The organism is Saccharopolyspora mangrovi (assembly GCF_035320975.1).
Classification (GTDB): Bacteria; Actinomycetota; Actinomycetes; order Mycobacteriales; family Pseudonocardiaceae; genus Saccharopolyspora; species Saccharopolyspora mangrovi.
The window spans coordinates 1-56,682 of the sequence record NZ_JAWLNX010000037.1; the positions used below are offsets into that span (position 1 = coordinate 1).

Annotated in this window: 55 protein-coding genes and 2 pseudogenes (1 of these 57 only partly in view); 28 read left to right on the forward strand and 29 right to left on the reverse strand. The window is 71.0% G+C overall.

Annotated features, from left to right (window positions below):
* Positions 1-277: 277 nt before the first annotated feature.
* On the forward strand, positions 278-1,030 hold the full coding sequence (locus R4I43_RS32155; RefSeq protein ID WP_324269488.1) for a lipoate--protein ligase family protein: 753 nt from the start codon (positions 278-280) through the stop codon (positions 1,028-1,030).
* Here the strand turns inward: R4I43_RS32155 and R4I43_RS32160 are convergent.
* From R4I43_RS32160 to R4I43_RS32170, 3 genes are read right to left on the reverse strand one after another with little or no spacing between them, the layout of a single operon-like run.
* Positions 1,020-1,658, reverse strand: a complete 639-nt coding sequence (locus R4I43_RS32160) for a zf-HC2 domain-containing protein (RefSeq protein WP_324269489.1) — start codon at positions 1,656-1,658, stop codon at positions 1,020-1,022. The genes R4I43_RS32155 and R4I43_RS32160 overlap by 11 nt on opposite strands.
* Entirely contained in the window at positions 1,655-2,167 is a 513-nt protein-coding gene (locus R4I43_RS32165) for a sigma-70 family RNA polymerase sigma factor (protein ID WP_324269490.1), read from the reverse strand. The genes R4I43_RS32160 and R4I43_RS32165 overlap by 4 nt, the downstream gene beginning before the upstream one ends.
* Positions 2,164-2,538, reverse strand: coding sequence for a hypothetical protein (locus R4I43_RS32170; protein WP_324269491.1), 375 nt, complete (start codon positions 2,536-2,538; stop codon positions 2,164-2,166). Before R4I43_RS32170 ends, R4I43_RS32165 begins: the two co-directional genes overlap by 4 nt.
* 119 nt (positions 2,539-2,657) lie before the next feature.
* Here R4I43_RS32170 and R4I43_RS32175 point away from each other — a divergent pair, with 119 nt between their 5' ends.
* The 13 genes and pseudogenes from R4I43_RS32175 to R4I43_RS32230 all read left to right on the forward strand — a co-directional run bounded on the left by R4I43_RS32175 (position 2,658) and on the right by R4I43_RS32230 (position 15,690).
* A complete protein-coding gene (locus tag R4I43_RS32175; protein ID WP_324269492.1) occupies positions 2,658-3,086 on the forward strand; it encodes a Rieske (2Fe-2S) protein in 429 nt (142 codons plus the stop codon).
* 170 nt (positions 3,087-3,256) lie between these two features.
* A complete protein-coding gene (locus R4I43_RS32180; protein ID WP_324269493.1) occupies positions 3,257-3,457 on the forward strand; it encodes a heavy-metal-associated domain-containing protein in 201 nt (66 codons plus the stop codon).
* Positions 3,458-3,485: 28 nt separating this feature from the next.
* Positions 3,486-5,714, forward strand: coding sequence for a heavy metal translocating P-type ATPase (locus R4I43_RS32185; RefSeq protein WP_324269494.1), 2,229 nt, complete (start codon positions 3,486-3,488; stop codon positions 5,712-5,714).
* A gap of 91 nt (positions 5,715-5,805) precedes the next feature.
* A complete protein-coding gene (locus R4I43_RS32190; protein WP_324269495.1) occupies positions 5,806-6,042 on the forward strand; it encodes a hypothetical protein in 237 nt (78 codons plus the stop codon).
* A 133-nt stretch (positions 6,043-6,175) separates the two neighbouring features.
* A complete protein-coding gene (locus R4I43_RS32195) occupies positions 6,176-6,595 on the forward strand; it encodes a CBS domain-containing protein (RefSeq protein WP_324269496.1) in 420 nt (139 codons plus the stop codon).
* A 1-nt stretch (position 6,596) separates the two neighbouring features.
* Positions 6,597-7,253, forward strand: a complete 657-nt coding sequence (locus R4I43_RS32200) for a response regulator transcription factor (RefSeq protein ID WP_324269497.1) — start codon at positions 6,597-6,599, stop codon at positions 7,251-7,253.
* Between the two features lie 95 nt (positions 7,254-7,348).
* A pseudogene (locus tag R4I43_RS32205) lies at positions 7,349-9,802 on the forward strand (HAMP domain-containing protein); the annotation flags it as partial.
* Positions 9,803-10,021: 219 nt separating this feature from the next.
* Positions 10,022-10,390, forward strand: a pseudogene (locus tag R4I43_RS34590) (response regulator); the annotation flags it as partial.
* A 155-nt stretch (positions 10,391-10,545) separates the two neighbouring features.
* Entirely contained in the window at positions 10,546-11,742 is a 1,197-nt protein-coding gene (locus tag R4I43_RS32210) for a four-carbon acid sugar kinase family protein (protein ID WP_324269499.1), read from the forward strand.
* Complete coding sequence (pdxA, locus tag R4I43_RS32215; protein WP_324269500.1) at positions 11,739-12,731, forward strand: 4-hydroxythreonine-4-phosphate dehydrogenase PdxA; 993 nt, start codon at positions 11,739-11,741, stop codon at positions 12,729-12,731. Before R4I43_RS32210 ends, pdxA begins: the two co-directional genes overlap by 4 nt.
* 23 nt (positions 12,732-12,754) lie before the next feature.
* On the forward strand, positions 12,755-13,537 hold the full coding sequence (locus R4I43_RS32220; protein WP_324269501.1) for a DeoR/GlpR family DNA-binding transcription regulator: 783 nt from the start codon (positions 12,755-12,757) through the stop codon (positions 13,535-13,537).
* A 107-nt stretch (positions 13,538-13,644) separates the two neighbouring features.
* Positions 13,645-14,766: an MFS transporter gene (locus tag R4I43_RS32225; protein ID WP_324269502.1), complete on the forward strand. Its 1,122-nt coding sequence runs from the start codon at positions 13,645-13,647 to the stop codon at positions 14,764-14,766.
* A gap of 135 nt (positions 14,767-14,901) precedes the next feature.
* Positions 14,902-15,690: an endonuclease I family protein gene (locus tag R4I43_RS32230; protein ID WP_324269503.1), complete on the forward strand. Its 789-nt coding sequence runs from the start codon at positions 14,902-14,904 to the stop codon at positions 15,688-15,690.
* A 223-nt stretch (positions 15,691-15,913) separates the two neighbouring features.
* Here the strand turns inward: R4I43_RS32230 and R4I43_RS32235 are convergent, their stop codons facing one another.
* The 5 genes from R4I43_RS32235 to R4I43_RS32255 form a co-directional block, all read right to left on the reverse strand.
* Positions 15,914-16,339, reverse strand: coding sequence for a nuclear transport factor 2 family protein (locus R4I43_RS32235; protein WP_407691352.1), 426 nt, complete (start codon positions 16,337-16,339; stop codon positions 15,914-15,916).
* Positions 16,336-16,869: a PadR family transcriptional regulator gene (locus R4I43_RS32240; protein WP_324269505.1), complete on the reverse strand. Its 534-nt coding sequence runs from the start codon at positions 16,867-16,869 to the stop codon at positions 16,336-16,338. Before R4I43_RS32240 ends, R4I43_RS32235 begins: the two co-directional genes overlap by 4 nt.
* Before the next feature lie 13 nt (positions 16,870-16,882).
* Positions 16,883-17,857, reverse strand: a complete 975-nt coding sequence (locus tag R4I43_RS32245) for an NAD(P)H-dependent flavin oxidoreductase (protein ID WP_324269549.1) — start codon at positions 17,855-17,857, stop codon at positions 16,883-16,885.
* Positions 17,858-17,976: 119 nt separating this feature from the next.
* The gene (locus R4I43_RS32250) at positions 17,977-18,753 is read right to left on the reverse strand and encodes an SDR family NAD(P)-dependent oxidoreductase (RefSeq protein WP_324269506.1); all 777 of its coding nucleotides are present in this window, start codon (positions 18,751-18,753) and stop codon (positions 17,977-17,979) included.
* A 28-nt stretch (positions 18,754-18,781) separates the two neighbouring features.
* Positions 18,782-20,401 (reverse strand): long-chain-fatty-acid--CoA ligase, encoded by a 1,620-nt coding sequence (locus R4I43_RS32255; RefSeq protein WP_324269507.1) that lies wholly within the window; start codon positions 20,399-20,401, stop codon positions 18,782-18,784.
* A gap of 155 nt (positions 20,402-20,556) precedes the next feature.
* On the opposite strand from R4I43_RS32255, the gene R4I43_RS32260 reads away from it, so the two are divergent.
* Complete coding sequence (locus tag R4I43_RS32260; protein WP_324269508.1) at positions 20,557-21,774, forward strand: MFS transporter; 1,218 nt, start codon at positions 20,557-20,559, stop codon at positions 21,772-21,774.
* A gap of 88 nt (positions 21,775-21,862) precedes the next feature.
* On the forward strand, positions 21,863-22,513 hold the full coding sequence (locus R4I43_RS32265) for an HNH endonuclease family protein (protein ID WP_324269509.1): 651 nt from the start codon (positions 21,863-21,865) through the stop codon (positions 22,511-22,513).
* Between the two features lie 49 nt (positions 22,514-22,562).
* Here the strand turns inward: R4I43_RS32265 and R4I43_RS32270 are convergent, their stop codons facing one another.
* Positions 22,563-23,543, reverse strand: a complete 981-nt coding sequence (locus R4I43_RS32270) for a TAXI family TRAP transporter solute-binding subunit (RefSeq protein ID WP_324269510.1) — start codon at positions 23,541-23,543, stop codon at positions 22,563-22,565.
* Entirely contained in the window at positions 23,533-25,590 is a 2,058-nt protein-coding gene (locus tag R4I43_RS32275; protein ID WP_324269511.1) for a TRAP transporter permease, read from the reverse strand. Before R4I43_RS32275 ends, R4I43_RS32270 begins: the two co-directional genes overlap by 11 nt.
* 156 nt (positions 25,591-25,746) lie before the next feature.
* On the opposite strand from R4I43_RS32275, the gene R4I43_RS32280 reads away from it, so the two are divergent.
* Complete coding sequence (locus R4I43_RS32280; RefSeq protein ID WP_324269512.1) at positions 25,747-26,367, forward strand: L-threonylcarbamoyladenylate synthase; 621 nt, start codon at positions 25,747-25,749, stop codon at positions 26,365-26,367.
* A gap of 3 nt (positions 26,368-26,370) precedes the next feature.
* Here the strand turns inward: R4I43_RS32280 and R4I43_RS32285 are convergent, their stop codons facing one another.
* Positions 26,371-27,480, reverse strand: a complete 1,110-nt coding sequence (locus R4I43_RS32285) for an LLM class flavin-dependent oxidoreductase (protein WP_324269513.1) — start codon at positions 27,478-27,480, stop codon at positions 26,371-26,373.
* A gap of 350 nt (positions 27,481-27,830) precedes the next feature.
* Between R4I43_RS32285 and R4I43_RS32290 the strand changes: the two genes are divergently transcribed.
* A complete protein-coding gene (locus R4I43_RS32290; protein ID WP_093418446.1) occupies positions 27,831-28,034 on the forward strand; it encodes a cold-shock protein in 204 nt (67 codons plus the stop codon).
* Positions 28,035-28,138: 104 nt separating this feature from the next.
* Here the strand turns inward: R4I43_RS32290 and R4I43_RS32295 are convergent, their stop codons facing one another.
* The 4 genes from R4I43_RS32295 to R4I43_RS32310 form a co-directional block, all read right to left on the reverse strand.
* The gene (locus R4I43_RS32295) at positions 28,139-28,477 is read right to left on the reverse strand and encodes a hypothetical protein (RefSeq protein ID WP_324269514.1); all 339 of its coding nucleotides are present in this window, start codon (positions 28,475-28,477) and stop codon (positions 28,139-28,141) included.
* The gene (locus R4I43_RS32300; protein ID WP_324269515.1) at positions 28,450-29,457 is read right to left on the reverse strand and encodes an MFS transporter; all 1,008 of its coding nucleotides are present in this window, start codon (positions 29,455-29,457) and stop codon (positions 28,450-28,452) included. Before R4I43_RS32300 ends, R4I43_RS32295 begins: the two co-directional genes overlap by 28 nt.
* 151 nt (positions 29,458-29,608) lie before the next feature.
* The gene (locus tag R4I43_RS32305; protein WP_324269550.1) at positions 29,609-29,986 is read right to left on the reverse strand and encodes a MarR family winged helix-turn-helix transcriptional regulator; all 378 of its coding nucleotides are present in this window, start codon (positions 29,984-29,986) and stop codon (positions 29,609-29,611) included.
* Between the two features lie 83 nt (positions 29,987-30,069).
* Positions 30,070-30,624 carry an FABP family protein gene (locus R4I43_RS32310; protein WP_324269516.1) on the reverse strand — a complete coding sequence of 185 codons (555 nt, stop codon included), beginning with the start codon at positions 30,622-30,624 and terminating at the stop codon, positions 30,070-30,072.
* 135 nt (positions 30,625-30,759) lie between these two features.
* Between R4I43_RS32310 and R4I43_RS32315 the strand changes: the two genes are divergently transcribed.
* The 5 genes from R4I43_RS32315 to R4I43_RS32335 all read left to right on the forward strand — a co-directional run bounded on the left by R4I43_RS32315 (position 30,760) and on the right by R4I43_RS32335 (position 37,217).
* Positions 30,760-31,278 (forward strand): hypothetical protein, encoded by a 519-nt coding sequence (locus R4I43_RS32315; protein WP_324269517.1) that lies wholly within the window; start codon positions 30,760-30,762, stop codon positions 31,276-31,278.
* Positions 31,279-31,315: 37 nt separating this feature from the next.
* Positions 31,316-32,284, forward strand: a complete 969-nt coding sequence (locus R4I43_RS32320) for a magnesium transporter CorA family protein (protein ID WP_324269518.1) — start codon at positions 31,316-31,318, stop codon at positions 32,282-32,284.
* 247 nt (positions 32,285-32,531) lie between these two features.
* On the forward strand, positions 32,532-32,792 hold the full coding sequence (locus R4I43_RS32325) for a hypothetical protein (protein WP_324269519.1): 261 nt from the start codon (positions 32,532-32,534) through the stop codon (positions 32,790-32,792).
* 207 nt (positions 32,793-32,999) lie between these two features.
* Positions 33,000-36,095: an arabinosyltransferase domain-containing protein gene (locus R4I43_RS32330; RefSeq protein ID WP_324269520.1), complete on the forward strand. Its 3,096-nt coding sequence runs from the start codon at positions 33,000-33,002 to the stop codon at positions 36,093-36,095.
* A gap of 201 nt (positions 36,096-36,296) precedes the next feature.
* Positions 36,297-37,217 (forward strand): AEC family transporter, encoded by a 921-nt coding sequence (locus R4I43_RS32335; RefSeq protein WP_324269521.1) that lies wholly within the window; start codon positions 36,297-36,299, stop codon positions 37,215-37,217.
* On the opposite strand, the gene R4I43_RS32340 is transcribed toward R4I43_RS32335, so the two are convergent.
* From R4I43_RS32340 to R4I43_RS32355, 4 genes are all read right to left on the reverse strand, one after another.
* Positions 37,218-39,494 carry a molybdopterin-dependent oxidoreductase gene (locus R4I43_RS32340; protein WP_324269522.1) on the reverse strand — a complete coding sequence of 759 codons (2,277 nt, stop codon included), beginning with the start codon at positions 39,492-39,494 and terminating at the stop codon, positions 37,218-37,220.
* A 58-nt stretch (positions 39,495-39,552) separates the two neighbouring features.
* Positions 39,553-40,377, reverse strand: a complete 825-nt coding sequence (locus tag R4I43_RS32345) for a hypothetical protein (RefSeq protein WP_324269523.1) — start codon at positions 40,375-40,377, stop codon at positions 39,553-39,555.
* Between the two features lie 99 nt (positions 40,378-40,476).
* Complete coding sequence (locus tag R4I43_RS32350; RefSeq protein ID WP_324269524.1) at positions 40,477-41,235, reverse strand: CoA-transferase subunit beta; 759 nt, start codon at positions 41,233-41,235, stop codon at positions 40,477-40,479.
* A gap of 8 nt (positions 41,236-41,243) precedes the next feature.
* Positions 41,244-42,182 carry a CoA transferase subunit A gene (locus tag R4I43_RS32355; protein WP_324269525.1) on the reverse strand — a complete coding sequence of 313 codons (939 nt, stop codon included), beginning with the start codon at positions 42,180-42,182 and terminating at the stop codon, positions 41,244-41,246.
* 120 nt (positions 42,183-42,302) lie between these two features.
* On the opposite strand from R4I43_RS32355, the gene R4I43_RS32360 reads away from it, so the two are divergent.
* The 3 genes from R4I43_RS32360 to R4I43_RS32370 all read left to right on the forward strand — a co-directional run bounded on the left by R4I43_RS32360 (position 42,303) and on the right by R4I43_RS32370 (position 45,636).
* Positions 42,303-43,196 (forward strand): LysR family transcriptional regulator, encoded by an 894-nt coding sequence (locus R4I43_RS32360; RefSeq protein WP_324269551.1) that lies wholly within the window; start codon positions 42,303-42,305, stop codon positions 43,194-43,196.
* A gap of 99 nt (positions 43,197-43,295) precedes the next feature.
* The gene (locus tag R4I43_RS32365; protein WP_324269526.1) at positions 43,296-44,636 is read left to right on the forward strand and encodes an MFS transporter; all 1,341 of its coding nucleotides are present in this window, start codon (positions 43,296-43,298) and stop codon (positions 44,634-44,636) included.
* Between the two features lie 28 nt (positions 44,637-44,664).
* Positions 44,665-45,636, forward strand: coding sequence for a cyclase family protein (locus R4I43_RS32370; RefSeq protein WP_324269527.1), 972 nt, complete (start codon positions 44,665-44,667; stop codon positions 45,634-45,636).
* A gap of 134 nt (positions 45,637-45,770) precedes the next feature.
* Here R4I43_RS32370 and R4I43_RS32375 read toward each other — a convergent pair whose 3' ends face one another.
* From R4I43_RS32375 to R4I43_RS32390, 4 genes are all read right to left on the reverse strand, one after another.
* On the reverse strand, positions 45,771-46,679 hold the full coding sequence (locus R4I43_RS32375) for an RluA family pseudouridine synthase (protein WP_324269528.1): 909 nt from the start codon (positions 46,677-46,679) through the stop codon (positions 45,771-45,773).
* A 31-nt stretch (positions 46,680-46,710) separates the two neighbouring features.
* Positions 46,711-46,875 (reverse strand): hypothetical protein, encoded by a 165-nt coding sequence (locus tag R4I43_RS32380; protein ID WP_324269529.1) that lies wholly within the window; start codon positions 46,873-46,875, stop codon positions 46,711-46,713.
* A gap of 132 nt (positions 46,876-47,007) precedes the next feature.
* Positions 47,008-48,456, reverse strand: coding sequence for an MFS transporter (locus R4I43_RS32385; protein WP_324269530.1), 1,449 nt, complete (start codon positions 48,454-48,456; stop codon positions 47,008-47,010).
* A 17-nt stretch (positions 48,457-48,473) separates the two neighbouring features.
* Entirely contained in the window at positions 48,474-49,400 is a 927-nt protein-coding gene (locus tag R4I43_RS32390) for a U32 family peptidase (RefSeq protein ID WP_324269531.1), read from the reverse strand.
* Positions 49,401-49,560: 160 nt separating this feature from the next.
* On the opposite strand from R4I43_RS32390, the gene R4I43_RS32395 reads away from it, so the two are divergent.
* Positions 49,561-50,322: an IclR family transcriptional regulator gene (locus R4I43_RS32395; protein WP_324269532.1), complete on the forward strand. Its 762-nt coding sequence runs from the start codon at positions 49,561-49,563 to the stop codon at positions 50,320-50,322.
* A 1-nt stretch (position 50,323) separates the two neighbouring features.
* Here R4I43_RS32395 and R4I43_RS32400 read toward each other — a convergent pair whose 3' ends face one another.
* Positions 50,324-50,749 (reverse strand): universal stress protein, encoded by a 426-nt coding sequence (locus R4I43_RS32400; RefSeq protein ID WP_324269533.1) that lies wholly within the window; start codon positions 50,747-50,749, stop codon positions 50,324-50,326.
* A gap of 206 nt (positions 50,750-50,955) precedes the next feature.
* Here R4I43_RS32400 and R4I43_RS32405 point away from each other — a divergent pair, with 206 nt between their 5' ends.
* The gene (locus R4I43_RS32405) at positions 50,956-52,113 is read left to right on the forward strand and encodes a S8 family serine peptidase (RefSeq protein WP_324269534.1); all 1,158 of its coding nucleotides are present in this window, start codon (positions 50,956-50,958) and stop codon (positions 52,111-52,113) included.
* A gap of 22 nt (positions 52,114-52,135) precedes the next feature.
* Here the strand turns inward: R4I43_RS32405 and R4I43_RS32410 are convergent, their stop codons facing one another.
* The 5 genes from R4I43_RS32410 to selA all read right to left on the reverse strand — a co-directional run.
* Entirely contained in the window at positions 52,136-52,468 is a 333-nt protein-coding gene (locus R4I43_RS32410) for a hypothetical protein (protein WP_324269535.1), read from the reverse strand.
* 69 nt (positions 52,469-52,537) lie between these two features.
* Positions 52,538-53,518, reverse strand: coding sequence for a phytoene/squalene synthase family protein (locus tag R4I43_RS32415; protein WP_324269536.1), 981 nt, complete (start codon positions 53,516-53,518; stop codon positions 52,538-52,540).
* 279 nt (positions 53,519-53,797) lie between these two features.
* On the reverse strand, positions 53,798-54,736 hold the full coding sequence (ku, locus tag R4I43_RS32420) for a non-homologous end joining protein Ku (protein WP_324269537.1): 939 nt from the start codon (positions 54,734-54,736) through the stop codon (positions 53,798-53,800).
* 73 nt (positions 54,737-54,809) lie between these two features.
* On the reverse strand, positions 54,810-56,549 hold the full coding sequence (gene selB, locus R4I43_RS32425; RefSeq protein ID WP_324269538.1) for a selenocysteine-specific translation elongation factor: 1,740 nt from the start codon (positions 56,547-56,549) through the stop codon (positions 54,810-54,812).
* A gap of 9 nt (positions 56,550-56,558) precedes the next feature.
* A protein-coding gene (selA, locus tag R4I43_RS32430; protein WP_324269539.1) for an L-seryl-tRNA(Sec) selenium transferase crosses the window boundary here: on the reverse strand, positions 56,559-56,682 show its 3' portion. The gene runs 1,160 nt beyond the window's last position; 124 of the gene's 1,284 nt are visible here — the last part of the coding sequence; its start codon lies beyond the right edge, outside the window; the stop codon is at positions 56,559-56,561.

Here is a 56,682-nt window from a genome sequence, read left to right on the forward strand (position 1 = left end):
GAGATACAGGGCGAGATCACGAGGAACATCGAGGATGGCACGATAGGTGATCACGTGGGGGCCTTACCTGGTGAAGATCATCTTTGGTCGGAGTTCTTCTACCAGGAGCCCCCACGTCCCACTCCATCAGGCAGGCCCTCTGCCACCCCTACCGATCACCCCACGGCCACCCCTGCCAGGCACCTTACTGAGATCACCTCAATGGAAATCGGGGTTCTGATTTCCATTGAAATCGCGACGCCCGGGGGCGAGGGGTGCGCTGCGTAGACTGCCGGGCGTGGAGTTGTTGCGCGGGGCGTTGGGCGTGGGCGGCGATCAGGCGTTGGAGGTCGCCACCGCGCACGCGATGTTGCGGCGGATCAGCGCCGGCGAAACCGGCCCGGTGCTGCGGGTCTACCGGCCCGACGCCCGGGTGGTGGCCTTCGGCCGGCGGGACAGCCTGCTGCCGGGATTCCCCGACGCGGTCGCCGCGGCGCGCGACGCCGGGTTCGCCCCGGTGCTGCGGGCGCCCGGCGGTCGAGCCGTGGCCTACACCGAGAACTCGCTGGTCGTCGACCACGCCGGGCCCGATCCGGGGCGGCTGGCCGGGCTGGAGGAGCGGTTCGTCGGCTACGCCGAGCTGTGGTCCGACGTCCTCGCCGCGCACGGTGTCGACGCCCAGGTCGGAGCCGTTCCCGGCGAGTACTGCCCGGGCGCGCACAGCGTCAACGCCCGGGGCCGGGTCAAGCTGGTCGGCACCGCGCAGCGGATGGTGCGCGGTGCGTGGCTGTTCAGCGCGGTGGCGATCCTCGATGACGCGGAGGTGCTGCGCCCGCTGCTCACCGAGATCTACCGCGTCCTGGAGCTGCCCTTCGACGACGACTCGGTCGGCTCGATCGCCGAGGAAGCCCCGGGTCGCACGCTGGAGGGCTTCGAGGACTCGGTCATCGCCGCCTACGACGCCCGCTACGGGCTGACCCCGGCGCCGCTGGCCGAGGAGCTGCTCACGCGCGCCAAGGCGCTGGCCGAGGACCACCGCGTCACCGCGTGACCGGCAGCGTGAGCAGCGCCGGACCGTTGGGCGTGCGCAGCTCCAGCGACCGGATCTCGTTGCGGCGCACCGGTGTGGTCACCTTCAGCACCGCGTTGTTGTCGGGCATAGCGAACCAGCGCGCCAGCTCGTCGGTGCTGCCGTCGCGGCGGACCACGACCAGCACGTAGTCGCCTGCGCGGCGGCCTTCGTACTCGCAGTCCACGTCCACCCGGGTGCCCGAGGGCAGGTCGCTGAGGTTGACGCTGGCCGCCACCGGGTAGGCGCCCAGCGCGGTCATCTCCGTTCCCGGCCCGGCATCGGTGAACTGGGTGGACAGCACCATCGCCGCGCAGGCCGCCAGCGCCACGACACCGGCCGAGATCGTTCCGGCCAGGCGCCGCCGCCTGCTGCGGCGGACCTCGTCGAGCAGCTGGGGCAGCCGGTCGGCAGGCTCGGTTCCGGTGTTGAGCTGGGCGGGATCGACCTGGGCGAGCAGTCCGGGCAGTCCGGCGACCTGGCCGACCGCGGCCGCGCAGGACCGGCAGCCGGTGAGGTGCTGCTCGAACGCGGCGCGGTCCTCCGGGGACAGCGCGCCGAGCACGTAGGCGGCGTCGAGATGAGCGAACGGGTCTCGTGGCTGTTTCACCGCGTCACGCCCCTTTCCTCCAGCGCCAGGCGCAGCGCGCGCAACGCGTAGTGCGTGCGGGACTTGACCGTGCCCTCCGGGACGCCGAGCTTCGCGGCGGCGTCGGCCACCGACAACCCGTGGTAGAAGCACAGCGCCAGGACTTCGCGGTGCCGGGTGCTGAGCTCGGCCAGGGCGTCGGCGACCAACCAGCCCTGCACGGCGCGTTCGGTGCCGTCGTCGCCGACCGGGTCCGGGGGAGAGTCGGTCATGACCTCGGCGCGCGAGGTGCCCGAGCGCCACTCGTCGATCGCGATGCGCCGCGCCACCGTCAGCAGCCAGGACCGGGCCGAGCGTTCGGACTGGTCGAGGACCTTGGGGTGGCGCCAGGCCCGCAGCAACGTCTCCTGGACGACGTCCTCGGCGCGGGCCCGGTCGCCGTTGGTCAGCTCCAGGGCGTAGGACCGCAGCGCAGGTGCGTGCTGGTCGTGCAGCACGCGCATCAGCTGCGCCTCAGGTCCGTCGGTCATGCCGCCGCCCGGGTGCGGTCGCGGGTGAGCAGCAGCGCCGTGCCGAACACGACGCAGCCGAGCTCGGTGATCACGCCCCAGACCTCCTCGCTGGTGGCGAACTGCTCCTGCACGCCGAAGAAGCCGACGGTCAGCGACAGCGCGTAGGCGGCCAGCGTCGCCAGGCCGAAGGCGATGGCCGCCAGCGCGGGCACCGGAGAGCGCCACAGCAGCACCGCGATCGCGATCACCACTCCGGCCACGACGTTGACCAAGAAGGACGGCCCGACCACGGGCGTGTCCCCGGCCCAGTCCTGCCACACCACCCAGTGCACCCAGGCCGAGCCGAGCAGGCCGAGCACCACCAGGGTTCGCAGTATCCATCCGACCATCGCCACGCTCCTGCCGCCGTCGGGACTCGCCGTACGCGAGTGAACACGCCGAGCGGCCGGATCCGGTTCAATCTCGAACGGAATTGAACCGATCGGACCGTTGCCTCGTGTTCGAGCGCATGACTGATGACATCCGCTCCCGCCGTTCCGTGCTCGCCGCCGGTGGTGCCGTCGCCGGTGCCGCCGCCCTGTCGGCCTGCGGTGCCGAGGCCCCGCAGCAGCCCGCACCGCCGCAGTCCCCGCCCGCCGCACCGGGGCGATCGTTGACCCCGCTGGCCTCGGTGCCGGTCGGTGGTGCGATCCCGGTGCAGACCCCCGACGGTCGCCAGGCCATAGTGGCCAGGCCCGATCAATCCACCGCAGCGGCCTTCGAGGCCGCGTGCACGCACAAGGGTTGCCCGGTCAAGCCCGAGGGTGCAGAGCTGAAGTGCCCGTGCCACGGCTCGGTCTTCGACGCGCTGTCGGGGTCGGTGAGGAAGGGGCCCGCGGACCGACCGCTGACCCCGATCCCGGTCCGGGTGGAGGGGGACCAGGTCGTCACGGCGTGAGTCCAGGGTGGAGCCGGGGGTCATCGATTCCCGGCTCTGCTGCTGGTGGGGTTACCCCTCCGGGGTATTACGATGGTGGGTGTGTCGGCCTTGCCGAGGTACCCCCTGGGGGTATAGTTTCGGAGGTGTCGGCGAGAGGCGCCGACGTGCAGACCGAGAGGGATGACCCGATGAGCGAGACGACCTACCACGTGACCGGGATGACCTGCCAGCACTGCGTGGCTTCGGTGACCGAGGAGGTCGGCGCCCTCGACGGCGTGACCGACGTGAAGGTCGACCTGCCCACCGGTGCGGTCACCGTCGTCGGCAGCGCACCGGAGGCCTCCGTGCGCGCGGCCGTCGAAGAGGCCGGTTACGAGCTGGCCTCATGACCACCCCGACGGCGCGAGAGGACCGGGCATGACCACCGTCGAGCACCCCGCGGGTCAGGCCGTCGAACTGGCGATCACCGGCATGACCTGCGCTTCGTGCGCCAACCGCATCGAGCGCAAGCTCAACAAGGTCGACGGCGTCTCCGCGAGCGTCAACTACGCCACGGAGAAGGCCCAGGTCAGCGCGCCAGAGGAGCTCGAACCGCAGCGACTGGTCGAGGTCGTGGAGGCCGCCGGGTACGGCGCGACCCTGCCCAGCACCGAACCGGCGGAGGACGAACCGGCCGACGCGCTGCGGCAGCGGCTGCTCGGTTCGCTGGCGCTGTCGGTGCTGGTCGTGCTGCTGTCGATGGTGCCGGTCCTGCAGTTCACCTACTGGCAGTGGATCTCGCTGGCGCTGGCCGCGCCGGTGGTCGTCTGGGGCGGCTGGCCGCTGCACCGCGCGGCGGCGCTGAACCTGCGCCACGGCGCGGCGACGATGGACACCTTGGTGTCGATGGGCACCCTCGCGGCGTTTCTGTGGTCGCTGTACGCGCTGCTGTTCGGGCACGCCGGCATGCCCGGCATGACCCACCCGTTCACGCTGACCATCGAACGCGGCGACGCCACCGGCTCGATCTACCTGGAGGTCGCCGCCGCGGTGACCACGTTCGTGCTGGCCGGGCGCTACTTCGAGGCCCGCGCCAAGCGCCGCGCCGGAGCCGCGCTGCGCGCACTGCTGGAGCTGGGCGCCAAGGACGTGGCGGTGCTGCGCGGCGGCGAGGAGGTCCGCGTGCCGACCGCGCAACTGGCGGTCGGCGACCGGTTCGTGGTGCGACCCGGCGAGAAGATCGCCACCGACGGCGTCGTCGAGGACGGCAGCTCGGCCGTCGACGCCTCGATGCTCACCGGCGAGTCCGTGCCGGTCGAGGTCGGCCCCGGCGAGGCGGTCGTGGGCGCCACGGTCAACGCCGGCGGACGGCTGGTCGTGCGCGCCACGCAGGTCGGATCCGACACGCAGCTGTCGCAGATGGCGCGGATGGTGGAGGAGGCCCAGACCGGCAAGGCGCAGATCCAGCGGCTCGCCGACCGGGTCTCAGCGGTGTTCGTGCCGATCGTCATCGGCCTGGCGCTGCTGACCCTGCTGGGCTGGCTGATCGCCGGTCAGCCGGTGACCGCCGCGTTCACCGCCGCGGTGGCGGTGCTGATCATCGCCTGCCCGTGCGCGATGGGCCTGGCCACGCCGACCGCGCTGCTGGTGGGCACCGGGCGCGGCGCGCAGCTGGGCGTGCTCATCAAGGGACCGCAGGTCCTGGAGTCCACCCGGCGGATCGACACCGTCGTGCTGGACAAGACCGGCACGGTCACCACCGGGCGGATGCAGCTGCTCGACGTGCGCACCGCGGAGGGCACCGATCGCGGCGAGGCGCTGCGCCTGGCCGGAGCGGTGGAGAACGCCTCCGAGCACCCCATCGCGCGTGCCATCACCACCGGTGCCCGGCAGGAGCTCGGCGAGCTCCCGGAGGTCACCGACTTCGCCAACGTCGAAGGCCTCGGCGTGCAGGGCGTCGTGGACGGGCACGCCGTGCTGGCCGGTCGCGCGGCGCTGCTGCAGCAGTGGGGCCTTCACCTCGACGGCCCGCTGGCCGAGGTGAAGGCGGCGGCCGAGGCCGAGGGCAAGACGGCGATCCTGGTGGCCTGGGACGGCGCCGTGCGCGCCGTGCTGGTCGTTGCCGACACGGTGAAACCGACCTCGCAGCACGCGATCGCGCAGCTGCGCGAGCTCGGCCTGACCCCGGTGCTGCTCACCGGAGACAACGCGGCGGTGGCCGACTCCGTCGCCGCCCAGGTCGGCATCGACGAGGTCATCGCCGAGGTCATGCCCGCCGACAAGGTCGAGGTCGTCAAGCGCCTGCAGGGCGAGGGCAAGGCGGTGGCGATGGTCGGCGACGGCGTCAACGACGCCGCAGCCCTCGCGCAGGCCGACCTCGGCCTGTCGATGGGAACCGGCACCGACATCGCCATCGAGGCGGGCGATCTGACCCTGGTGCGCGGTGACCTGCGCGCCGCGGTGGACGCCATCCGCCTGTCGCGGCGGACGCTGAAGACCATCCAGGGCAACATGTTCTGGGCGCTGGCCTACAACGTCGCCGCGCTGCCGCTGGCCGCCGCCGGGCTGCTCAACCCGATGATCGCCGGCGCGGCGATGGCCTTCAGCTCGCTGTTCGTCGTCGGCAACAGCCTGAGGCTGCGCCGCTTCCGCAGCACGGCCGGATAGGCGCGGTGATCCCGCGAGCGCCCACCCGATCCCAGTACCGGGTGGGCGCTTCCGCGTGCCGGGGTTGACCGGGTGGGGTGCAATGGTGGGCATGGCGGAGTTCAGCACAGCGACCCTGCAGCCGGGGCAGACCGAGTCCAACGACCAGGGCGAGCGCGTCGGCCGATCGGCCGGCGGCAAGCTCGTGCAGATGCGGCGCCGGGTGTCCGAGCGCGGGTTCGCGGTCACCGTGGACGCCGAGCCGCGCGCGGAGGTGCCTGCCGAGGTGCTCACCCACGAGTGGTCGGCCGCCAACGCCGCGTTCGACCGGCTGATGCACGAGTACTGAGTTCGACGGCCCGCGCCTCGAACGTGGCGGCAGTCGAGCCGGGCGTCGGATTCAATATCCGATCTCGCTGGTTTCGGGACTCGGCACCTCGGGTAGTGCGGGAAGAAGTCCCCAATTCGAGGAGGGCCCGATCATGACCACGGCACGCGACATCATGCACCCCGGTGCCGAATGCATCGGCGAGGACCAAAGCCTCTACACAGCCGCGCAGATGATGCGCGACCTTGACGTCGGCTCGCTGCCGATCTGCGGCAAGGACGACAAGTTGCACGGCATCATCACCGACCGCGACATCGTGGTGCGCTGTTGCGCGGAAGGACGTGATCCCGCGCAGGTCAAAGCGGGCGAAATGGCCCAGGGAACGCCACACTGGATCGACGCGCAGTCGGACGTCAACCAGGTGCTGACCATGATGGAACAGCACAAGATCCGGCGGATGCCGGTCATCGCCGACCACAGGTTGGTCGGGATGATCAGTGAGGCCGATCTGGCACAGCACCTCAACGACGACCAGCTGGCGCACTTCGTGGAGACCATCTGCGCCGGGAAGTGAGATGACAACACGGGTGTTCGTGGTCGATGACCACGACGTAATCCGACGTGGCATCGCCGCGCTGGTCGATGCCGAGGACGATCTGGAACTGGTCGGGGAAGCGGGCAGCGTGGCCGAAGCGCTGGCCTGGGTCCCGAAGAAGAACCCGCAGGTGGCCGTGCTCGACGTGCGGCTGCCCGATGGCAACGGCGTGGAGCTGTGCCGGGAGCTGCGCTCGCAGCTGCCGGAGCTGCGCTGCCTGATCCTGACCTCCTTCGACGATCACGAGGCCCTGATGGACGCCATCATGGCCGGCGCCAGCGGATTCGTGCTCAAGGGCGTCGTCAGCGAGGAACTGGTCAGCGCGCTGCGCACGGTCGGTGCGGGCAAGTCGTTGCTGAGCCCGCAGCGCACCGAGGCGATGCTGAACTGGTTGCGCAAGGAGCAGGAGAAGGCCGATCCGCTGCGGGAGCTCACCGCCCGCGAGCGGCAGGTGCTCGAGCTCATCGGCGAGGGCATGACCAACCGCGAGATCGCCGATCGGATGGTGCTCGCGGAGAAGACGATCAAGAACTACGTGTCGCAGATGCTGGCGAAGCTCGCGATGCGGCACCGCAGCGAGGCGGCGGTGCTGGCCACCGAGTTGCGGCTGGACCGCGATTCCCGCAACAAGCACTGACAGCGGGGAGGCCGTTGATGTCACAACCGCCGGAGCGGGTCGAGGCCGAACAGGTGCTGGCCAGGCTGCTGCCCGGACTGCGGGAACTTCGCGACGGCAACTTCCGGCGCAGGCTGGTGGTCAGCGGTGACGGTGCCGCCGGTGAGGCCGCCGCGATCTACAACGAGGTGGCCGAGCGCAACCAGCGCCTGGCCGGTGAGCTGCAGCGGGTGGGCGAGTCGGTGGCGCGCGGCCAGCTGCCGGTCGCCCCGGTCTCGCTCGACGGCCCGGTGGAGGGCGGCTGGGCGCTGGCGGCCGACTCGGTGAACTTCATGGCCGACAACCTCACCAGCCAGGTCCGCGACATCGCCCAGGTCGCCACGGCGGTGGCCGCGGGCGATCTCACGCAGAAGATCGACGTGGACGCCCAGGGCGAGATCCTGCAGCTGAAGAACACGATCAACACGATGGTCGACCAGCTCTCGGCGTTCGCCGCCGAGGTCACCCGGGTGGCCCGCGAGGTCGGCACGGAAGGCAAACTCGGCGGTCAGGCGCGGGTGTACGGCGTGGCGGGGATCTGGAAGGACCTCACCGACAACGTCAACATCATGGCCGACAACCTCACCAACCAGGTGCGCAGCATCGCGCAGGTGACCACCGCCGTCGCGCAGGGCGATCTGTCCAAGAAGATCGACGTCAACGCGCGCGGCGAGATCCTGGAGCTCAAGACCACGATCAACACGATGGTCGACCAGCTCTCGGCGTTCGCCGCCGAGGTCACCCGGGTGGCCCGCGAGGTCGGCACCGAGGGCCAGCTGGGCGGTCAGGCCGAGGTCGCCGACGTCTCCGGCACGTGGCGGCGGCTCACTGAGAGCGTCAACCGGCTCGCCGGCAACCTCACCACCCAGGTCCGCGCGATCGCCCAGGTCGCCACCGCGGTCACCGAAGGGGATCTGACCAGGCAGATCACCGTGGACGCCTCGGGCGAGGTGGCCGAGCTCAAGGACAACATCAACGCGATGATCAGCAACCTCAAGGAGACCACCCGGGCCAACCAGGAGCAGGACTGGCTCAAGACCAACCTGGCCCGCATCTCCGCGCTGATGCAGGGCCAGCACGACCTCGACGCCCTCGCGCAGCTGATCATGTCCGAGCTCGCACCGCTGGTGTCGGCCCACCAGGGCGCGTTCTTCCTGACCCGCACCGAGGAGGACGGGCACCGCTACCTCGAGCACGTCGCCGGCTACGGCCGGCCGCCCGAGCGCCAGGGCACCCCGCTGCGGTTCGACTTCGGGGAGTCCCTGGTCGGGCAGGTGGCGGTGGATCGCAGGTCGATCCTGGTCGAGGACGCGCCACCGGACTACACCCGGATCAGCTCCGGGCTGGGGGAGGCCGCGCCGACCAACGTGGCGATCGTGCCGGTGCTGTTCGAGGGCGCGGTGCTCGGCGTCATCGAGCTCGCCGGCATCCACCGCTTCAGCTCGGTGCACCTGGACCTGCTGGACCGGCTCAAGGAGTCCATCGGCGTCGAGGTCAACACCATCGTGGTCAACACGCGCACCGAAGCGCTGCTGGGCGAGTCCCAGCACCTGGCCAGCGAGCTGCAGGCCCGCTCGGAGCAGCTGCAGAACCAGCAGGACGAGCTGCAGCACTCCAACACCGAGCTGGAGGAGAAGGCCGCGCTGCTGGCCAGCCGCAACAAGGACATCGAGCTCAAGAACATCGAGATCGAGCAGGCCCGGCAGGAGCTCGAGGACCGCGCCCGGCAGCTCTCGGAGGCCTCGGCCTACAAGTCGGAGTTCCTGGCCAACATGTCCCACGAGCTGCGCACTCCGCTCAACAGCGTGCTGATCCTGGCCAAGCTGCTGGCCGACAACATGGACGGCAACCTCACCCCGCAGCAGGTCGACCTGGCCCGGACCGTGCACCAGGCGGGCTCGGACCTGCTGCAGCTGATCAACGACGTGCTCGATCTGTCCAAGGTGGAGGCCGGGCAGATGCACCTGCTGCCCGAGGACGTCGAGATCGGCGAGCTGGCGCGCAGCCTGGAGTCGATGTACCGGCCGGTCGCGGCCGAGAAGGGCCTGGAGTTCAAGGTCGTCGTGGCGCCGTCGCTGCCGCCCAGCGTGCACACCGACCGCAGCAAGCTCGAGCAGATCGTGCGCAACCTGCTGGCCAACGCGGTGAAGTTCACCGACCGCGGCACCGTGGAAATGCGCATCCGCCCGGCCCAACCCACCGAGGTCAACGCCGGCGCGCTGCGCCGGGCCCGGCAGCGCGTGGTCTTCGCCGTGCGCGACACCGGGATCGGCATCCCCGCCGACAAGCTGTCGCTGATCTTCGAGGCGTTCCAGCAGGTCGACGGGACCACGGTGCGCAAGTACGGCGGCACCGGCCTGGGCCTGTCGATCAGCCGCGAGCTGACCACGCTGCTGGGCGGGGAGCTGCAGGTGCACAGCGAACCCGGGCAGGGCAGCACCTTCAGCCTCTACCTGCCGACTGAACCGATCTCCGAGACGCCCGCGCCACCGGTGCCCACCAAGCCGGTGATCGAGGAGCCACCGGAGACCGGGGAGGAGCAGGAAGAACCGGCCCCGGCGGAGGCAGCGCCGCTGCCGCGCCCCCCGACCGAGGCCGAGACCAGCTTGGACGTCTCCGTGGAGGGGATCGACCCGCCGCTGCGCTCCTCCGAGCTGATGAACCAGGAGACCCAGCCGCACCTGCACCGCGCGGTCCAGCCCGCGCAGCGCGGTGCGCTGCAGTTCAACTCCGAGAAGGTGCTGGTCGTCGACGACGACGAGCGCAGCGTGCACGCCATGCGGGTGCTGCTGGAGCAGCACGGGCTGCAGGTGGTGCAGGCCGACAACGCGCTGGCCGCGCTCAAGGAGCTGCGCAACCACGCCGACATCGTGATCGTGCTGATGGACGTGATGATGCCGCAGCTGGACGGCAACGAGACCATCCGCATGATCCGGGAGATGCCGCGCTACCGGGACCTGACGATCATCGCCGTGACCGCCAAGGCGATGAAGGGCGACCGCGAGCAGAGCATCGCCGCCGGGGCCACCGAGTACCTGACCAAACCGGTCGACTCGGACCGCCTGTTCGACCTGCTCTCCGAGCACCTGCCCGCGGGGATGACCAGCGAGGTCGACTGAGCCGCCGCCGTTCCCGGAACACCGCGCAGAACGTTGCGCACTGTGCACTCGCTGAATGGGACTATTGCGCGATTCGCGCAGCGCTCTCTATGGTTAGACCAAGCCCGGCGGGGGGTGCTCGTTGGGTGTTTCGGCGAGCAGAAGAGCAGGTGATCATGGGATCGCGAGTCCTGGTCGTGGCCGATGACCTCAGCGGTGCCGGTGATTCCGGAGTCCCCTTCGCGCTGCGCGAAATGCGCACCCTGCTGGCGTTGGACGACACCGGTGACGCCGAGGTTTTCGTGGCTGACACCGACAGCAGGCACATCGAACCCGATCTCGCCGCCAAGCGCGTGCACGAGGCACTGGACGGGCACGCGCAAGGCCGCGTCGTCTTCAAGAAGATCGACTCGACCCTCCGCGGCAACCTCGCCGCCGAGGTCGGTGCGATCGTCGAGCACGCCGACGGGGCGGGGGTGCTGCTGTGCCCGGCCTCGCCGGCCACCGGCCGAACGGTCCTCGGCGGAGTCGTGCACATCAACGGAATCCCGTTGCACCACACAGGTTTCTGGAAGACCGAACCCGATGAGGCGCCGGTGGACATCGCTTCGGCGCTCGACGGGCTGAAAGTCCGCCACCTCGCGCTGGCTTCGGTCCGGGGCAGGCCCGCGCAGCTGCGCGAACGCGTCGGGCAACTGCTGGCCGAAGCCGACGTGCTGATCTGCGACGCGGTCTCGGAGAGCGACCTGCGCGCGGTGGTGACCGCCGGATCGGCGGCCGCCGCCCAACCGCACTGGGTCGGGGCCAACGGGCTGGCCGACGCGCTGGCCGAACTCCTGCGCCCCGGCTACGACATCGAACCCCCGCCGCCGGTGGACGGGCCGGTGCTGGCCGTGGTGGGCAGCGCGCACAGCGCCTCCCGGCAGCAGGCCGACTACCTCGCCGAACGCGTCGGGCACATCCGGCGGCTGTCGGCGCGCAGCCTGGTCGAGGCCAACCCGGCCGCGCTGGCGCGCACCGCCGAGCAGATCCACGACGCGCTGTGCGGCGGCGACGTGCTGGTCACCCTCGAAGGCCCGGTCGAGGCCGGACTGTCGCGACAGCTCACCGCAGCGCTGGCCGAGGTGTGCGCACCCGCGGCCGAGAAGGCCGGGCTGCTGGTGCTCACCGGCGGCGAGACCGCCCGAGCCGTGCTCGGCAGGCGCGGGGTCAGCGGATTACGGCTGCTCAACGAGCTGGAACCGGGCGTGGTGCTGGGCCGCACGATCGAGAAGCAGCCCGGCTACGTCATCACCAAGGCCGGCGCGTTCGGCGCGCCGGACTCGCTGCACCGCGCGGTGTCCGCGGTGCGCTGCGGAAGGGCCGTCGCGTGACCTCTCCTGCCATCGCCGTCACGATGGGCGACGCGGCCGGCGTCGGCCCGGAGGTGATCGTGCGCGCGCTCGCCGATCCCGGGCTGCGCGGCCTGGCCCGCCCGGTGGTGATCGGCGATGCCGCCCGGCTGACCCGGGCCGCCGAGATCTGCGGCATCGACGTGCGCGTCAAACCGGTCGCCGGGCCCGCCGAGGCCTCCGGTGATCCGGAGGTGCTCGACGTGCTCGACATCGGCGGCATACCACCGGATCTGCCGTTCGGGCAGCTGTCGGCGGTGGCCGGTGAAGGTGCCTACCGGTACGTGGCCGAGGCCGCCGAACTGGCGATGGCCGGGCAGGTGCAGGCGATCTGCACCGCACCGCTGAACAAGGCGGCGCTGCACGCCGCCGGGCACCGCTATCCCGGGCACACCGAGCTGCTCGCCGAGCTGTGCGGGGTGCCGGAGGTGTCGATGATGCTGTCCACCGGCGACGTGCGCGTCATCCACGTGACCACGCACATCGGCCTCGTCGACGCCGTCGAGCGGATCGAACCCGGCCTGGTCGAACGCACCGTGCGGCGCGGGCACCGGACCCTGGTGGACTCCGGCGTCCCCGCGCCGCGCATCGCGGTGTGCGGGATCAACCCGCACGCCGGGGAGAACGGCCTGTTCGGCCACGGCGAGGAGGAGACCAAGATCGAGCCCGCGCTGGTGGCCTGCCGCGCCGACGGCATCGACGCGCAAGGTCCGCTGCCGGCGGACACGGTGTTCTTCCGCGCCGGTCGCGGCGATTTCGACCTGGTGGTGGCGATGTACCACGACCAGGGCCACGGGCCGGTGAAGATCCTCGGCCTGGAGGCCGGGGTCAACATCACCGTGGGCCTGCCGGTCATCCGGACCTCGGTGGACCACGGCACGGCCTTCGACATCGCCGGCACCGGCCAGGCCGAGGCGGGCAGCATGCTGGAAGCGCTGCGCCAGGCGGCGGCACTGGCCGGACGACCTTGATCCGGCTCTGGGAGGATCACGGCGTGAGCGCGGAAGTCGAAGGACGCCTCTCGGCAGGGCAGCGCAGGGCGTTGATAGAGCGGCTGGTGACCGAGCAGGGCGCGGTCCAGGTCGAGGAGCTGGCCGCCTCGCTGGCGGTCACCCCCTCGACCATCCGGCGCGATCTGCAGCTGCTGACCGATCAGGGCAAGCTCGCCCGCACCTACGGCGGCGCGATGCCCGCCACCAGCGCGGAGCCCTCGCTGGGGCAGCGCACCGCGCTGGCCTCGGCGGAGAAGGACCGCATCGCCGGTTGGGCGGCCGAGCAGGTCTCCATCGGCGACACGGTCATCCTCGACGCGGGCACCACCACCGGGAAGCTGGCCCACCACCTGCGCGACCGGACGGGCCTGACGGTGATCACCAACAGCGTCATGGCCTTGACCGAGCTGGTCGACGCCGACCCGGTGCAGGTGGTCTCGCTGGCTGGGGAGCTGCGGCACATCAGCCAGGGCTTCGTCGGCCCGCTGGCCGAGCTGACGCTGTCCCGGGTCACCGCCGACAAGGCGTTCCTGGGCGCCGACGGGCTCGACTCCCGCCACGGCATCTGCGAGGCGAGCCTGCTGCAGACGCGCCTGAAGGAGCAGATGATCGCCCAGTCACGCGAGGTCTTCATCCTCGCCGACAGCACCAAGCTCGGCGCCACCCCGTTCAACGCCTGGGCCCCGCTCCCGGCCCGCTGGACCCTCGTCACCGACACCAACGCCGACGAGAAGCACCTGGCACCGTTCCGCTGCCTGCCCGAGGTCGACATCATCACCGTCTGACCTCCTCCGGCGCGCTCGTGGGATGTCGGCCACTGTGGACTCCGGGGCGAGGTTCGCGGTGTTACCGTTCGCGCGGCTAACGAGCGGTGCGGTGTGGAGGTGGCGCGATGAACTCCCGGATCGCGCTGTACATCGGCGGCCTGCTCGGGCCGTTCGGAGCCGGGATCGTCGCCGCGATGCTGCCCGAGCTCGGCGCGGACTTCGAGGTCTCGCCGAGCCTCGCCGCCAGCTCGACCACCGCCTACCTGCTGCCGTTCGCGCTGGTCATGCTCGTCTCCGGCAACCTCGGGGAGAGGTGGGGCAGCAGCCGCACCATCCGCGCCGCCTACATCGGCTACGCCGTGGTGGCGGTGCTGGGAGCCCTGGCGCCGTGGTTCTGGCTGTTCCAGCTCACCCGCGCGCTGCAAGGCGTGGCCAACGCCTTCACCACGCCGCTGCTGCTGGCCAAGATCGCCGCGGGCACGCCCCGGGAACGGCTGGGCCGGGCGATGGGCACCTACGGGGCGATGCAGGCCATCGGCCAGACCACCGCACCCCTGGTCGGCGGGCTGGCCGCTGAAAGCGCCTGGCAGCTGGCCTTCCTCGGCGTCGCGGTCGTCGCCGCCGTGCTCGCGATCAGCCCGCTGCCCGCCGATGCCCCCACCGCAGGTGGTCGCACCCCGGCGCTGCGCGACGCCTGGACCCCGGTGATCCTGCTCAGCGGCGGTGTCGCCGGGGTGGCCTGGATGTGCTCGGCGGGACTGCCGTTCCTGGTCTCCTTCCGCCTCGACGACGCCTTCGCCCTCAGCCCCGGCGCGCGCGGGCTGGCGTTGACGGCCTACGGCGTCGCCGGGGTGCTCGCCGCCCGCCTGACCGGCAGCGCCGTCGACCGCTTCGGCGTGCGCGCCGCGCTGATCACCGGCGTGCTGGCAGCCGCCGTCGCCGTCGCCGCGATCGGCCTGGTCGACGTGCTGGCCGTGGTGGTCCTCGCCTGGGCGGTGGCCGGGGTGTGCGGGCAGCTGATCCTGGTCGCCGTGCACTCCACGGTGCTCGGCGGGGCCGGTGGCGGCGGGGCCATCTCGGTGGTCACCGCGTGGCGGTTCCTCGGGATGTCGGCCGCACCGGCGGTGTTCACCGGCCTCTACCGCCTGGAGGCGGGTTTGGGCTTCGGTCTCGCGGGGCTGCTGCTGGCACTTTTGATTCCCGTTGTTTCCATTTGGTGGCCCCGGCCGCGCCGCGCCGCCGACTGAGTTCTCGCAGCTCGTCGTGGATTTCTGACATCGAAGCGAGCACTTCTCGCCATCTTGTCACCAGATTTGCGTCACCCAATGGTGATCGTTCGTGTGGCACGCTTCCTCCCGTCTCGACCAAGGGGAGAGGGAGCCATGAAGATCACCCGCTGGAAACCCTTAACGCTGCTGTGCGGCGCCGTCCTGGTGGCCGCGCCGACCGCCGCCGTCGCGGTGGCCTCGCCCGCGCAGCCCACCGCCGACGACTACTACCAGGACGCGATCGGCAAGACCGGCCCCGAGCTGGAGGCTGCGCTGCACGGCATCATCAGCAACGGCGCCACGACCCTCGACTACGACGGCGTCTGGGACGCGCTCAAGGCCACCGACGAGGACCCGGCCAACCCCAACAACGTCGTCCTGCTCTACACCGGCCGTTCGCAGGCCAAGGACACCAACGGCGGCGACGCCGACCAGTGGAACCGCGAGCACGTCTGGGCCAAGTCCCACGGCGACTTCGACACCGTTCCCGGCCCCGGCACCGACGTGCACCACCTGCGGCCCACCGACGTGTCGGTCAACGCCGACCGCGGCAACAAGGACTTCGACATGGGCGGCACCGAGTCCGCCGAAGCCCCGGGCAACTTCACCGACGACGACTCCTGGGAACCGCGCGACGCCGTCAAGGGCGACGTCGCCCGCATGATCTTCTACATGTCCGTGCGCTACGAGGGCACCGACGGCTTCGCCGACCTCGAGGTCAACGACCAGGTCGGCAACGGCACCGCGCCCAACATCGGCAAGCTCTCGGTCCTCAAGCAGTGGAACGAGCAGGACCCGCCGGACGCCTTCGAGCAGCGCCGCAACGAGGTCATCTTCACCGACATCCAGCACAACCGGAACCCGTTCATCGACCACCCCGAGTGGGTCGAGGAGATCTGGTGACCAGATCTCTCTCCGCGGGCTGGTTGGCTTGGCGGTGCGGGTAGGGGAACCTCAGACGCCCTCTGGCTCCGGGATCCGCGACTTGAGTATGTCGAATTACGGGGCGCTGCGGCAGTCCTCGCCGGAGAACCTCGGAGAACCCCCAGCGGTGCCAGTTGCTCAGGTGGAGCAGGGAGAAAGCGACTGCGTCGCTTGGCTGTCGCTCATCGCCCGGGTTGGGAGGCTAGCCCGGGACGACCCCGTCTTCGACGAGTCCTGCGTAGATCGCTTCGCTGACGACCTGCAGCGAGGACATGGGCCGGATCATCACCGTGAAGGTGGTGATCCGGTCCTGCGCGTCGAGGTGGACGAGGTCGATGCCCTCCACCTGCTTGCCGCCCACGACCGTGCGGAAGTGCAGGACGTGTGCCTGGGAGTCCTCCCCGGACGGGGTCTGGCCGCGTCCGGGGAAGTCGCCGACGTAGCGGAAGTCCTCGAAGGTCCGCTGCAGCACCCGGAACAGGGCGCGCACCGTGTCGATGCCCTCGAACGGCGTGAACTTCACCGGGCTGAAGAAGCGGATGTCGTCGGTGAACTCGTCCACGGCGGCGTCGAAGTCACCGGCCTCGATCGCGGCGCGGAAGCGTGCTGCGGCGTTCAAGGTCCTCACTCCTGGTCGTCGTCGAGCGCTCGGATGGTCTCCTCGCACCACTCCAGCAGGGCCTGCTCGGTGCGGATTCCGCCGCGCAGCACCAGGTGCTGGTGCAGCGCCTGGCCGGAGAGCTTCGCGGGATCGGGGAAGTCGCGGCGTTCGATCTCGCGGTAGAGCGAGAGCTGCTGGATGCGCAGATCGCGCTGCCGGGCGATCTCGGCCCGCACCTGCGCGGCGTCGCCGTAGGACGCGCCGCGCAGCTTGACCGTCAGGTCGTTGCGGGTCGCGGCCGGTTCGGCGATCCAGCGCGCGAGCTCCTCGGCGCCGGTGTCGCTGACCCGGTAGACCTTCTTGTCCGGCCGCTTCTGCTGGGCCACCTCGTCGCAGTCGACCCAGCCCAGCTCGACCATGCGCTTGAGGCTGCGGTAGATCTGCTGGTGGCTGGCCGCCCAGAAGTACCCGATCGACTTGTCGAACCGCCGCGCCAGCTCGTAGCCCGAGCCCGCCCGCTCGCGCAGGGACACCAGGATCGCGTACTCCAGGGACAAGACCGTCTTCCTCTCAGCCGGCGACGAGCTTGCCGAGCCGGTTGCGGACCAGCTCGCCGGATTCGGTGACGATCCGGTCGACCAGCTCGGCCACGGTCGGGACGTCGTTGATCAGTCCCTGGACCATACCGACGCTCCACACGCCCAGTTCGGTGTCACCCTGCTCGTAGACCTGGCGGCCCCGAGCACCGGCGACCAGCTCGCGGACGTCCTCGAAGGCCACGCCCTCGTCGAGCTTGGCGACGACCTCGCGGCTGACGGAGTTGCTGGCCACCCGCGCGGTGTTGCGCAGCGGCCGGAAGATCAGCTCGGTGTCGCGCTCACCGGCCTCGGTGATGCGCTTCTTGACCTCGTCGTGGATCGGCGACTCCTGGGTGCACATGAACCGGGTGCCCATGTTCACCCCGTCGGCGCCCAGGCTCAGCGCCGCGACCAGGCCGCGCGCGTCGGCGAAACCGCCGGAGGCGATGATCGGGATGCTCAGCTCGTCGGCGGCCCGGGGGATGAGCACCAGGCCCGGGATGTCGTCCTCACCGGGGTGCCCGGCGCACTCGAACCCGTCGATGCTGACCCCGTCCACGCCCAGCTCCTGCGCCTTGAGCGCGTGCCGGACGCTGGTGCACTTGTGCAGCACCTTCACCCCGGCCGGCTTGAACGCCGCGACCTGCTCGGCGGGGTTGGACCCGGCGGTCTCCACGACGGTGATGCCGGATTCGATGATCGCCTGCCGGTACTCGGCGTAGGGCGGCGGCGTGATCGCCGGCAGGATCGTCAGGTTCACGCCGAAGGGCTTGTCGGTGAGCTCGCGGCAGCGCGCGATCTCCTTGACCAGGTCCTCCGGGGTGGGCTGGGTCAGCGCGGTGATCATGCCCAGCGCGCCGGCGTTGGCGACCGCGGCCACCAGCTCGGCGCGGCCGACCCACTGCATCCCGCCTTGCACGATCGGGTGCTCGACGCCGAACTCCTCGGTGAACCTGGTCCGCAGCACGCTGATCACTGCCCTTCTCAACTCGAACCACTCAGGCGAACGCGAACGTTACTATGCACTCTGTTGCAATGCAACTAGTTGCATAGGTGGCTGTGCGGCGAGAGCGCTGGGGGAGGAGCTCAGAAGTTGACGTAGCCCCCGTCGACGGTGAGCACGTCAGAGGTGTGGAAGGCGCTGGCCGGGCTCGCCAGGTACACCGCCAGAGCACCGAAGTCGCCTGGCTGGCCCCAACGGCCCACCGGCATGCGCGGCAGCACCTTGCGCTGGAACCCCTCCGATTCCAGCGCAGGATCGGCCAGCGGAGTGCTCACCCACCCCGGCAGCACCGCGTTGGCGCGGATGCCGTGACGAGCCAGCTCGATCGCGATCGACTTGATCATCGAGATCAGCCCGCCCTTGCTCGCCGCGTAGGCCTGACCCCGCGGCTGGCCCTGCCGAGCGGCTAAGCTCGAGGTGCCCACCAAGCTGCCGCCCTCGCCCTGCGCCAGCATCTGCCGCGCCGCAGCGCGCAACGTCAGGAACGCCCCGTCCAGATCCACCCGGGTGACCCGCCGGAACTCGCTGAGCTCGGTGTCGACGAACCGCGTCGCGGCACCCCCGATGCCGGCGTTGGCGAAGCAGGAGTCCACCCGCCCGAGCCGCTGCACCGTCTCGGCCATCGCCGCCTCGACCTGCTCCTCGTCGCCGACATCGCAGCTCACGGCTGCGACTTGGCCGCCGTGCGCGGCCAGCTCACCCGCCGCCGCCTCGTTGCGCTCGACGTTGGTGCCCCAGATGCACACCGACGCCCCGGCCGCGGCCAGCGCATCGGCCATCGCCAGGCCGATGCCGGAATTGCCGCCGCTGACCAGAGAAACGTGCCCGGTCAGGTCGAAAGGATTGGCCTTCTCGCCCACGTGGATGATGCCTCCCTGAAAGACGTGGCTAGTCGCGGTACTCCGCGCGCAGGGTCGTCTTGAGGACCTTGCCGCTGGGGTTGCGGGGGAGCTGCTCGACCAGCCGGATCTGCCGGGGCCGCTTGTAGCCGGCCAGGCGCGCGCGGCACCAGGTCTCGACGTCCTCGTCGGTCGGCGGATCGGCGGGATCGCGCGGCGCGATCACCGCCAGCGGCGCCTCGCCCCAGCGCGGGTCCGGGACGCCGATCAGCGCCACCTCGCCGATCTTGGGATGACCGGACAGCGCCTCCTCGACCTCGGCGCAGTAGATGTTCTCGCCCCCGGAGATGATCATGTCCTTCTTGCGGTCGACCACGTAGAGGTAGCCCTCGTCGTCCTGGCGCACCAGATCACCCGAGTGGAACCAGCCGCCGCGGAAGGCCTCCGCGGTCTCCTCCGGCTTGTTCCAGTACTCCCGCATCACCGTCGGGCCCCGGTAGACGATCTCACCCACTTCGCCCCGGGCCACGTCGTTCATCTCGTCGTCGACGACGCGCACCTCGACGTTGAGCATCGGCGTGCCCACCGAACCGATCTTGCGGATCGCGTCCTCGCCCCGCAGCGCCGTGGTCACCGGACTGCACTCGGTCTGCCCGAACACGGTGCTCAGCTCGGCCTGCGGGAAGGTCTCCATGATCTGGCGCAGCAACGTCGTCGAAGCCGGGGCCGCACCCCAGCTGATCCGCCGCAACGCCGACAGGTCGTATTCGGCGACGTCGGGCAGCGAGCAGATCGCCTGCCATTGGGCCGGCACGAAGAAGCACCCCGAGATCCGCTCCCGGGCCAGCAGCGCCACCGTCTCGCGCGGGTCGAACTGACCCGACGACGACAGCACGATCCGGCCGCCGCGCAGCAGCGGGCCCATCAACCCCGACACCCCGGCGATGTGGAACAACGGCACACCCACCAGGTACACCCGGTCGTCCTCGGAAACCCCGTTGTGCACCAGCAGGCTGAAGGTGTGCATCAGCAGGTTGTGGTGGGTCAGCACCGCGCCCTTGGGCCGACCGGTCGTGCCCGAGGTGTACATGATGAAAGCGGGGGAGGACAGGTCCACGTCCACCTCGACCCGCTCGGCCGAGGCGCCCGCCAGCGCGTCCTCGAAGGCCACCGACTCCGCTCCCGCGTCGCCCCTGCCGATGACCAGCGCGAACCGGGTTTCCGGGGCCTGCAGGCGGGCCTGGGCGACGCCCTCGGCCAGGGCGGAATCGGTGATCACCGCGCTGGCCCCGCTGTCGTTGAGGGCGTAGGCGATCTCGTCGGCGACCAGCCGGAAGTTGATCGGCACGCAGATCGCGCCGATCCGGGCACCGGCCACGAATGCCTCGATGGTCTCCAGGTGGTTCACCGTCGCCACCGCGTAGCGATCGCCTTCGCCCAGCCCGCGCTCGCGCAGGGCGTTGGCCAGGCGCGTGACGCGCTCGTCGAACTCGGCGTAGCTGTGGGAGACCTCGCCGTGCCGCAGCGCGATCTCGTCGGGAATCTTGCGGGCATGGCGCGCGAGCTGGTCGCTGATCGTCATGCCCGCGCCGGCCAGACCGGACATCGTCACCTCGCCGTTGAGGGTGATGGGCCCACTCATCGTGCGGTGCGGGATGGCGGCGGTCAAGGCGAGGAGTGCGCGTTTTGTCCACCCCGGCGTAACGAACTTCACGCGGCGCGAAGGGGTTTCGCCGCCACCGCTGGTACCGGCCCTGGTGGTCGGCGTGCGAGGCTGAACCGCGTCGGTGGTTGAGCCAATGCCGGGCGAGGAGTCAACGGAGCGTGACTGCAGAAGAACGGCCCTTCGAGCTGAAAACCGTTGCCCTGGCGGCCTTCGGCCCCACCCTGCTGTTCGCCACCGGGGAAGGCGCGATCCTGCCGATGATCCCGCTGGTGGCCGCCGACCAGGGCGCCGGCCTCGGCGCGCTCGGCCTCATCGCCGCCATGATCATGGTCGGCGAGCTCATCGGTGACCTGCCCAGCGGCGCGCTGGTGCACCGGCTCGGCGAGCGCACCGCGATGATCCTCGCCTCGCTGGTGTCGATCGCCGGACTGCTCGGCTGCTACTTCTCCACCAACCCGTGGCTGCTCGGCGCCTGCGTGTTCCTCGTCGGCCTGGCCACCGCCGTGTTCGCGCTGGCCAGGCACGCGTTCATCACCACCAGCGTCCCGCTGCGCTACCGGGCGCGAGCGCTGAGCGTGCTCGGCGGGCTGTTCCGCGCCGGCTACTTCCTCGGCCCGTTCGCCTCCTCGCTGGTGCTGGTGATCAGCCCGGAGAAGCGCTCGGTGTTCCTCATCCACGTCGGCTTCGCCGCGGCCACCCTCGTGCTGCTGCTGTGCACCAAGGACCTCGGCGGAGCCGACGAGGCCGGGCACCGCGAAGCCCACCACGGGCTGCTTCCCACCATGACCCGGCACCGCCACGTGCTGCTGCGGATGGGTTCCTGCGCTGCGCTGCTCGGCGGGCTGCGCGCCTCCCGCAACGTCGTGCTGCCGCTGGTCGCGGTGGCCGCCGGGCTCCCTCCGTCGACCACGGCGCTGATCATCGGCGTCGCGGGCGGGGTCGACTTCGCGCTGTTGTACACCTCGGGCCAGATCATGGACCGCTGGGGACGCCTGTGGGCCGCCGTTCCGTCGATGACCGGCCTGGCCGTCGGGCACGTGCTGCTGTTCGTCGTCTCCGACGTGCCGAGCTTCGCCGCCGTGGCGATCCTGCTCGCGCTGGCCAACGGCACCAGCAGCGGAATCCTGATGACCCTCGGCGCAGACCTCGCCCCGCACCCCGGTCCGGCACCGTTCCTCGGCGCCTGGCGCTTCACCGGGGACTTCGGCCAGGCCGCCGGACCGCTGATCATCTCCGGGATCACCGCGCTGGCCGGAGTCGGCTTCGCCGGCGCGGGCATGGGCGTCCTCGGGTTCCTCGGCGCCGGTCTCCTGCTGCGCTACACGCCCCGGTACGTGCCGCACGACCTGGCGATGAACCCCACGGCTGATCGTTAGCTGAGACACAGGTCCCGCGTGGCTGCGTGATCACCGGATTCCGGGATGATCGAATCGGTCGAACACCTTGCCGAGAAGGGGGAGTCGGGTGTCGGCTAGCAAGAAACCCGTGTGGATGTCGGTCGTGGCGGCAGTGCTGCTGGGCGCGATGTGGCTCGTGTTCGAATCGGGACTGCTCGATTCGAAGGTCAGCGCGGCCACCGGTCCCGCCAGCGACCAGCTCGCTCAGCTCGAGGTCGCCCCGGCGGGCTCGATGACCGGGTACTCGCGGGAGAAGTTCAAGCACTGGATCCCGCAACCGGACACCGGGAAGAACTGCAACACGCGCGAAGCCGTGCTGGCCCGCGACGGCCAGGGCGTCAAGTCCAACAGCGCCTGCGAAGTCACCTCGGGCTCGTGGACCAGCCTCTACACCGGCCAGAAGGTCAGCGATTCCAAGGGAGTCGACATCGACCACATGGTCCCGCTGGCCAATGCCTGGCGCAGCGGCGCCAACAAGTGGGACGACGCCAAGCGCCAGCAGTTCGCCAACGACATGAGCATGCCGCAGCTGGTCGCGGTGGACTCCAGCTCCAACCGCAGCAAGGGCGACCAGGACCCGTCGACCTGGAAGCCCACCGCCCAGGGCCAGTGGTGCGTCTACGCCACCGACTGGATCACCGTGAAGCGCAGCTACGCGCTCACCGTCACCGACGCCGAGAAGAAGGCCCTGGCGGAGATGCTCGCCACCTGCAAGTGACGTGCGAACGGGTGGGGGGAGTTTCGGCTGAAACTCCCCCCACCTCGGCTCAGCCGCCCAGGGCCTGCTTGGCGCCCGGGTGCAGCGGCACCGGGTCGGTCCTGGTCGCCTCGTCGCGGTTGATCTGCTTGGCCGAGGGGTGCACGGCCTCCAGATCGGCCTTCTTGTCGAACAGCATCCTGGTCACCGCGCAGGCGTTGTTGGCCGGGAAGTCCTCCCGCACCACCAGCAGGTTCGGCACCTGCACCGTCGGCACGTCGGCGGGCAGACCGTAGGTCGCCCCCGGGATGGTGCCCTGCTCGTAGACGTCGCTGATCTTGTTCAGCTCCGGCAGCTGCGGGGTGACGTCGATGAACTTCACCGCACCGCCCAGCGTCGTGGTCAAATCGGTGATCTCCGGGGTCGGCAGGCCACCGGACCAGAACAACCCGTCGATGGTGCCCGACTTCATCCCGTCCACCGACTTGCCCAGCGCCAGTCGCTGCGCCTGGATGTCGCGGTTGGGATCCAGCCCCGCCGACTGCAGCAGCCGGTTGGCGATGACCTCGGTGCCCGACTTCGGCGACCCGGTCGAGATCCGCTTGCCGCGCATGTCGGCGACGCTGTTGATGCCCGAGTCCGCCTTCACCACCACGTGCGTGGAGTTCGGGTAGATCCTGCTCAGCGCCTGGATCGACTGCGGCTTGCCGTCGAAGGCGTCCTTGCCCGCCACCGCGTCGGCCGCGGTGTCGGCCAGCGTGAAGGCGATGTCGTAGTCGCCGGCCACCAGCTGCTGGATGTTCTGCACCGACGCACCGGTTTCGGCCGCCGTGGCGCGCAGCTTGGTGTTCTGGCTGATCACCTGCGCCAGACCGCCGCCGAGGACGTAGTACACGCCGCCGGTGTTGCCGGTGGCGATGGTCAAGCGACCGTCCCCGGCCTCGCAGGACGCGGCCTGCCCGGCGGGCGGTTCCTGCACCTGCTTGCCGCCGCAGCCGGTGAGCACCAGCGCCGCCGCGGCCGCGGTCGCCAGCAATGCCTTAATCCGCATCGAGTTCCTCCTTGAACTGCGCCTTGCGGCGGAACACCAGCTGGGCGAGGACGCCCAGCACGCAGAATCCGAGCCCCGCGGCCACCACCGGGGGTTCGAGGTAGAGCAAGCACAGCGCGCCCGGCGCGAACAGCACCCGCACCGCGGTCGGCACCGGGCCGAACAACCAGCCGCCGGTGACCACGCTCAACGCGCCCACCGCCACGACCGAGGCCGCCAGCACCCACAGCACCGTCACCGGGTCGGACTGCAGCAGCAGCGCCGCGCCGTTGTCGGTGAGCACGAACGCGATCGGCACCAGGAACGCCGGCAGCGTGTACTTCCAGGCCTGCATCATCGTGCTGATCACCCGGCCCCCGGTGATCGCCGCGGCGGCCACCGCCGCCAGCGCCGTCGGCGGGGTGACCTCGGACAGGACCGCGTAGTAGAAGATGAACATCGCCCGCTCGGCATCGGCCACGCCCAGTTCGCCCAGCGCCGGACCGATCACGACCCAGGCGATGATGAACGACGCCGTCACCGGCACCGCCAGGCCCAGCACGCCGACCGCCAGCGCCGAGAACACCACCGTGAGCACCAGCACCACCGTCGGGTCCTGCGAGAGCGCGTTGGCGGCCTGCACCAGCGCGTCGGCGAGCTCCTGGCCCAGCCCGGTCTTGGTGATCGTCGAAGTGATGATCCCCGCCGCCGCGCACACCGCCACCACCGGCAGCGCACCGCGCACCCCGATCGACAGCGCGTCGACCATGCTCCGCGCCCACCCCAGCAGCGCCTGACCGGGACCGTCGGTGGCCCGCACCAGTGCCGAGACCAGCGCGAACAGCGCGGCCACACCGGTGGCGTAGACGACCGCGGCGAACGGCGGGATGTTCATCGCCAGGAACACCACGATGATCGCCAGCGACAGGAAGTGATAACCGCCGCGCAGCAGCAGCTTCCACGCGCTGCCGTGCTCGACGTCGACCGCCTTGGCGCCGAAGCGCCGCGCGTCGGCCTCCACCGAGAACACGATGCCCAGGTAGTACAGCAGCGTCGGCACGCACGCCCAGATCAGCACCGTCAGGTACGAGGTCTGCAGGTACTCGGCGATGATGAACGCCGCCGCACCCAGCGTCGGCGGCGACAGGATCGCCCCGATGCCCGAGGCCGCCAGCAGGCCACCGGCGTTCTCCTGCGGATATCCCGCCCGCCGCAGGATCGGCCAGGTGATCGAGCCCAGGCTCACCGCCGTGGCCGTGCCCGAACCCGACACCGTGCCCAGCAGGAAGCCCGACAGCACCGCCGTGCGCCCGGGAGCGGTGCGGGAACGCTTGAACGCCGCGAAGGAGAAGTCCACGAAGAACTGCCCCGCCCCCGAGGCCGACAGCACCGCGCCGTAGAGCGTGAACAGCACGATGTAGCTGGCGGCGACGTCCAGGGGAGTGCCGTAGAAACCGCTGGCGTCGTTGTAGAGCGCGTTGACGATCTGGCTGAAGTCCACGCCGGCGTGCGCGATTCCCCAGTCCTGCGGGAGAAAACCGCCGTAGTAGGCGAAGGCCACGAAGGCCAGGCAGATCACCGGCAGGATCCAGCCGGTGGTGCGCCGGGTCGCCTCCAGCACCAGCAGCAACAGCAGGGCGCCCGCCGCGATGTCCAAGGTGGACAAGCTGCCCTGCCGGTCGAGGAAGGCGTCGAAACCGCCGGAGGCGAACGGCAGCACCGGGTAGAAGCCCACCAGCAGCGCCAGCGCCGACAGCCCCCAGTCGTACCAGGCCGGGTCGTCGCGCTCACCGGCTGCGCGGCGCCCGCCGGGGCGGTAGGACAGGAACACCAGCGGCAGCGTGCATCCCAGGAAGATGACCAGGTAGAACTGATTGCCCTTGGTCAGCGGGAAGAACACCTGCCGCAGCACCAGCAGTGCCACCGCCAGGGCCACCAGGTACACCAGCAGTTCCGGCCCCCGGGAGAGCCGGCGCGCCGGTTTCTCCTCGTCGTGGGTCGCGGCGATCTCGCCGGCGTCGGTGGTCTCGTCGGGAAGTCGTTCGCGCTCAGGCCGCGTCGCCCGCATGCATCGCCCTTTCGGCCCGTTTTCTCAGACGGGATGTAACCGCGGTCACGTCCCGTGGGGCAACAGGATGCGGGGGCGAACGGGGGTTGTCCATAGTCCGACTCGCCCGGTTCGCATGCGCTACGCAACCGTGACAAGCCTCCTATGCTGGTCCGCATGGCGAAGTACTTCGACGTGCATCCGGACAACCCGCAACCGCGCTCGATCGGGCAGGTGGTGGACATCCTCCGGGACAACGGACTGATCGCCTACCCCACGGACTCCTGCTTCGCCCTCGGCGCCCAGCTGGGCAACAAGGACGGCATGGACCGGATCCGCTCGATCCGCCACCTCGATGACCGCCACCACTTCACCCTGGTGTGCCAGAACTTCGCGCAGCTCGGCCAGTTCGTGATCATCAACAACGCCGTGTTCCGCGCGATCAAGGCCTCCACGCCGGGCAGCTACACCTTCATCCTGCCCGCCACCAAGGAGGTCCCGCGCCGGCTGCTGCACCCCAAGAAGAAGACCGTGGGCGTGCGCATCCCCGACCACGTGGCCGCCCAGGCGCTGCTGGCCGAGCTGGGGGAGCCGATGCTGTCGAGCACCCTGCTGCTGCCCGGCGAGGAGGAGCCGATGACGCAGGGCTGGCAGATCAAGGACGAGCTCGACCACGTCCTCGACGCGGTCATCGACTCCGGCGACTGCGGCGTCGAACCCACCACGGTCATCGACTTCTCCGCCGACGAACCCGAGGTCGTGCGCGTCGGCGCGGGCGACCCCGCGCGGTTCGAATGACCGCTAGGTCCGCTCGGCCACCGGGAGCCTGATCCCCTTGGCCTCCAAGCGCGGCAGGACCTCGGCGACGAAGTCCTCCAGCTCGCCGAGGTAGTCCAGGAACGCCAGCGTCATGCCCGACAGCCCCGCCTGGGCGTAGCGCTCGATCTCGTCGGCGACCTCCTGCGGGGTCCCGATCAGCGGGCAGGTGCCGTGGCCAGCGGCGAAGCGGGTGCGCAGGGTGTCCATGATGTCGTTGGCGAAGGACTGGGCGTACATGCCCTGCAGCCGCATCAGCTCCTCGACCGCCTCCCAGTCGGCGTTGTCCTCGGCGTAATTGCGAAGGAACTCCTCCGCTTCGCCGCGGGTCTTGCGGCACACCACGAACGCCGGTGCCATCACCCCGACCTCGCGGCCGTAGCGGGTGTGGGCGGTCTCGCGCAGCTCGGCGACGACCTCGGCGCCGTGGCCGGGGTCGCTGAGCGCGGTGAACACGAAATCGGCGTTGCGCGCGGCGAACGCGCGGCCCTGCGGGCTGGACCCGGCGTTGAGCAGCGGCAGCGTCCCGCGGACCGGCTTGGGCGAGGCCTCCACGCCCTCGAGGTCGAAGAACCTGCCGGGCAGGTCGAACTTGCCCTCGCGGGTCCACAGCGCGTGCACGTGGTCCCACCACTCCTGGGCCAGGGCGTAGCGGTCGTGGTGGGATTCGGGCAGTTCCAGGCCCATCGCCCGGTATTCGGGCTGGTTCCAGCCGGCGACGACGTTGAGCCCGGCCCGCCCTTGCCCGACGTGGTCCAGGGTGGCCAGCTGCTTGGCGCTGACCACGGGGTGGTTGAAGGCGGTGTGGACGGTGGCGAACACGGTGATGCGGCGGGTCGCCGCGAGCAGCCCGGCGGCCCAGGGGATGGGTTCCAGCACGCTCTCGTGGAACCCGGAACTGCCGGGATAGCCGATGAACCGGGCGATGGGCAGCAGGAAGTCGATCCCGGACTCGTCCGCGAGGCGGGCGAGCTCGAGGTTGTCCGCCCAGCTCGCACCCCACCTGTCGGCGACGGTGGTGATCGCGAGACCGCCGGAGCAGTTCGGGGAGAACAGGCCGAGCTTGAAGTCCCGGCCGGTGAGCAGTGTGGACATCGGCGCTCCTCATTCGATTGTGAATGGATTTCACCTCGAATCGGAGGACGCGGACAAGATCCTCTCCATCACGGATCGGGGTCGGAGCGGTTGACCGGGAGCGACGAAAAATGTGACGCCGGTCACGACACGGCCGGGCGATAGAGGGCAGACGTGTCCACGGGGGACCGTGTAGTGTTCGTGGCGGTCGTATTTTTCTGGGGTCGTGTTCGCGCACACTCGCAGGATGGTGATGCGAGCGTGCTGCTTTCTGGTTGTAGCTGGACAAGTCGCCGTTCGATCCGCGGCCCAGGTCGTCACGCAGTGTGACGGGCTGATGTAGTACCGGCTCCCAGAAGGAGAGAGCAAGCATGGCACAGGGAACCGTGAAGTGGTTCAACTCAGAAAAGGGCTTCGGCTTCATCGCCCCGGACGACGGTGGCCCGGACGTTTTCGTCCACTACTCGGCCATTGACGCCCGCGGCTTCCGCAGCCTCGACGAGGACCAGAAGGTGACCTACGAGGTCAGCCAGGGCCCGAAGGGCCCGCAGGCGGCCGACGTCCGCGTCATCTGAACACGGCGTCTCACGTAATACCGGAACGACCCGCCAACTGAGGGTAGGTCCTTCCACTTCACAGAGCCGGTCACACGGCCCGCACACAAGAAGCCCCGCACTCCTCACGGATGCGGGGCTTCTTGCGGCTCACGCAGCCCTACGACGAGCGGACACCGTCTCGACCAGAGCTGTGACCAGCAAAAAGGCGGCGATCGCCGTGACCACCAGACCCATCCGGTGCAGGCCGGGCGTCGGTGGGCTGCGCCGAAGGTCAGCACCAGCACCGCCGCGGCCAGGTTCGCGCCCACGTACTGCGAGGTCCGGTAGCGCCCGGAAGCCGCGCCCATCGCCTCGGCCGGTGCCACCGCGTACATCGCGCGCTGGTTGCCCATGTTGTTGAACCCGTTCGGCAGGCCGAGCACCGCGGCGATGCCTAGCAGCATCGGGATCGGCGCCGACACCCCCGGAACCAGCAGCAGCGCACCCGCCCGCGCACAGCGCCGCGCTGCCGATCGTCAGCGACGTCCAGTGGGAGTGGTTGCGCCGCAACCGGTTCGCCATCAACGTCGCGCACACCCCGACCGTCGAGATCGGCAGCACGACCAGCCCCGCGCCGATCGGACCGAGCCCGCGCCTCCTCCAGCCACTGGGGGAGCCCGTAGAACACGCAGTAGAACGCTGTGTAGGTGACGATCGTGCGCAAGTAGGTCAGCGACAGCGCGCTGCGGCCCAGCAGCCGTATTTCCAGGAACGGCTCGTCCACCCGCAGGCTCCACCACGCCGTCAGCGCCGTGGCCGGCACCGCGATCGCCAGCCACCACCACTGGATCCGCTCCGACAGCGACAGCAGCCAGAACATCAACGCCGTCAGCGCCACCGTGAACAGCGCCATCCCCACCGGGTCGATGCTCAGCAGCGCCCGCGACCGGGCGTCGCGTCCCACCGGCGACGGGGAATTGGCTGGCCCCCAGCGCAGCATCACCGCGCCGCCGATCACCACCAGCGGCACGTTGATCCAAAACACCCCGGACCAGCCCAGACCGCCGACCAGCAGGCCACCGAGCGAGGGCCCGAGCGCCACGCTGACCTGCGAGCAGACCGCCAGCGAGGCCAGCGCGTTGCCCGAGCCGGTGCGCAGCCGGTCGGCCGCCCGGCGGATCATCGCGACCCCGCACGGGTACTGCGCGGCCGTGCCGATCCCGATCAGGATCCGGCATACCACCAGCACCGGGATGTTCGGCGCGAAAGGGGCCGCCGCTGAGGCGAGCCCGACCAGCACCAACCCCGCTAGGCTCGTGCGGCGCGGGCCGAAGACGTCGGCGATGCCGCCCATCGCCGGAGCGGCCACCGCCGTGGCCAGGTACAGCGCGGAGACCAGCCAGGTGACCGAGGTGCCCGCGTCGAAGTCGGTGCGGATGCCCACCAGCGCGACCGCGATCATCGAGGAGTTCAGCGGCTGCAGGATCGTGCCGAAGGCGATCGGCGTGACGAACCGGGACGGCAGCTCCGGTGGTCCGCCACGCCGAACATCGTCAGCGTTGCTGTCCTTCTCGCGAGCGGTGTGGGTCTTGGTCTCTGATCGCCTCGACGGGTCAGGAGTCCGCTAGCCGGTCGAGCACGCGCGCGGCGAGCACGACCAGATCGCGTTCGACGTCGCTGAGGTCCGACATTGCCTGGGCGAGCCAGGCCTCGCGCTGGCCGCGGTCGGTCAGCACCCGCTTCCGGCCGGCCTCGGTGATGCGCAGGGTCGCGGTGCGCCGGTCCTGTGGGTTCGGAACGCGTTCGGCCAGGCCGTTGTCGAGCAGATGCTGCACGATCCGCGCCATCGACTGCGGTGTCACGCGCTCGGCCGCGGCCAGCGCGCTGGCGGTCGCCGGACCGTCGCGCTCCAGGCGGCCGAGCACCGCCAGCCTGCCCAGCGTGAGCTCGCCGGGCTCTTGCTCGGCGCGCAACCGCCGCGCCAGCCGCATCACGCCCAGCCGCACCTCGGTCGCGGCGTGCGCGAGCTCGTCGGGGTTGGAGCGGTCCGGAGTCTCCTCGTCGGCCGAGCGGACTAATGCGTGGTGGGGACTCGCTGGAGTCGGGCGGAGACGTGCGGGGTCATCGGTTCGCCGACCATCGCCCGGCTCTCAGCGTAGTCGAGGACGTCGCCGGACAGCGAGTAGGAGCGGCGCGCCGCTCGCACCTGCTTGGCCGTCGCCGTGCCCAGCACCGTCTCGGTCTCCAGCTCCCACCGGCCGGGTGCGGTGGAGCCGTAGAACAGCTCCAGCAGTCCGGTGGCGTGGGTCAGCAGCAGTTCGATGCGGCCGTCAGCGCCGGGCCGCCAGAACCCGGTCTCCCACGCCGCCGGGCGCAGCACCTCGCCCTCGGCGTCGAGCAGCCAGGCCCGCGCCTGGTGGCGCAGGAACGGGCGGCCGTCGTGGGAGATCGTCACCTGCTGGCCGAAGCGGAACGGGCCGTCGATGGTGGGGTAGTCCACCTCGCCCTGGCCGTGCCACACGCCTACCAGCTCGCGCATCGGGGCGCACGCGTCGTTCAGCGGCGGCCTGCCGCCCAGGTCTGCGGTGTCGGCGGGGATCGGCTGGTGGAACTCCTCGGGGATGCGCACGCCCGTGAGCCTAGGAGCGGACCGGTGGCGCTCGCACCGGAGGTCGTGCCACCGCCCGGGAAATCCACAGTGGACGTTGGTCGACTCCGGTGACCGCCCTTGTCGGCGCGGGTGACGCTGTGCTTGTGTGCGGGGGTGTACCGGATCTACTGCTTCCGCAAGCTCGCCGTGACCGTCGAAGGCGTCGACTTCCTCGACCCGGCGCAGGCCGGTCAACCGGACGTGCGTGAGCGCGGGGTCCGCCTCGAGCTGCGCGGCCTGTCCGAATCCGCCGAGGCGGGCTCGGTCTACGCCTCCCGCGCGGCGTGGCTCAGCCGCGGCATCTGCCGCTTCGACCTGCTGGAATCCCGCCCGAACGCGGCCGACCGGATGCACTGGCACCCGGAGATGTCCGACGGCGAACCCGGTGACCGCGTCTTCGACGCCGAGCTGTCGGCCGACCCCGTCGGCTGGCTGGCGCGGACGCTGGGCGATATCACGCCGCTGCTGCACCGGGCCGGGCTGGACCCCGCCGAGCACGACGCCGACATCGCCGCGATGGCCCGCTCCGCGGACGAGATCACCGCGACGGTGGCGAAGGTCCTGACCGCGGCTCGTCAGCCCTGGCCCGAGGTGACCCGCGACGAGCGCGGCCTCGCCCCGATCGACGTCTGACTCCCGCCATCACCCGATCGGGTAGCCTCCGGGCCTCATGGCACGCACGCGGCTCTACCGGCACGGCGTCCTCGAATCCGAGGACTTCCCCGTCGACGACGTCTCGGAACACCTCGCCGAACCCGACACCACCGTGTGGCTGGACTTCTGCGCGCCCACCGCGGAGGACCTCGCCGCCATCGCCGAGGAGCTCGGCCTGCACGAGCTGGCCGTGGAGGACGCGCTGCACCGCAACGAGCGCGCCAAGCTCGAGCGCTGCGACGGCTACTCGGAGCTGACCGCCTACTCGGTCTCGCTGGACGCCTCCGGCGAGCTCGTCGACTGCGAGCTGTCGGCGTTCGTCACCGACCAGGCGCTGGTGACCGTGCGCAAGAACGAGAACTTCGACATCGATGCCGTCGTGTCGCGCTGGGACGCTGACGGCGACCAGGCCAAGTCCGGCGTCGGTTTCTTGCTGCACGGGCTGCTCGACTACATCGTCGACGGGCACTTCGAGGCCGCCCAGCGGATGGACGAGCAGATCGAGGAGCTCGAGGACGGTGTGTTCGACGAGCGCCCGCACCACCAGCAGCTGCAGCGCCGCTCGCTGCAGCTGCGCAAGAACCTGGTCCGGTTGCGCCGCGCCGTGCTGCCCATGCGCGAGCTCGTCAACACCCTCATGCGCCGCGACGTCGGTCTGGTCGACGAGGCGATGGCGCCGTACTTCCAGGACGTCTACGACCACGTGCTGCGCGCTTCGGAGTGGACCGAGTCGCTGCGGGACCTGATCACCACGATCCGCGAGACGCAGCTGAACCTGCAGAGCTTCCAGCTCAACATGATCATGAAGAAGGTCACCGGCTGGGCGGCGATCATCGCGGTGCCCACGGCCATCACCGGCTTCTACGGCCAGAACGTGCCCTACCCAGGATTCCAGTCGATGTGGGGCTTCTGGGCCTCGACGGCGGCGATCCTGATCATCTCGGGCGCGCTGTTCGCGACCTTCCGGCGCAAGGACTGGCTCTAGGACCGACGCCGAATTCCGAGCGCCGTTCGCAATGCTGTCCCGAGCGGGTGACATCGGCGAGTCGGAGTCGAAATGTCCGCATTTCGCGGGTTCTTCGACCGGGTGGCCCGTCGGTAGCCGGGGTGGGATCTCGTGCGTGCGGCCAGCTCACCGAGGACCGTGTCGACCGCTCTCCGACGGGCTTGGGCTACTCCATTAGCGGGTCGTCGAGATGACGTACTGTGATCGAGGGCTTTCGAGGGGTGGCGTGGTCGGTCAATTTACGGCCAGTTATCGTTTGTGCAACGGCGCTGCCACCCGGCGGGATCAGCATTTTTGCGATGAGAAGTTCACCAGTCGGGTCCAGGGGATCGGGCGCCGCCGAGAAGAGGAAACCTCCATCATGGTGCGTGCTGTCGGAACATTGGCCGTCGTTGGTGCCGGAGTGATCGGGTTCTGGGTCGGATACCTGTTCGACGCCCGGCGCAATCCGGTGACCGGAGAATTCGAACCTGCCCTCGCGGCCTAGTTCTGGTCGTCCAGGGCAAGCGCGACCGGCAGCGCGGACGCCGAATTCTGACCAGCTGGTTACGGCTTGTCGTCCTGCCAGGGGCAGCGGGCTCATCGCCACCGTTTAAGCTCTGCGAGGAGCAGTCCTGCGAGGTTAGGTGGCGAGCGCGTGAGTCAGCGTTCGACGCGGTTCACGCGTCGTGACCCGGCGCGGCGAGCGCGCGCCGTGTCCGCGGTACTCGGTTTGCTGTCGGCGGTGCTGGCCGTGGCCATCCCGCTGCTACCGGTCAACCACGACGTCACCACCCTGAAGTGGCCGACCGCGCAGGGCACCCGCTCGGTGTCCGCGCCGCTGGTCAGCCACGCACCCCTGTGGCTCAACGCCACCGTCCCCTGCGCCTCGGCCCGCAGCCTCGACGCGCGCATCAACGGGGCGGGCGAACTGCTGGCCACCAACGCTCCCTCGGGCACCTACGGCGGCCTGACCGGGATGAACCTCCAGGTCGACAACGGGCAGGTCAACCTGTTCTCGCGCGGCCACCAGCTCGGTTCGGCGGCGCTGCCCGCAGGCGACTGCGCGATCTCCATCACCTCCGACGCGGGGCAGACCCGCGCCGACATCGCGGGCGTGCCGCTCGGCTCCGCCGGCGGCGACCAGCGACCGCAGCTCACCGGCATCTACTCGCAGCTGGACGGCAGGCTCGACGACGTGCGGGGACTGGACTTCCAGGCCGGCGTCGACACCCGCTTCGCCAGCACCCCGACGGCGCTGAAGACCACCGCGATGGTGCTGGCCGTGCTGTGCTTCATCGGCTCGATGCTCGCGCTGCGCAAGCTGGAGGTGCGCGCCCCGGTGCGCCGGTTGCCGGTCGGCTGGTGGCGGCTCGGCGTGCGCGACGTCGTCGTGTTCGCCGCCCTGGTCGTGTGGTGGCTGATCGGCGCGATGACCGCCGACGACGGCTACATCCTGACGATGCTGCGCGCGGCTCCCGACGCCGGTTACGTCACCAACTACTTCCGCTGGTTCGGCAACCCCGAATCGCCCTTCGGCTGGTTCTACGAGCTCTACGCCGTCTGGGTGCAGATCTCCGCCGCCACCCCGTGGGTGCGGCTGCCCGCGCTGTTCCTCGGCGTGGTCAGCTGGCTGCTGCTCAGCCGCGGCGTGCTGCCCCGGCTCGGGCAGCAGGTGCGCCGCAGCGAATCCGCCGGCTGGGCGGCCGCCGCGGTGTTCCTGGCCTTCTGGCTGCCCTACAACAACGGCCTGCGCCCCGAACCCGTCGTCGTGGTCTTCTTCCTGCTGTCGGTGTGCGCGGTGGAACGCGCCGTGGCCACCGAACGGCTGACACCGGCGACCCTCGGCCTGGTGGCCGCCGCGCTGGGGCTGGGAGCCAACCCGCACGGCATGGTGGCCGTGCTGCCGTTCGTCGTGGCCTCCAAGCCGCTGCTGCGGCTGCTCGGCCGGCGCATCCGCGAGATCGGCGCGCTGCCGGTGCTGGCCCCGATCGCCGCGGCCGGCCTGGTGATCCTGGTCGGGGTGTTCTTCGACCAGACGCTGCAGTCGGTCCTGGACTCCATCGACCTCAAGACCGAGTTCGGCCCCAACGACTCCTGGTACGAGGAGCTCGGCCGCTACGAGAAGCTGTTCGACAAGTGGCCCGACGGCTCGCTGACCAGGCGATTCCCCGTCCTGCTGCTGTTGCTGTGCATCGCCGCCAGCGGCGTGGTGTTCCTGCGGCGCGGCAAGATCCGCGGCGCGGCGCTGGGGCCGAGCCGCCGGATGCTGGGCATCGCCGTGCTGTGCTTCGTGGTGCTGGCGGCCACCCCCACCAAGCACACCCACCACTTCGGCGTGTTCGCCGCCATCGGTGCCGTGCTGGCCGCGCTGACCGCGCTGGCCACCAGCGCCGCGGTGCTGCGCTCGCGCCGCAACCGGGCCGGGTTCTTCGCCGGGCTGATGGTCGTGTGCGCGCTGTCGGTCACCGGCACCAACGCCTGGTGGTACGTCTCCGGCTGGGGCGTGCCGTGGTTCGACAAGGCGCCCAGCCTCGACGGACGCAACGCCAGCACCGCGTTCCTGGCGCTCGGGTTCCTCGCCCTGATCGTCGCCTTCGTCGAGCACGTCCGCCACGGCGAGCCCCCGGTGATCACCCCGACCGCGCGCAAGCGCGTGCTGAGCCTGGGCGCGGCGCCGCTGACCATCACCTGCGCGCTGTGCCTGATCGGCGAGGTCGGGCTGTTCACCGTCGGCATCGAGAAGCAGCGCGACAGCTACAGCCTCGGCCTGGACAACATCAAGCAGATCGCAGGTCAGAGCTGCGGGCTGTCGGACTACATCAACGTCGAGGCCGACCCGCGCCGCGGCGTGCTCACCCCGTCGCCCAACCAGCCGCGCGTGCCCAGCAACACCGCGCAGCCCGCCGACTACCTCGACGCCGAGCAGCAGGGATTCCACCGCTTCGGCTATCCCGGCAGCGTCCAGTTCACCCCGCCGTTCGGCTACGGCGGCGACGACGCCCCGATCTGGGGGACCTTCGACACCGACGCCACCGGCACCGGCGAGATCCGCACGCCCTGGTACGACCTGCCGCCGCAGGCCAGCGCGGGCACCTCGCCGGTGGTGATGCAGTTCGCCGGTTCCTCCACAGGCACGAACTCGCTGCGCGTGGAGTGGGGCCGCGAACTGCCCGGCGGCTTCGAGATCACCGGGCACCGGGACCTGCCGCTCAACGGCGGTTCCTGGCAGGACGTGCGGTTCGACGCCCCCGGAGCCGGCAAGGTGCGGGTCGTGGCCGCCGACCGCCGCGCCGACCCGGGCGGCTGGCTGGCCTTCAGCGCGCCCCGAGTGCCGGTGCTGACCACCATGACCAACCTGATCGGCAGCCAGCCCGCGTTCGTGGAGTGGCCGGCCGCGCTGGTGCACCCGTGCCTGCAACCGGCGAAGATCCGCGACGGGGTCTTCGAGATGCCGCGCTTCCGGGTCGCCGGTGGCGGCATCATGCGCGACATGGGCCAGAGCTGGTCCGCACCGGGCGGAGGGGGACCGTTCGGCTGGCTCAACGTCGGTGCCAGCGTCCGGCAACTGCCCGCCTACCTGCAGGGATCGCCGAACCGGGACTGGGGCGCGATCTACGTCGTCGACCCGTACAACCCCGACACCGTCGGCGCCGAAGCGGCGATGCAGGTGCGCCGCGAGACCCACTGGGGCGACTGGAGCCCGGGGCCGCTGACCGACGCGGTCAAGCTGCCCGGCGGGGTCCCCACCTCCGACGGCCGCACCGACCTGCGCTCGATCGAACCGGCCATCACCGGGAACGAGAGCTGACGTCCCGACGGGTGGAAAGCCGGCGCCGCGGTGTGAGAGTCGCCATTCGAGCACGGCGGTTCCACGGGTGATCGATTAGGATCGCTAACGGGTGGGCGCCCCGGCGATGCGGCCGCGATGTGCGCCGAAATCCGCGTTGGGAGAACCGCAACGGCTCGCGCGCGCCTCCACAGTGGACCGCGCGCCGGGGGTGGAGGCGTCGTGTCGGGTGTGATCCAGGGCTTCGGCGTCATCGGCGCCATCGTTCTGGTCGGGTACGTGCTGGGCCGCAGCGAGGTTCTCGGCGACAGCGGACGCGACGTGCTGGCGAAGATCTCCTTCTACGTCGGCACCCCCGCGCTGCTGCTGCAGATGCTCTCCGAATCCGACGTGCGCGTGCTGTTCTCGACCCCGCTGCTGGTCACCGCGCTGAGCACGTTCGCAGCCGCGGCCCTGTTCGTGCTGGTGGCGCTGTGGCGCCGGTGGAACATCCGGCGCACCACCATCGGCGCGCTGTGCTCCAGCTACGTCAACGCCGGCAACCTGGGCATCCCGGTCGCCGTCTACGTCCTCGGCGACGCGAGCCTGGTGGCGCCGGTGATGCTGTTCCAGCTGCTGGTGATGACCCCGATCGGCCTGACCGTGATCGACTACGCGCAGTCCGGCGAGCAGTCCTCGGCGTGGTCGCGCGTGCTGGCACCGTTCAAGAACCCCATCGTGATCTGCTCGCTGCTGGGCGTCTCGCTGTCGCTGCTGGGCTGGCGGATCCCGGGCCCGGTGTCGGAACCGCTGACCCTGCTCGGGCACCTGTCGGTGCCGACGGTGCTGCTGGCCTTCGGCATCTCGCTGCGCGGCTCGCAGCTGCCGGCCGGGGGCACCGAGCGCTGGCCGGTGCTGCTCTCGGTCGGGCTGAAGTCGTTCGTGCACCCGGTCATCGCCTGGGCCATCGGCGCCGGGCTGTTCGGCATGCACGGCGCGCCGCTGTTCGCCGCCGTGGTCATCTCGGCCCTGCCCGCCGCGCAGAACCTGTTCGTCTACGCCTCCCGCTACAAGGTCGGCGTGCGGCTGGCCCGCGAGTCGATCCTGCTCTCCACGATCCTGTCGGTGCCGGTCCTGGTCACCGTCACCGCGCTGCTGGGCTGATCACGCCGGGTGCAGCGGCGGGGGAGTGTGGGCTTGGACCTCCGGCAGCGGCCCGGTGAAGAGCTCGACGTCGACGTGCGTGCGCTGACCCGCGCAGCCCTGCGACAGGCGTGAGGCGGGCACGTCCTCGGTGAGCACGTTCGGGTTGCCGTGCGCGCACAGGTCCTGGCCGGGCCGCTGCGGGTCGGCTTGCGGATCGAACCAGGCGCCGGTGGGCAGCACCGCCACACCGGGACGCACCCGGTCGCTGATGCGGGCTCCGGCCAGGCACGCGCCCCGCTCGTTGAACACCCGCACCACCGAGCCCTCGGCGATCCCGCGCGCGGCCGCGTCGTCCGGGTGCAGCGTGATCGGCTCGCGACCGGCCACCTTGGACTCCCGGCTGACCGCCCCCACATCGCCCTGCCCGTGCAGCCGGGTCGGCGGCTGGTTGGCGATCAGGTGCAGCGGACCGCGACGCTCGCGCGGCAACCACGCGGGATGGCCGGGGCAGTCGTCGTAGCCGAAGGAATCGACCTCCGCCGAGTACAGCTCGATGCGCCCGCTGGGGGTGTGCAGCCGCTCCCGCTCCGGATCCCGGCGGAACCGCACCAGCGGCGGGTCCTCGGGGACCTCGGGCAGCCGCAGCTGACCGGCCGCCCAGAAGGAGTCGAAGTCCGGCAGCTCGTGGCCCTGGGCGAGCAGCTGCTCGCGCCACCCGTCGTAGAGGTGCTCCAACCAGCCGCGCGCGCTGCGCCCCTCGGTGAAGCGCTGCCGCACGCCGAGCCGCTCGGCCAGGCCGGCCAGGATGCTGTAGTCGTCGCGCGCCTCACCGACCGGGTCCAGCACCCGGTGCATGGCCGTCAGGTGCGTGTCGCGGCGCCCGGCGCCGAGGTCCTCGCGCTCGAGGGTGGTCGTCGCCGGGAGCACCACGTCGGCGTGCCGGGCGGTGGCCGTCCAGTGCGTCTCGTGCACCACCACGGTCTCCGGGCGCGCGAACGCGCGGCGCAGCCGGTTGAGGTCCTGGTGGTGGTGGAACGGGTTGCCGCCCGCCCAGTGGACCAGCCGGACGTCGGGGTAGGTCAGCCGCTGCCCGTCGTAGTCGAACGTCGCGCCTGGGTTGAGCAGCATGTCGGCGATGCGCGCGACCGGGATGAACGAGCGCACCGGGTTGCGCCCCTGCGACAGCGTCGGCAGCCGCAGCACCGGCCCCTCGTCGCCGACGTCGGCCATCGATCCGTAGCCGTGCCCGAAACCGCCGCCGGGCAGCCCGATCTGACCCAGCATCGCCGCCAGCGCGATGCCCGCCCACACCGGCTGCTCACCGCCCTGGGTGCGCTGCAGCGACCAGGTGACCGTCACCAGCGTGCGGCCGGTGGGCATCCGGCGGGCCAGCTCCCGGATGTCAGCGGCGTCGACACCGCAGATCCCGGCAGCCCACTCCGGCGTCTTCGGCACGCCGTCGGACTCGCCCAGCAGGTAGCCGGCGAAGACGTCGAAACCCGTGCAGCAGCGCTCCAGGAACTCGGTGTCGTGCAGGCCCTCGGTGAGCAGCGTGTGCGCCAGCGCCAGCTGCATCGCCACGTCGGTGCCCGGCTCGATCGGGTACCAGCGGCCACCGGCCGGGACGTCGTCGGCCAGCGGGCTGATCGAGGCCACCGCCATCCCGGGATCGGCCGCCGCGGCGGCGCTGGTGTGCCGGGTGACCCCGCCCGGCGACACCGACAGGTTCTTGGTGGGCAGACCGCCGAAGGCGACGATCAGATCGGTGTGCTCGCGCACCCTCGCCCAGCTGTCGGCGTAGCCGAGCACGGCCGCCGAGCTGCCCACCACGTGCGGCAGCAGCACCTGCGATGTCCCGAAGCTGTAGTTGTTCCGGGAGGCCGTGTAGCCGCCGATGGTGTTGAGGAACCGGTGCAGCTGGCTCTGGGCGTGGTGGAAGCGGCCCGCGCTGCCCCAGCCGTAGGAGCCGCCGAAGATCCCCTCGTTGCCGGACTCGTGCCGCACCCGGTCCAGCTGCGCGGCGACCAGGTCCAGCGCGGTGTCCCAGTCGACCTCCACGAACTCGTCCCGGCCGCGCCGCGAGGACGGGCCCGGACCACCGGTCAGCCAGCCGCGCCGCACTGCCGGGCGCAGCACGCGCGTGTCGTGGCGGGCGATGCCGGGCACGTTGCCGAGCAGGGGGGAGGGCGCCGGGTCGTCCGGGTGCGGGCGCACCCGGACACCGCCTCGACCGTCGGCCGCGGCCTGGTAGGCGCCCCAGTGCGCGGTCGTCGGCACCCACTGCTCGGTCGACATCCGGATCCTCCCGTGGTCGGAGGTGCTCCGACCTGCGAAATCGTGGCCGCGGACGATGTTACCGGTGCTCGGAGAACGCCACCGACGCCTCGGCGTGCACCTGGTCGGAGCGCACCGACATCGCCCCGTCCTCGCCCCCGCACACCAGCACGGGATCACCGGAGAACACCGGGCGCCGCAGCCGGTAGGACACACCGGTGATCCGGCCGCGCTCGCGGGCGAGCTCGGTCATCAGCAGCACCAGCAGCGGGCCGTGCACCACCAGGCCCGGGTAGGCCTCGACCTCCCGGCAGTAGGGCTCGTCGTAGTGGATGCGGTGGGTGTTGGCGGTCAGCGCGCTGAACCGGAACAGCCGCGTCGGCTCGCCGGTGAACCGCCGCTGCCAGGCGGCATCGGAGGAGGGGAATTCCGTGGGGCGCAGCCGGTTCGGGCTCTTGGCCTCGCTCTCCCCGCTGCGGTAGACGTAGTCGACCTCCTCGGTGATGCGCAGCTTGCCGTCCTGGTGGAACTCGCGGCGTTCGGTCACGAACGCCATCTCCCCGGATCGGCCCTGCTTGACCTTCACCTCGCCGAGCTCTGTGGTGCGCTCGGCCGGTGTTCCCAGCCGCAGCGGCTCGGCGATCGACAGCCGACCGCCGGCGAACATCCGCCGGCGATCCGGCACCGGCGGCAGGAAGTCGCCGTCGAGCGGATGCCCGTCCGGACCGAGCTCGGAGTGCGGCGGCCAGGACAGGAAGTGCACCCAGTGCCACAGCGGCGGCAGCTCGTCGACTGGTGCCGACGTCTCCAGCACGTTGGCCAGCGCCCTGGCCTGCTCCGGCGCCATCGCGTCGTGCTCGACCACCGGACGTGGACGCCAATCCCGCAGGTACGCCTCCAGCACCGAAGCCTCCTCGCCAACGACATCAAACCCGACCGGGCCATCCAAACATCCCGTGCGCCCACCGGTCACCGATCACCGCCCGCGGACACGCCGGGCCGGTCAGCGGAGGTAGACGCGGGCCGGGTCGACCTCGTCGCGGAGCATGCGCAGTTCGGCCTCGGTGGGCGGTACGACCTCCGTGAGGTCGTCGGCGACCTGCAGGTCCCAGCCGGTGGCCTCGCGGACCTGGTCGACCGTGACGCCCGGCTGCGTGGCGACCAGGCGCAGCTCCTCGCCGACGTCGTCGCGGGCCAGGATGCCGAGCTCGGTGATCACGCGGGTGACGCCCTTGCCGCGCGGGCGGATCCCGTCCGCCAACGCCCGGTCCGGGCCCGGTGAGGTGCAGAAGTCCAGCTCGGCGGTGAACGAGCGCGGGTCGTGGCGGCGCATCACCACGAACACCTCGCGCGAGTTGGCCATGACCTCCATCGCCCCGCCCGAACCGGGCAGCCGGACATCGGGGGAGTGCCAGTCGCCGATCACCGAGGAGTTGAGGCTGCCGAACCGGTCGATCTGCGCCGCGCCCAGGAACCCGACGTCGATCCGCCCGCCCTGCAGGACGTAGCCGAACAGCGCGGTCATCGGCAGCACCGCCTCCGAGTCGGTGATCAGCACCGCGTCGGCGATGGTCTCCGGCAACGTCGCCGGATGCGCGCCGCACACACCGGACTCGTAGACGATCTCCACCTCGGGGGCCACCGTCAGCTGCGCCAGCGACACCGCCAGCGTCGGCAACCCGATCCCGGCGAAAACCGTGTTCGCACCGGCGAGTTCGCGCGAGGCGACCGAGGCCAGCAGCTCCGACGACGTGATGCTCATGATCCTCCTCAAAGCCTGCGGCCGTAGTTGACCGGCTCGCTCCACGCCTCGCCGACGGCCAGGCTCGCCCAGCGCTGCTCGCCGAGCTTGGCGACGTACTCGGCGTGGTCGGCGGTGCCGCGCACCCACTCGTCCAGCCAGTCCTGCAACCGCTGCGGATCGCCGCTGATCTTCGACCACTCGCGGTAGAACTCGCCGTCGCGGTCGTAGTAGCCCTGCACGAACGCCGGGTGCGCACCGCGCGGGCACTCCACGACCGCGTCCACCGCGTGCGCGGGGATGATCGTGCGGTTGGGATCGGAGCGGATGACCTCGTCGGGCACCACTTCCTCGACGACCACGACGGCCTTGCGCGCGGCGTAGACGGCCTCGGCCTGGATGCCGGTCAGACCCCAGATCTGGGTGTTGCCCGCCCGGTCCGCGCGCTGGGCCTGCACGATCGTCACGTCCGGGGTCAGCGGCGGCACCACGTAGATCTGCTCCTCGCCGCCGTCCGGAGCCGGGTAGGGCGAGGTGACCTTGCGGATGCTGGGGTTGACCGCGGGGACATCGCTGCCGGCGTAGGAGCGCAGCGGGTAGAACGGCAGCCGCTGGGCGCCGGCCAGGTAGCGGCAGATCATGCCGTAGTGGCTGTACTCCTCGAACGCCAGCGCACCGGCCTCGACCCGCCGTCGCAGCTCACCGAGCGACCCGGCGGTGGAGTTGCCGATGAACGAGGAGATCAACCTGCTCACGCAGTCACCGGCGATGAGCTGGTCGGTGACCACGTCGGCGGTCATCCGCGCGATCGTGAGGTCCCGGCGACCCTGCCGGATGATCTCGTGCCCGGCCGCGGTGGGGATCAGGTGCGTGAAGCCCTCCAGCGACACGGTGGCGCCGTCGGTGACGAACTCCGCGATGGCATCCCGCATCGACGTGGTCTTGTCGGGCTTGCTGACCTGCGACATCGGTGCCCCCCAGGGGTTCTTCGGTTCGCCTGCGGCACAGCCTGCCACCCCGGATTGAGACCGGTCCAATACCGAATTAGTGTCAGATCAAGACCAACGGCTAATGGATCGAGGATGGCTGTGGAGCTGCGCTACCTGACCGCCTTCGTCGCGGTCGCCGAGGAACTGCACTTCGGCCGCGCCGCCAAGCGCCTGCAGATGGCCCAGCCGCCGCTGAGCCAGCAGATCAGGCAGCTGGAGAAGGAGCTCGGCGTGCGGCTGTTCGAGCGCAACACCCGCTCGGTGCGGCTGACCAACGCCGGCGAGTCGTTCCTGGAACCCGCGCGCACCGTCCTCGACGACGTCGAGATCGCCGTCGGGGCGGCCAAGGCCGCCGGACGCGGCGAGTACGGCCGCGTCACCGTCGGTTTCGCGGGCGCCTCCAGCCACGAGGCGCTGCCGGTGCTCACCCGCGCCGTCCGGGCCGCCCACCCGGGCCTGGAGCTGGTGATGCGCGGGCAGACCTACGCCGACGTCGCCCTGGCCAAGGTCGCCGACGGCACCCTGGACCTCGGCTTCGTGCGGCTCCCGGTCAACCAGCCCGGGGTGAACACCCGCGTCATCGAGGTCGAGGAGCTCATCTGCGCGCTGCCCACCGACCACCGGCTGGCCTCGCTGGAGCGCGTCCCGATCGCCGAACTCGCCGAGGAGCCGTTCGTCAGCTTCCCCTCCAACGCCGGGTCCACGCTGCGCGACGCGCTGGTGAAGGCCTGCGTCGCAGGCGGTTTCACCCCGCGCGTGGTGCAGGAGGCGCCGGACTCCTACACGATCCTCGCGCTGGTCGCGGCCGGTGTCGGGGTGACGCTGACGCTGACCTCCTGCCAGCACATCCAGCAGACCGGCCTGGTCTACCGCCGGCTCTCCGGCGAGCCGACCCGGCTGCGGGCGGCCCTGGCCTGGCGCGAGGACAACACCAACGCCGCGCTGCGCACCGTCCTCGACATCGCCGAAACCGCCCTTCCCACCCCTGATTGATCTGATCGGCGTCTCAATGGGGCGCCGATTTTGTATTGGACGTCCGCGCGTTCGGCCTGCCACGGTTGCTGCGATCAGATCGGGTTCAAGGGAGAACTGATGAGCAGCGCGCGCACGGCGAACCGTGCCGGGGTCGGAGCCTTCATCGGCTCCACCATCGAGTGGTTCGACTTCTACATCTACGGCACGGCGTCCGCGCTGGTCTTCGACAAGGTCTTCTTCCCCGAGCTCGACGGCGCCCTGGGAACCCTGGTCGCGTTCGCGACGTTCTGGGTCGGCTTCCTCGCCCGGCCGCTCGGCGGCATCATCTTCGGGCACATCGGCGACCGCCTGGGGCGCAAGAAGACCCTGGTCATCACGCTGCTGATGATGGGCATCGCCACCACCGCGATCGGCCTGCTGCCCGGCTACGCCCAGATCGGGGTGTGGGCGCCGATCCTGCTGGTGTGCATCCGGATGGTGCAGGGCATCGGCCTCGGCGGCGAGTGGGGCGGCTCGGTGCTCATCGCCTCCGAGCACGCGCCCAAGGGCAAGTCCATCCTCTACGGCGCCTTCGCCCAGCAGGGCTCGCCGGTCGGCAACACGCTGAGCACGGTGTGCTTCCTGCTGATCAGCAAGCTGCCCGAACCCGACATGCTCAGCTGGGGCTGGCGGATCCCGTTCCTGGCCTCGGCAGCGCTGGTCGTGGTGGGCTTGTTCATCCGGCTGCGGGTCACCGAATCCCCGGCGATGGAGCGGCTCATCAAGTCCGAGAAGACCGCGAAGCTGCCGGTGTGGGAGGTCGTGCGCTCGCACCCGGGACTGCTGGCGCTGGGCATCGGAGCCTGCACCATCGGCCTGTCGGCCACCTACTTCAAGTCGACCTTCGCGCTGTCCTGGGCCACCAGCGACCTCGGCTTCGCCAAGACCGACTTCCTCTCCATCATCCTGGTCGCCAACATCTCCCAGATCGTGGTGCAGCCCTTCGGCGCGGTGCTCGCCACGAAGATGCGCAGCCTGTCCCGCGCGGTGACGCTGATGCTGCTGCCCGAAGTCCTGCTGCTGCCGCTGATGTTCGTGCTCATCGCCACCGGGAACTACTGGCTGGCCATGTTCGGCGTCGCGATCGCCACCGTGCCGCACTGCCTGTACTACGCGGCGATGGCCGGCATCCTCGCCGGTCGGTTCCCGGCCGAGGTGCGCTACACCGGACTCTCGCTGTGCTACCAGCTGTGCGGCACGCTGCTGGGCGGAACCACCCCGGTGGTGGGGCAGTTCCTGCTCAGCGCGTCGGGCTCGATCAACGTCGTCATCGGCTACGCGCTGTTCCAGGTGCTGCTGACGCTGGGCTGCATGCTGTTGCTGCTGCGCCGGCCCAGCCACGACGAACGCGACAACCCGGGAGGCGAGGGTGACCGGAGCACGCTGGAACCGACGGCCGGAAGGGTCCAACTGGGGTGATTTCGGCCCCGACGACACGCTGGGCCGGATGAACATGCTGACCCCGCAACGGGTCCGCGCCGCAGTGGCCGAGGTGCGCGAGGGCATCAGCCACGCCCTGAGCCTGCCGCTGACGTTGCCCGGCGGGAACGCGTTGAACCCCAACAGGTTCCCGCCGGTGCTGCGGCCCACCCGGCGCTTCGGCGAGATCAACTTCAACTACCAGCTGCGCCGCCGGACCGAGGGCGCCACCGACGTGCTCTGCGACGACCTCGCCGTGCTGCACCTGCAGTACTCGACGCAGTGGGACTCCTTCGCCCACGCCGGCGCGCTGTTCGACGCCGACGGCGACGGAGTCCCGGAACCGGTGTTCTACAACGGCTTCCGCGCCGGCGAGGACGTCGTCGGTCCTGCCGAGCTGGCCGATTCCGGAGCCGCCGAGCTGCACGAGCGCACCACCTCCAGCGGCGGGCCGCTGGGCATCGACAACCTCGCCCGGACCGGGGTGCAGGGGCGCGGGGTGCTCATCGACCTGCACCGGCACCTCGGGCAGGAGCGCGTGGTGGTCGGCTACGACACCCTCGCCGAGATCATGGCCGCCGACTGCGTCGAGGTCGAGCAGGGCGATCTGGTGTGCCTGCACACGGGATTCGCCCAGCGGCTCATCGACATGGGCGGCGACCCGGACCCCGACGTGCTGCACGGCGCCTGCGCGGCCCTGGACGGGCGCGACGAACGCCTCCAGCAGTGGGTCACCGACACCGGCCTGGCCGCGCTGATCGCCGACAACTACGCCGTGGAGAACCTCCCGTCCACGCCGGCCGAACCTCCGGCACCGGCCCTGCCGCTGCACCACCACTGCCTGTTCAAGCTCGGCGTCCACCTCGGCGAGCTCTGGCACCTCACGCCCCTGGCAGCCGACCTCCACCGCCTCGGCCGCTCCCGCTTCCTGCTCACCGCCCCACCCCTCAACCTCCCCGGAGCAGTGGGCTCCCCAACCACCCCCGTGGCCACCCTCTGACCCAGCTCCGGGCTGGCGGGACCAATTTCGCGCGAAATTCGACCGGCCCGCACACGACTCGAATTTCGCGCGAAATTCGACGGCGTCGTGTCGGGGTCGAACTTCGCGCGAAATTCGAGTGGGTGGTTGCTCGGTCAGGGCCAGGGGGTGAGGGTGCGGCGGGAGCGGAAGTGGCGGAGTTCGCCGGTCTTCGGGTCGGTGAACTCCAGGGAGCGGGCCAGCAGCTGGAGCGGGTCGGTGAAGTCGTCGGCGGCCTTCGCGCGGACTTCCGGGTAGAGGTCGTCGCCGACGATGGGCAGGCCCAGCGAGTTGAGGTGGACGCGGAGCTGGTGCGTGCGGCCGGTGCGGGGGTGCAGCCGGTAGTGGCCCAGCCCGTCGCGGTGCTCGAGCAGTTCCACGCGCGTTTCGGCGTTCGGGGCGCCAGGCTCCTCCACGGCGGCCAGAACACCCCGGTGCTTGACGATGCGACTGCGCACGGTGCGCGGGAACACCAGCTCCGGGTCGTGCGGCGCGATCGCCTCGTAGGTCTTGTCGACCCGCCGGTCCTGGAAGAGCGACTGGTAAGCGCCGCGCAGCGCCGGGTCGACCACGAACAGCACCACCCCGGCCGTCGCCCGGTCCAGCCGGTGGGCCGGCGAGAGCTCGGGCAGGTCGAACTGCCTGCGCAGGCGGATGAGGGCGGTTTCGGTGATGTGCCCGCCGCGCGGTGTGGTGGCCAGGAAGTGCGGCTTGTCGACGACCAGGATCTCCTCGTCGCGGTGCAGGACCTCCAGTTCGAACGGCACCGGCGTCTCCGGCACCACGTCGCGGTGGAACCACACGAAACCGCCCGGCCGGAACGGCGCCTCGGGAGCCACCGGCCCGTCGTGGGTGACGAACCGCCCCGCGCCGAGCATCTCGTCGATGCGTTGCGGCGCCAGCTTGGGGATGCGCTCGACGAGGAAGTCCCGCACCGTCGCCCACCGCCCGTCGGTGGGCAGGTGCAGCCGGACCGGGTCCAGGCCGTCGCGCTGGGGCAGTGGTGAGCGGAGCTTGCGGCGCATCGTCCGCCCAGCATAGCCAGCGGTCAGCGGCTCACCCCAGCAGCTTGGCGAGGAACCAGCCGACGCGGCTCACCTTGCGGATCCGGGGGTTGCCCTCGATGCCGTGGATCTCCCACTGCTGGCCGCACTCCGGGCACCGCCACAACCCGATCTGGGTGGGGACATCGCACGGATGACCGCGCCGACCTCGTCTCATGCCTCGATCTCATCACATCCGCGGTGCGCGGGGAGGTGAACAGATCTGACTGAAACGGTGACTTTGTGCCTTACCGCCCGTGCTCGAGGATCCGTAGCTTCAACCGCGTGACTCAGACACGAGGCGTTCGAATCAGTCGCGGCACTCGCAGGCAGGGTCCTGGCACGCGTGGTTGAGACCGGGCAGGGGAGGGGTCTCGACCCGATCCCCGCGCCCGATGGTCACGGCCGCCAGCACTCCGCCCACGGCGCACATGCCGGCGGAGATGTGCATGGCAGTCGCGAAACCCGTGCCCAGCGGCGCGCCCTCGCCGGTACCGGCCAGCCCGGCCACCACCGGCAGCACCGCCACGGCCAGCAACCCCGCTAGGCGTGAGACCGCGTTGTTCACCCCGGACGCGACCCCGCCGCGCTCCGGCCCGACCGAGCCCAGCACGGCCGCCGTCAGCGGCGCGACCGTGATCGACAACCCCAGCCCGAACACCAGCACTCCCGGCAGCACCCCACCGAGGTAGCTCGCCCCGAGCTGCGCGCGGGTGAGCAGCACCAGCCCCGCGGCGCAGGCGAACGGGCCGACGGTCATCGGGATGCGCGGACCGGTCCGCTGCGCCAGCGCCCCCACCCGGCCGGACAGCAGCAGCATGATGACCGTGATCGGCAGCGTCGCGATGCCGGCGTTGAGAGCCGAGTAGCCCATCGTCTGCTGCAGCTGCAGCGACAGCAGGAACAACGCGCCGCTCAGCGCCGCGTACACCGCCAACGTCACCAGGTTCGCGCCGGTGAACTGCGAGGACCGCAGCAGCGCCAGCGGCAGCAGCGGCGCGGGGTGCCGGGCCTCCAGCAGCGGGAACACCACGAGCGCGGTGACTCCCACCACCGCAGCCGTGGTGGAGATCGGGTCCCAGCCCGCGCTCGGCACCTCGATGAGCGCGTACACCGTCCCGGCGAGCCCGATCGTGACCGCGAGCGCGCCACCGAGGTCCAAGCGCCCGGTCAGGTTCGGGTCCCGCGACTCGGGAACGTGCCGCAGCGCCAGCAGCGCGGCGAAGGCGATCGGGACGTTGATGAAGAACACCCACCGCCACGACGCCGCGTCGACCAGCCAGCCGCCGACGAACGGCCCGACGGCCGAGGACACCCCGGTCAGCCCGGCCCAGCGCCCGACGGCCTCGCCGCGGTCGGCGGGATCGATGGCGGCGTTGATCAGCGCCAGGCTGCCCGGCACCAGCAGCGCCCCGCCCACGCCCTGGGCCAGCCGGGCGACGATCAGCGCCTCGCCGTTGGGCGCCAGCCCGCACCCCAGCGAGGCGAGCGTGAACACCACCAGCCCGACGGTGAACACCCGGCGGCGCCCGTAGCGGTCGCCCAGCGCGCCGCCGAGCAGCAGCAGCGCGCTGAGCGTGAGCAGGTAGGCGTCGAGGACCCACTGCAGCACGCGCAGGCCCCCGCCGACGTCGCGGCCGATGGCCGGCAGGGCCACGTTGACCACCGAACCGTCCAGGAACGCCACCCCGGATCCCAGGATGGTGGCCACCAGGATCCAGCGGCCGGAGGTGGAGCGGAGCGCGACGGCGGTGGGCACGCGCCGACGATAGGCCGCTACCCGGCGGCGGGCACGGCCAGCCCTTCGGCTGGCAGCGCGGAGGCCTTGGCCTCGGGGGCGTAGCGCTGCAGCAACCCCAGGCCCAGCTGGGCACGGCGCACCCGCTCGCGTCCGAGCGCGACGGCGGTGGGGGTGAGGTGGCTGCCGCTGGGGTAGATGTTCGGCGCGTTGCGCAGCCCGAACTTGACGTAGACCGGGGCGGCGACGCGCACGATCTCGGCGATCTCGAAGTGGCGGACGAACCCGCCCATGTCGTCGGGCGCCTCGACGTAGACGTCCAGCGGCAGGTCGGTGGCCGCGCGGATGGCCGCCAGCTGCCCGAGGCCGAGGTCGGTGGGCACGTTGTAGGTGTCGGCGCCCAGGTCCTCGGCGATGCGCACGGAGGCGGGGTTGGCCAGCCCCATCTGGACGCTGATCTTGAACTGCAGGTCGGCGGGCAGGTCACCGGCCTCGCGCATCGCCGCGGCGACCTTGAGCACGCCCAGGTCGGTGATCAGCACGCTGCGGATGCCGGATTCGGCGGTGCGGCGGATGTCCTCCAGCACGTGCACCAGCTGCTCGGTGCCGCGGGCCTGCGCGGCGACCGGCGCGCCGCCGGAGGAGACCGCCATCGCGCTGGTGTCCCATCCGGCCAGCGGTCGGGCGAACAGGCTCAGCTCGATCGAACGCGCGGCCGCGGTGGTGGACATCGCGGCGAGCTCGTCGTCGGTGAGCAGCATCCCGCCGCTGCCCTGGGAGATCCGGTGCACCAGCACGCCGCGCGCGTCGGCCTCGGCCAGCACCGCGTCGAGGACCTCGGGGCCCTCGGTGCTGGGGATCTCCACGCGGTACTGGGCGCCGTCGGGAAATCTCTTCTCGCTGGTGGCCGCCGTGTCGTCGGTGGGCAGACCCAGGGATCGCAGGAAGTCGCGTGTCTGGCGCACCTGAAGCATCTCCGTTCGACATTCCGAACAACGTTCGCAGAATCGTATGATCCAAGCGAAGTCGAGGTCAAGGAAACGGTTCCACCTCGATCGAAATCAGGTACGATGTTCGAAATATCGGTCAACCCGTGGTTGGCCCGACGTGGAAGGAGTGGCGGCGTTGGCACGAGCGGTACCGGCGGTGGAACGGGCGTTCGACGTGCTCGAACTGTTCCTGGAGGCCGACGAACTCAGCGCTCCCGAGATCACCGCGCAGCTCGGACTGCCGCGCACCACGGTGCACGAACTGGTCGGCACGCTCAACGAGCGGGGCTACCTGATGCCCACCGGGCGCGCCACCAACAAGTACCGCCTGGGCGTGCGCAGCTTCCAACTGGGGTCGGCCTACGCCGAACGGCTGGACCTGGCCCGCGAAGGCCAGCTGGTGTCCGAGGAGATCGCCGAGCGCTGCCAGGAGACGGTCCACGTCGGCGTGCGCGAAGGCGCCGACGTCCTCTACGTCTCCAAGGTCGACAGCAGCCACCCGGTGCGGATGGTTTCCGCGGTCGGCCGCAGGCTCCCGGCGCACTGCACCGCTCTGGGCAAGACGCTGCTGGCCGCGCTGCCCCGCGCCGAGGTCGACGAGATCTACAGCGGCCACAAGCTCGACGCGATGACCGCGCACAGCATCACCAACCGCAAGACGCTGCGCAAAGAGCTCGACGAGATCGCCGAGGACGGCGTGGCCCGCGAGTACTGCGAGTCCAACGAGTCGGTGGCGTGCGTGGCCGCCCCGGTGCGCGACACCAGCGGCGAGGTCATCGCCGCGATGAGCATCTCGGTGCCGATCCTGCGCTGGAACGACGAGACCGAAGCCGCGCTGCGCGACCTGGTCCGCGAGGGCGCCACCGCGTTGTCCGAAAGGCTCGGCCACACCGGCTGATTCAGTGCCGGACGATGACCACCGGGCACTTGGCGTGCAGGGCCGAGCGCTGGCTGACCGAGCCCAGCAGGGCGCCGTAGAAGCTGCCGTGGCCCCTGCTGCCGACGACCAGCAGGTCGGCCTCGGCGGAGGCGTCGATGAGGGCTTGTGCCGCGTGGCCGTGCACCAGCTCCCGCTCGATGGTCACCTCCGGCGTGACCTGCTGGAACTCATCGACGGTGTCGTTCAGGCACTGCCGTGCCGAGTCCTCGAAGTCGTCCGGTGGCATCGGCCCGCCCTCCCAGGAGTAGAAGGCGGGGAACTCCCAGGCGCTGATCGCCCGCACCGTCGAACCGGTGAGCTTGGCCTGCTTGAGCGCCCAGCGCATCGCGCACTTCGAGGGTTCCGATCCGTCCACGCCGACGACGATCCTGCCGTGGTCCGTCATGACGACCTCCCGGGTTGGCCCTGCCCCTCATGGAAGTACGCGCAGCTGATCCCGTCCAGTCGGGCAGCGCAACGCGGCGTGTCGGATCGAGGCGTCCCCTAACCGATCACACGAACGGGTTTAGGGGTGGGGAATCCGTTGTGATCGTCGATCTCGGTCGGTTACCGATGAAGCGCAGCCGCGCCACCTAACCGACGAGGAGCGACATGACCTCCAGCCAGACCGGGCGTTACCTGGTCCTGCTCGAAGACGACTCCACCATCATCGGAACCCGAGAAGTGACCCGCTTAACCGGGATCAACTGCGCCAACACCGCCGACGCGGCGGGCGCGGCACCCGGCGAGCTGTTCAGCGCCGCAGGCGGAATCGTGCTGCACCAGCTCGGCATCGCCCTGATCGACGCCGACGAGGAGCAGTTCGCGAACCTGCAGCGGGCCGCGGGCGAAACCGGGCCCATCGCCGGGATCGAGGCCGAGCGCAAGGTCTTCGCCATCGGCCAGCCGGCACCGCCGCCGGAAGGCGAGTTCACCTGGGGGCTGCAGGCGGTGCGCGCCGACGCGGCCACCGCGACCGGGGCGGGAGTGCGGGTCGCCGTGCTCGACACCGGGCTGGACGAGCAGCACCCCGACTTCGCCGGGCGCGACATCGTCACCGGTGCCTTCGTCGAGGGCCAGAGCGCCCACGACGGCCACGGGCACGGCACCCACGTCATCGGCACCGCGTGCGGACCGCGCACCTCGCAGGCCGGACCCGGTTACGGCATCGCCCACGAGGCCAGCATCTACGCGGGCAAGGTCCTCGGCGACGACGGATCGGGCTCCGACAGCGGCATCCTGTCCGGCATCGAGTGGGCGATCTCCAACAGCTGCTCGATCGTGTCCATGTCGCTGGGCTCGGCCACCGAACCCGGCGCGCCCTACTCGGAGGCCTTCGAGCGGGTCGCGCGACGAGCGCTGGAGCGCGGCACGCTGATCATCGCCGCCGCCGGCAACGAGAGCCAGCGCTCGGCCGGTGTGATCGCCCCGGTCGGCCACCCGGCGAACTGCCCATCGGTGATGGCGGTGGGAGCGGTCGACGCCCAGATGCAGATCGCCGACTTCTCCTGCGGCACCGTCGACAACGTCGGCCAGGTCGACCTCGCCGCACCCGGCGTCGACGTCCACTCCAGCTGGCCCGGCGCCGAGCGCTACCGCAAGCTCGACGGCACCAGCATGGCCACCCCGCACGTCTCCGGCGTCGCCGCGCTGCACGCCCAGCAGTCGCCGGACCGCGCGCGGGCCCTGTGGACCCGGCTGACCCAGTCGGCCCGCAGGCTGCCGCTGCCGGCGACCGACGTCGGCGCGGGCCTCGTCCAAGCCCCCTGACAGGCGCGACCGGGCGGCGGGCTCAGTGCTCGCCGCCCAGTTCGTCCTCGATGGCCTTGGCGGCCACCCTGGTGCAGTTGCCGAGGTCCTCGGCCGCAGCCGCGGCCTGGTCGAGCGCCACGTGCACTTCGGGTGGTTCCGAGCCCGCCCCACCGCTGTCGGCCGCGAGCAGGTCGAGCTGCCGCGCGAGCCGCGCGCTGGCCGCGCTGAGGTCCAGCAGCGCATCCCGGGCCCTGGCCGCCTCCGCAGGGCTGCCCGCGATCGCGCGGGTGCCCTCGTTCAGGCGCTGCCCGGCGACGGTGATCATGTCGGCGGTCGCGCTGACGTCGTGCCAGGTCGTTGGTTTTGCGCTCATCATCGGGCTCCGGTGTGTCGAACACGCAGGCGGCGAACCACCCGACGTCATGGCCGGGCTGCCCTGGTACTACCCGCGCGAACGGCTCGCCAAGCCTGCGCGCACCGCCCGCGAGACCACCACCACAGCGGCCGCGCCTGCCGCGACCTGCAACCGGCGCGAAGCCGGGACGGCGATGCGGCGGCCGAACACGTCGTAGCCCGAAGCGACCACGTGGTCGAGGATCTCCCCGTAGAGCACCGCCGCCGTGCGCACGCAGGGACGCGCGTCCGGCGCCAGCAGCTCGATCCCCGGTTCGGCCGCGCGGTAGTGCGCCCGCGTGCGCGCCACCTGATCGGCCAACGCCCGCCGCACCGGCCCGTCGGCGCGCCCGCGGCGGCGGCACCAGGCCAACCGCTCCCGGTCGACGTCGAACACCGCCAGCTCGTCGGCCGGCAGGTACACCCGCCCGCGGTCGAGGTCCTCACCGACGTCGCGCAGGAAGTTGGTCAACTGGAACGCCACGCCCAGCGCGGCGGCAGCGGCGCGCGCCTGCTCGACGGGACCGACCGTGCCCAGCACCGGCAGCAGCTGCAGCCCGATGACCGCGGCCGAACCGTGGACGTAGCGCTCCAGGTCGACCCGGGTGGGATACTCGGTGACCGTGAGGTCCATCCGCATCGAGGCCAGGAAGTCCTCGAACAGCACCGGGTCCACCTGGTAGCGCTCCACGGTGTCGACCAGCGCCGCCAGCACCGGGTGCTCGCTGGTGCCGGACTTCAGCGCCAGCCGCAGCCGGTCCTCGAGCACGTCGAGGCGCTCGGCGCGCGCGGCGGGGGAGTCGGTGCCGTTCTCGTCGACGATGTCGTCGACACAGCGGGCGAAGCCGTAGAGGGCGTGCACCGCAGGACGCCGCGACGGCGGCAGCAGGCGCGTCGCCAGGAAGTAGGTGCGCCCGTGCTGTGCGTTGAGCGCCCGGGACCGCAGGTAGGCGGAGCGCAGGGCGGGTGGGACACCAGCGGCGTCGTGCTCACGGCGTGCTCCCCACACCGACCAGGCACCCGCGTCCATGCGCTGAATCTCAGCACACCGCGCCCGGCCCGTCCCCTCCGGTGGCGCCCCTCGGTGAACCCCGTCACGTGCGGGGACCGCCGGGCGCGACGACATCCACAGCAGTCGCGCCCGGCGATTCTTCACACGCGGAATCCCCTCTGCGTTCCGCGCGCCCGTGGGCGGTTCCAGGACCGCTCACATGATCGGGACCGCCACCGGGCACGGACATGACGCAAGACCGCGGAAGTTTTTCCACCGCCCCTCCCACCTGCGCGAACACCACAGGTGGGGTGATGGTCAGGACGCCTTGCGCGAGCCCTGCCCGGCTTCGGCCACGGCCTGCTCCAGCTCGGCGCGCTTCATCTTCGAACGACCCTTGATGCCCAACTGCTTGGCGCGGTCGTCGAGCTCGGCCTTGGTCAGCTCGGAGAGGTCCTCGGCCGGCGCCGGTGTGCGGCCCTTGCGGGCCTCGTCGACGCTGCGCCGCAGCGCCTCGGTGAGGTCGATGACGTCGGTCGGCTGCGGTGGTGCCTCGGCCGCCTGCACCTCGCCGCCCTGCGCCTTGTCCGCCAGCAGCTGCTCGACGCGCTCGGTGTAGGTGTCGGCGTACTCCTCGGGCTGCCACTCGCCGCTCATCGACTCGATGATCGTGGTGGCCATCTGCAGTTCCTTGTCCGAGGGCTTGGACTGCTCGGGCTGGTCGCCGACCAGATCGGCCGGATCGCGGATCTCATCGGCGAAGTAGAGCGTGTTCAGCGCCAGCACGTCGGTGTCGGCGCGCACCGCGGTCAGGTACTGCTTGCCGCGCAGCACGAACGTGGCGATACCTGCTTGGCCGGTCTCCTCCATCGCGCGGCGCAGCAGGTTGTAGGGCCGGAAGTGCTCCTTGGAGTTCGGCGCGAGCCAGTACGTCTTCTGGAAGTGCACCGGATCGATCTCGGCGAGGTCGACGAACGTGGAGATGTCGATGGTGCGCGAGCGACCGGGGGCGATCTCGTCGAGCTCGGACTGCTCGACGGTGATGATCCCGTCGCCGTACTCGCGGCCCTTGACGATGTCGTTGTAGCCGACCTCGTCGCCGGTGGTCTCGTTGACCCGCTTGTAGCGGATCCGATCGGTGGTCCCGCGCTGGTACTGGTGGAACTGGATCGTGTGGTCCTCGGTCGCGGCGTAGAGCCCGACCGGAATGGTCACCAGGCCGAAGTTGATCGACCCGGTCCAGATCTTGCGCGGCATGGCGTGCCTCCCATCGCCCGGCGCCGGCGTCGCCGCTTCCAACGATGCGGTGACGGGCGCAAGATCGCAGCTCTCACCGCACGAGGCGGTGGGTGCCGTCCGGCAGCCGCCGGGTGCGGCCCCGGCGAGCCAGCAGCTCCAGCAAGGGAACCGCGACACGGCGCGAGGTGTCCAGCGCCCGTTTGGCCTCGCTGAGGGTGAACGGCTCGTCGAGTTCGGCCAGGCGGGGCAGCGCGGTGCGCTCGGCGTCGGGCAGCAGCACCAGTCCGGGCCCCAGCCGCAGCAGGGCACCGGTGCGTTCGGCGGCGGCGAGTTCGCGCTCTCCGATGCCGAGTTCTCCCAGCTCGTCGGCGGTGGGCGCGCGGAACGGGTGTTCCCGCAGCCCGCTGCGCAGCACCTCCACGGCCCGGGCCACCGACGCCGGCAGGCCGGTGCCGCCACCGCCGAGACGCCCGTCCGCCAGGGGGATTCCCGCCTCGGCCGCGATGCCGGGCAGCAGCGCGGCATCGGGCAGCTCCAGGGCGCGGATCGCCGCCCCGGCGGGCATCCCGTCGTCGAGGGGGTGCTCGCGCCGGTGCTTCTCGACCAGAGCGCGCAGCCGGGCGGCGAGCTCGGCGCGGCGCGGCTCCGAGAGCAACCACGGTCCCGGGCCGGGCGGGGTGGCGCCCATCGCCGCGAGCTCATCGGCCCGGACCAGGCCGCGCCTGCGCAGCTCAGCGGTCCCGTCGGGCGTTTCGTCGAGACCGGCGAGGACCTCAGCGCGGGCTCGGCCGGCGCCTCGGCGGCGCAGCCGCGGCGGCCGCACGTCCAGCACGGTGACGCCGCCGCGCACCTGGTGACCGCCCGGGTCGCGCAGCAGCGCGCGGTCGCCGATGCGCAGCGGCAGCGGTTGCTGCAGCGTCAACCGCGCGGTGTCGGCACCGAGCGGTCGCACGCGGGCGCGCACGGCGGCCGAACCGATGTGCAAGGTCAGCTCGCGCGGCAGCTCGGAAGTGGGGTGGAGGCGGGCATCCAGGACGTCGGTGGTCAGCCAGCGGCCGGGGGCGATCAGGGCATGGCCGCGCCGGACCTGGTCGAGGCCGACGCCGCGCAGGTTGACCGCGACCCGGGCGGGAGCGGGGACCGACTCCTCCGTCCGGCCCAGCGCCTGCAACGCCCGCACCGGAGCCTCGAGCCCCGAGGGGGTGAGGGTCAGCCGGTCGCCCACGCGCAGCGAGCCCGCCTGCAGCGTCCCGGTCACCACCGTTCCCGCGCCCTTGACGGCGAACGCCCGGTCGATCCACAGCCGCACGTCGGCGTCCGGGTCGGCGGGCGGAAGCTGGTGCAGCATCGCGTCCAGCGCGGTCGCGAGCTCGTCGAACCCGGCACCGGTGTGGCCGCTGACCTGCACCGACGGAATCCCCGACAGGCTCGTGCCCCGCAGCTGGGCCCGCGCCTGCTCCAGCGCGGGCCCCGGCTCGGCCAGGTCGCAGCGGGTGATCACCAGCAGCCCGTCGGACACGCCCAGCGCGTGCAGCGCGTCGAGGTGCTCGCCGGACTGCGGCATCCAGCCCTCGTCGGCGGCGACGACCAGCAGCACCGCAGGCACGGGACCGACCCCGGCGAGCATGTTCGGCACGAACCGCTCGTGCCCGGGCACGTCCACGAACGCCACCGAGCAGCCGTCGTCGAGCTCGGTCCAGGCGAAGCCCAGGTCGATGGTCAGGCCCCGGCGGCGCTCCTCGGCCCACCGGTCGGGCTCCATGCCGGTCAGGCGTCGGATCAGGGTGGACTTGCCGTGGTCGACGTGCCCGGCCGTGGCCACCACGCGCATCGGCTCCTCCTAGTGCGCGGCCAGCACCGCGCGACGCACGGGCTCGTCGTCGTCCGGTTCGATCGCGAACAGGTCCAGCAGGCACCGGTTGCGCCCCAGGCGCGCCATCACCGGCGGATCACCGAGCCGCAGC

What these genes read in the sequence shown, in the direction of transcription:
- R4I43_RS32365 (WP_324269526.1), top strand. Translation starts at nt 43,296, where the DNA reads ATGAGCAGCGCGCGCACGGCGAACCGTGCCGGGGTCGGAGCCTTCATC.
- R4I43_RS32170 (WP_324269491.1), bottom strand. Translation starts at nt 2,538, where the DNA reads ATGGTCGGATGGATACTGCGAACCCTGGTGGTGCTCGGCCTGCTCGGC.
- R4I43_RS32320 (WP_324269518.1), top strand. Translation starts at nt 31,316, where the DNA reads ATGGCACGCACGCGGCTCTACCGGCACGGCGTCCTCGAATCCGAGGAC.
- R4I43_RS32400 (WP_324269533.1), bottom strand. Translation starts at nt 50,749, where the DNA reads ATGACGGACCACGGCAGGATCGTCGTCGGCGTGGACGGATCGGAACCC.
- R4I43_RS32355 (WP_324269525.1), bottom strand. Translation starts at nt 42,182, where the DNA reads ATGTCGCAGGTCAGCAAGCCCGACAAGACCACGTCGATGCGGGATGCC.
- R4I43_RS32375 (WP_324269528.1), bottom strand. Translation starts at nt 46,679, where the DNA reads ATGCGCCGCAAGCTCCGCTCACCACTGCCCCAGCGCGACGGCCTGGAC.
- ku (WP_324269537.1), bottom strand. Translation starts at nt 54,736, where the DNA reads ATGCCGCGCAAGATCTGGACCGGGTCGATCAACTTCGGCCTGGTGACC.
- R4I43_RS32340 (WP_324269522.1), bottom strand. Translation starts at nt 39,494, where the DNA reads ATGTCGACCGAGCAGTGGGTGCCGACGACCGCGCACTGGGGCGCCTAC.
- R4I43_RS32285 (WP_324269513.1), bottom strand. Translation starts at nt 27,480, where the DNA reads ATGTCCACACTGCTCACCGGCCGGGACTTCAAGCTCGGCCTGTTCTCC.
- R4I43_RS32175 (WP_324269492.1), top strand. Translation starts at nt 2,658, where the DNA reads ATGACTGATGACATCCGCTCCCGCCGTTCCGTGCTCGCCGCCGGTGGT.
- R4I43_RS32195 (WP_324269496.1), top strand. Translation starts at nt 6,176, where the DNA reads ATGACCACGGCACGCGACATCATGCACCCCGGTGCCGAATGCATCGGC.
- R4I43_RS32210 (WP_324269499.1), top strand. Translation starts at nt 10,546, where the DNA reads ATGGGATCGCGAGTCCTGGTCGTGGCCGATGACCTCAGCGGTGCCGGT.
- R4I43_RS32290 (WP_093418446.1), top strand. Translation starts at nt 27,831, where the DNA reads ATGGCACAGGGAACCGTGAAGTGGTTCAACTCAGAAAAGGGCTTCGGC.
- R4I43_RS32410 (WP_324269535.1), bottom strand. Translation starts at nt 52,468, where the DNA reads ATGAGCGCAAAACCAACGACCTGGCACGACGTCAGCGCGACCGCCGAC.
- R4I43_RS32270 (WP_324269510.1), bottom strand. Translation starts at nt 23,543, where the DNA reads ATGCGGATTAAGGCATTGCTGGCGACCGCGGCCGCGGCGGCGCTGGTG.
- selB (WP_324269538.1), bottom strand. Translation starts at nt 56,549, where the DNA reads ATGCGCGTGGTGGCCACGGCCGGGCACGTCGACCACGGCAAGTCCACC.
- R4I43_RS32370 (WP_324269527.1), top strand. Translation starts at nt 44,665, where the DNA reads ATGAACATGCTGACCCCGCAACGGGTCCGCGCCGCAGTGGCCGAGGTG.
- R4I43_RS32405 (WP_324269534.1), top strand. Translation starts at nt 50,956, where the DNA reads ATGACCTCCAGCCAGACCGGGCGTTACCTGGTCCTGCTCGAAGACGAC.
- R4I43_RS32280 (WP_324269512.1), top strand. Translation starts at nt 25,747, where the DNA reads ATGGCGAAGTACTTCGACGTGCATCCGGACAACCCGCAACCGCGCTCG.
- R4I43_RS32230 (WP_324269503.1), top strand. Translation starts at nt 14,902, where the DNA reads ATGAAGATCACCCGCTGGAAACCCTTAACGCTGCTGTGCGGCGCCGTC.
- R4I43_RS32225 (WP_324269502.1), top strand. Translation starts at nt 13,645, where the DNA reads ATGAACTCCCGGATCGCGCTGTACATCGGCGGCCTGCTCGGGCCGTTC.
- R4I43_RS32415 (WP_324269536.1), bottom strand. Translation starts at nt 53,518, where the DNA reads ATGGACGCGGGTGCCTGGTCGGTGTGGGGAGCACGCCGTGAGCACGAC.
- R4I43_RS32275 (WP_324269511.1), bottom strand. Translation starts at nt 25,590, where the DNA reads ATGCGGGCGACGCGGCCTGAGCGCGAACGACTTCCCGACGAGACCACC.
- R4I43_RS32200 (WP_324269497.1), top strand. Translation starts at nt 6,597, where the DNA reads ATGACAACACGGGTGTTCGTGGTCGATGACCACGACGTAATCCGACGT.
- R4I43_RS32185 (WP_324269494.1), top strand. Translation starts at nt 3,486, where the DNA reads ATGACCACCGTCGAGCACCCCGCGGGTCAGGCCGTCGAACTGGCGATC.
- R4I43_RS32350 (WP_324269524.1), bottom strand. Translation starts at nt 41,235, where the DNA reads ATGAGCATCACGTCGTCGGAGCTGCTGGCCTCGGTCGCCTCGCGCGAA.
- R4I43_RS32380 (WP_324269529.1), bottom strand. Translation starts at nt 46,875, where the DNA reads ATGAGACGAGGTCGGCGCGGTCATCCGTGCGATGTCCCCACCCAGATC.
- R4I43_RS32190 (WP_324269495.1), top strand. Translation starts at nt 5,806, where the DNA reads ATGGCGGAGTTCAGCACAGCGACCCTGCAGCCGGGGCAGACCGAGTCC.
- R4I43_RS32180 (WP_324269493.1), top strand. Translation starts at nt 3,257, where the DNA reads ATGAGCGAGACGACCTACCACGTGACCGGGATGACCTGCCAGCACTGC.
- R4I43_RS32305 (WP_324269550.1), bottom strand. Translation starts at nt 29,986, where the DNA reads ATGCGGCTGGCGCGGCGGTTGCGCGCCGAGCAAGAGCCCGGCGAGCTC.
- R4I43_RS32300 (WP_324269515.1), bottom strand. Translation starts at nt 29,457, where the DNA reads ATGATCGCGGTCGCGCTGGTGGGCATCCGCACCGACTTCGACGCGGGC.
- R4I43_RS32165 (WP_324269490.1), bottom strand. Translation starts at nt 2,167, where the DNA reads ATGACCGACGGACCTGAGGCGCAGCTGATGCGCGTGCTGCACGACCAG.